Genomic DNA, 57,671 nt, shown 5'->3' on the forward strand with positions numbered 1-57,671 from the left:
CAGTGCCTCCATGAGCTGGCCCCAGGCGGATGACACTTCCGTGGCCGGCACGGAGCGCAGTGTCCGGTAGCCGCTGGCCGTGGGAATGGCGCCGCCGAGAATTTCGGCGATGTCGGGCTCATCGAGCTGGACGATAATGCCGGCGTCCGGTGCGGCTGTGCGTGCACGCGCCACATAGTCCACTGCGCCTGCGGTAAGTGACTGCAGCAGTTCCCGGCGGGCTCCGGCGTCAGAGAGGGCACGTTCGCCGTTGTGCAGGTAGAGACCGGCGGCCAGGGACAACGGACCGCGCAGCGAAATCTTCAGCTGCCTGCCCGGGGATTCCTCGGCGCCCACAACATCGGCGAGGGCATTGAGATCCTGGCTCAGCAGGGAGACTGCCCTGCGGTGGTCCTTTCCGGGCCGGGGCACCAGGCGCCAACCGTGCGGCTGGAGGTCCACGGCGAGGTCCACGAGCAGTGCGGCGGTCCGCCCCAGGGCGTCGGCGCCCGGACCGCGGTGCGGCAGTTCCACCAGGAACGGAAGATGCGGCGCACCGAGCTCACCGCGGATGATTCGGGTGGCTTCCACCGGGTCATCGCCCGGCCACGAGCCTAAGGCAGTGGCCGTGACGGTGGTGGATTCCGGCTGCTTAGTGTCCGTCTGGTTAGAGTCCTGCTGCATTGCTGTTGCCGCCGTTGTGGTTGTCGGAGATCGCCTGGTGGTGCCGGATGACCTCGCTGATGATGAAGTTCAGGAACTTTTCCGCGAAGGCCGGATCCAGGTGGGCGTCCTCGGCGAGCCGGCGCAGCCGGGCAATCTGGGCCACTTCCCGTCCCGGGTCAGCAGGCGGCAGATCGTGCTCCGCTTTCAGGTACCCCACCCGCTGGGTGGCCTTGAAACGTTCCGCGAGGAGATACACCAGAGTTGCATCGATGTTGTCGATGCTGCTGCGGACAGCCAGCAGTTCCTGCATAACGTCGTCGGAAATTTTACCGGCGAGGGAACTGGCAGCGGGGTCGAACTCATCTGCGGATGTTTCAGTCATGGCTCCAGTCTAGAGTCCGGCCCGCGTGCGGCAGAGCACGTTACGCCGGCCCGCCCGGATCAGGACACCGCGGCGGGATCCCATTCCAGCGAACGTGCCGAATCGATCGTGGCCTGGCCCAGGACGCGGGTGCCCTGGTAGATAACCATGGACTGGCCCGGAGCAACGCCGCGCATCGGTTCGTTCAGCCGGACGACAAGCTCCTCGCGGACGCCGCCGTCGGCCTCATCGGAGGCAACATCTTCCATCCAGCCGCGGGCGGCCACGGGATCGCCGTGGGCACGGACCTGGACCATGCAGTCAAACTGGGTGCGGGCCTCAATCTCGGGGATCGGCAGGCCGGCCCAGGAGATCTTGATGCCGCGCATCTGGTCGATGTTCAGCAGCTTCTCCGGCCCCACGACCACCTTGTTTTCCTTGGGCCTGATTTCCAGCACGAAGCGGGGCTTGCCGTCGTCGGCCGGGCGGCCCAGCTTCAGGCCCTTGCGCTGGCCCACGGTGAAGGCGTTGGCTCCGGGGTGCGTGCCGATCTTCTCGCCGGAGGAATCGACAATGTCGCCCTCCGTCATGTCGATGCGCTCTTCGAGCCAGCCGCGGGTGTCACCGTCGGGGATGAAGCAGATGTCGTGGCTGTCCGGCTTGTTGGCCACGGACAGGCCCCGCCGTTCGGCTTCAGCGCGGACCTCGGCCTTGGACGGGGTTTCGGCCAGCGGGAACATGGAGTGCTTGAGCTGTTCGTGCGTGAGCACGCCCAGGACGTAGGACTGGTCCTTGGCCCAGTCCGCGGCACGGTGCAGCTCCGGGTTTCCGTCGGCGTCGGTGATCACCTTGGCGTAGTGGCCGGTGCAGACGGCGTCGAAGCCCAGGGCCAGTGCCTTTTCCAGCAGGGCGGCGAATTTGATCCGCTCATTGCAGCGCATGCAGGGGTTGGGGGTGCGGCCGGCGGCGTACTCGGCGACGAAGTCATCCACCACGTCTTCCTTGAACCGCTCGGAGAAGTCCCACACGTAGTACGGGATGCCCAGGATGTCGCAGGCCCGCCAGGCGTCGCGCGAGTCCTCGATGGTGCAGCAGCCCCGGCTGCCGGTGCGCAGGGTGCCCGGCATGCGGGACAGCGCCAGGTGGACGCCGACGACGTCGTGCCCGGCTTCCACTGCTCGTGCTGCGGCTACAGCGGAGTCCACTCCGCCGCTCATTGCTGCCAAAACCTTCATGAAGTAAAACCTGTTCCTGCTGTTTGGATGCTGCTGACGTGGGAAGCCATACCGGCCTTTTTGGCCCGCTCATAGGCTTCGGGAAGTGCGTTCAACAAGGTGTCAACGTCTGCGGCCGTGGTTGTATGCCCGAGGCTGAAACGCTGCGCACCGCGGGCCTCGGTCTCGCTCAGTCCCATGGCCAGCAAAACGTGTGAGGGCCGGGGAACTCCCGCCGTGCACGCCGAGCCGGTGGAGGACTCCACCCCGGCCAGATCCAGCAGGAACAGCAGCGAATCGCCTTCGCAGCCCGGAAACGTGAAGTGGGCATTGCCCGGCAGCCGGCGTGGCCTGCCTTGCTGGCCGGTATCCCCGCTGTGGTCCTCCCGTGCGCCCCGAAGCACTGCGTCCGGAATTTCGCGCTCCACCCCGGCGATCAGCGTGTCCCTCAGGTTCCGCAGGCGGGCGGACTCAGCGGGAAGGTTTTCCGTGGCTTCACGGGCTGCAGCGGCGAAGGCCGCAATGCCGGGGGTGTCCAGGGTTCCGGAGCGGATGTCCCGCTCCTGCCCGCCGCCGTGCATCACCGGCGTGAGTCTCACGGCCCGTCCAACGACGAGCGCCCCGACCCCCACCGGTCCGCCGATCTTGTGACCGCTGATGGCCATGGTGTCCACACCGGCCGCCCGGAAGTCCACCGGCAGTGCGCCGAACGCCTGCACGGCGTCGGTGTGCACCGGCACCCCGTATTCGTGTGCCAGCGCAGTGAGCGCGGGAATGTCCTGGACCGTGCCCACTTCATTGTTGGCCCACATGACGGTCAGCAGGGCGGTGGTGTCTGCGTGGGCGGCAAGCTCGGCCCGGATGGCTTCCTCGGAGACCACGCCGTCCTGATCCACCGGCAGCCACACCACGGTGGCACCCTCATGCTTTTCCAGCCACTGGACGGTGTCCAGGACGGCATGGTGCTCAATCGGGGAACAGAGGATCCGGGTGCGGCGCGGGTCGGCATCGCGCCGGGACCAGTACAGCCCCTTGACGGCCAAATTGTCCGCCTCGGTTCCGCCGGAGGTGAAGATGATCTCCGAGGGGTGGCAGCCTGCGGCGGCGGCGAGCGCTTCGCGCGATTCCTCCACCACCATCCGGGCGCGGCGGCCGGAGCCGTGCAGCGAGGACGGATTGCCGCTGCGGCTAAGTTCTGACGTGAGTGCGGCGAGGGCCGAGGCCGAGATAGGCGTGGTCGCCGCGTGATCTAGGTACACGGGCACCTGATCATTCTAACGGGGATCGCAACCGATGCCGATTGGAACTGGCACAATGCCTCTGTGACCACTCCGCCTCCCCCGCCGGCGCTCCCGGTTTGCCCTGTGCCTGTCCGCCGGGCTGCGCTCCTGCAGAACCTGGCGGCATGCTTGTCCGGCAGGTCCCCCGGCTGCCGGGTATTCGCGGCGGTGGACGGCGTTGACGGCTCCGGGAAAACAACCTTTGCAGACGCCCTGGCTGCCGAGCTGGCCGGTGCCGTGAACCCGCGGCCGGTGATCCGGGTGTCGCTGGATGACTTTCATCACCGCCAAGGCATTCGGTACCGGCGCGGCCGACGTTCGGCAGCCGGCTTTCGCCATGATTCCTACAACGTGGAACAGTTTCGGGCCTACGTCCTCGACCCGCTGAAGCCGGGAGGCGGCGGGAGCTACCGGCCCGCCGGGCACAGCCTCGTCACCGACGCCGTCCTGTCCCCGCCCGAGCTGCCCGCCCCCGCCAACGCCGTCGTGCTGGTGGACGGACTCTTCCTGCACCGCCGCGAACTGGCGGCGGATTGGGACTTCTCGTTGTTCCTCGACGTGCCGTTTCCCGTGACCGCGGCTCGGATGGCTCAGCGCGACGGAACGCCGGCGGATCCGAATGATCCGGCCATGCACCGCTACGTGGGCGGCCAGCGTCTCTACTTCGCTGACACGGATCCCGCGGACCGGGCCACGGTGGTCGTGGACAACACCGATCCGGACCACCCGCGGGTCATCCCCGCTGCCGCGGCGAGTTATCACTCTGTCCGCAGAGTTGCCCGGTCCGTCCGGGAAACATAGTTCACCCTTCCAGCGTTATAGCTGGTGCAGCCTTATGGCTGCCGGTTTGGCCGGTGACGCTGCCAACCTGAGAGAATGCAACCGCTGTGAAACCTGCGGCGCCATCCGCGCGCTGTGCCTGCCGGGTCTTCCGGCCCAATGAGAGGATCCGCTGTGAGCCCGTCACCCAAGACGCTGTATGAGGTTTTGGGTCTTACCCCCTCGGCCACAACGGACCAGATCAAGGCGGCCTACCGCAAAGCCGCACGCGCCACCCACCCGGATCACGGAGGCAGTGCCGAAACGTTCCATGTCATCGCCGAGGCGTACGAGGTGCTGTCCAACCCGGAGCAAAAAGCGGCGTATGACCTGAGCCTGGGCCGCGGCTCCGGCGGGCGGCCCGGAGCCGCGTCCAAACCGGCGTCCTCCGCCCGCACCGGCTACACCCGCGGCGGATCACCCTCCCCCGACGAGGCCCTGGCCAAGACCCCGCGCTTCGTCCCGGACTTCTCCCCCGGTTCCCCGCCGGTGCTGCCGCTGGCACTGGCCGGACAGCAGGTCCACGGATCCCCCCGCAGGCCCGGGTTCATGGCGCGTCTGGGCTCCGGTGCGGGCGCCCGGTACGACGGCGAGGTCCTCACCATTCGCCTGCTTGAACGCACCCTGCTGCCGGATTATCCGGCAGGACGGCTGGTCAACGGCCTGCACCTGCCGGACCGCTCTCCCCGCGGCGGCAACCTCAACGTGGGCCATGTGCTCCTGGGCGGCTACCGGATGGCCGTCCTTGAATCCCAGGTTGCTTCTCCCGGCAATTACAGCTGGGACGGCCGGCACCTGCGCTACCGCGGCAAGGAGGTGTCCATTAACCGGCTTCCGGATGCCGTGCGCACCCTCCAGGACCGCTTCCCGGAGTGCAACGTCAGCGGCTGGGTGGTGCTGCACAGCCCCAACGGCAATCCCTTTGAACCCGTGATCGACTATCCGCCCTCGCTGAGCCGCAGCGCCCCCGCCATGGTTCACGTCGCCAATGCCGGAACCCTCCAGCGCGAACTCAAGCGGTTCTTTAGCGAAGGACCACAGGCCAACGCGGTGCAGCTCCCCGTGCTTGGCGGACTCCTCGATGCAACGGTCCGCTAGCTGCCGGGCTTAGGATGGGGTTGTGTTCCGCATCCTCTTCCACACCCCTGAAATCCCCGGCAATACCGGCAATGCAATCCGCCTGGCCGCCATTACCGGAGCCGAACTCCACCTCGTTGAGCCCCTGGGCTTTGAGCTGGAGGATTCCAAGCTGCGCCGCGCAGGGCTGGACTACCATGATCTGGCCGTCCTCCACGTGCACCCCACCCTGGAGGCCGCGTGGAAAGCCCTTGCTCCGGAACGGGTCTATGCCTTCACCTCCGACGGTGACACGTCCTACACGGACATCGCCTATCAGCCCGGCGATGTGCTGATGTTTGGCCGCGAATCCGTGGGACTGCCCGAAGAGGTAAAGCAGGACCCGCATGTTACCGCGCGTGTCCGCCTGCCCATGCTGCCGTCCCTGCGCTCCCTGAACCTTGCCAACTCCGCCTCCATCGCCGTCTACGAAGCCTGGCGCCAACACGGCTTCGCAGGTGCCCAGCTCTAAGGACTCCCATGCCCGAGATCACGATTGGCTCCGCGTTCGACGACGGCGCCGCCGACTTTGAGCGCCTGGCACCTTCGCTCTGGAACCCGATGGGCAACGCCCTGGTGGCAGCTGCCGAGATTGAGGTTGGCCACAGGATCCTGGATGCGGGCTGCGGCACCGGAGCAACCACCATCCCCGCGGCACAGTACGCCGGCCCGGACGGGCGGGTGGACGGCGTCGATCTTTCGGCACAGATGCTGGCCCTGGCCCAGGCGAAAGCCAGCACCCTCTCCCTCGAGAATGTTGTCCTGCATCTGGGCGACGCCGGTGCGTGGACCGGGGACGAGCCGTACGACGTCGTGCTGTCCGCCTACTCGATCTTCTTCCTTCCGGACATGGACAAGGGAGCAGCTCACCTGGTCTCGAACCTGCGCCCGGGCGGCATGCTGGCCCTGAGCACGTGGGCGGAAGGTGCCCTGAGCCCGTTTACCGATCTTTTAGTGCAGGAGTGCCGGCGCGAGCGGCCCGAGCTGACGGGACTGATTTCCGGGGCACGGGACAACACCGAACGCCTGAACACGCCGGAGAAACTTACCGCTTGGCTCGAGGGTTTCGGACTCCAGGACATCAAGGTTCTCTCCACTCCGGCGCAGGTCCAGCTCAACCAGTCCCTGGCCTGGTCGCTGGTGATGGGCAGCGGACTGCGCTTCCTCCTGCCGGAGGACGAGGAAGCCGCTGCAAGGGTGAAGACCGCCTTCTTGGCGCAGCTGGGTGAGGAGTACAACCTGAATGCCGATACACTGATCGCCTCCGCCCGCCTCCCCTAGAATCCTTCGGGAACTGCCGCCGGGAGACCGCCCCATCCATTCCGCCTCCGGCAACGAATAGGGGGCATGGAAACTCAGGGAGCCGCAGCCACGGGTTTCCCCCTATGCTGGAAGCCTATGGACAAGCCGAACCAGGGACGGCCCTCCGCCGCGCAGGCCTCCATTCCGGAGCGCGCCGCCGAAGCCGCGCAGAACCACGGGCAACAGCCCGTCCCCCAGCCTTCGCTGGAGTCACTGCTGGCGGGGATTGCCGGCGGCAGCCGTGGTGATTTCGAGCGCTTCTACGCACTGACATCACGTCGTGTCTACGGGTTGGCCCGCCGGGTGCTCATTGATGCCGAGCTCAGCGAGGACACCACGCAGGAGGTCTACCTGCAGGTGTGGACCAGCGCTTCCCGCTTCGATCCCGCCGTCGGTTCGCCCCTGGCCTGGCTGCTGACGCTCGCCCACCGCCGCGCCGTTGACCGGGTCCGTTCCGAACAGAGTTCCGCCAACCGGGAGGCCCGCTTCGGCGCCGCCATGCAGGAACCGGACTATGACAATGTGGCGGACACCGTCGCTCAGCGGCTCGATGCCGAAGCGGTGGTGGAGTGCCTGGAGTCCTTGACCGACACCCAGCGGGAATCGGTTCGCCTCGCCTACTACGGCGGATTCACCTACCGCGAGGTCGCGGAAAAACTGAATGCCGCAGTGCCAACCATCAAGTCGCGGATCCGCGACGGACTCATACGACTGAAGAAATGTCTGGGGGTGCCCGCAAATGCCTGAAAACAGCTTTGATGCCTCCTCAGATGCCCTCTACACAGACTTGGCCGACGGCCGGCTGCTGGAATGGGCTGAGGTTTATGCCCTGAACGCCCTGCCCGACAACGACCGGCAGGCAGTGGATGCCGCCCTGGAACGGGCAGACCCGGGCGTCCGCCGGTCCTTCCTCCAGCGTGTCTGGGCCACGCGCGAAGCACTGGCCGGAGGCTACCGGGCCGAAGCCGCTCCGCCCGAAGACCTCTTGGAACGGATCATGGCCCGGCTGCCGGAGCAGGAGGATTCCGCTCCCGCCCCGGATCCCGGCGACGAGCTTGCCGCCCGCCGCAGCCGCCGCCCGCCCCTGGGCCGCGCCGGCCGCTGGATCCTTGCCGGCGCCGCAGCCGCCGCAATCGTTGTGGGAGGCGTGACCGTCAGCAATCTTGGACAACCGGATTCGGTGAGCGAGGAAGTGCTGCAAGCCTCCGACGTGCAGCAGCGCACCATTGACCTTCCCACCGGAGGTACCGCGGAAGTGGCCACCTCCAAGGGCAAGGACGCCGCCGTCGTCACCCTCAGCGGAGTCCCGGCCCCGCCGGAAGGATCGGTCTACCAGATGTGGCGCGTCCCGGCCGACGGATCCGATCCGGTGTCGGTGGGTGTCATGACAGGCGAGGAAGTCTCCGGAACCAAGGCCACGGAACTGACGGACATTGATCCCTACAGTGCGGTGGCGCTGACGGTGGAGCCCGACGGCGGTTCGCCGACGCCCACACCGCCCATCCTGCTGGTCATCCCCTTCGCGGCCTGAGACCCCTTGCCGGCCGCTTGACGTTGACGCTGCGTCAACGCCTAGCGTAAGGAGAAGCAGCCGGATCCCCCGGCTGCACATCCCGGCAGGAGCTGAAAATGATGCCCAGGGGACGGCTGTGAAGTCCCGGCACAAGGATGCCTGGCCCATCTCCGAGGTGGCACGCATGGCCGGAGTTTCGTCGCGGACGCTGCGCCATTACGAGGAACGCGGTTTGCTCTCCCCGGCTTTTACCGGCCCCAACGGATACCGGTTCTACCGGATGGAGGAATTGCTGCGGCTGCAGCGGATCCTGCTGCTGCGCCGGCTGGGTCTGGGACTGGACTCCATCGCGTCCGTCCTGGCCGGGCAGATCGATGAGGCTGAGGCATTGGCGGTCCACCACCGGTGGCTGCAGGAGGAGAGCCGGCGCCTGGCGGAGATGGCAGCGACGGTCCGGGCAACACTGGATTCCTTGGCGCAAGGAGGAACCATGGACGCGCAGGAACTGTTCCGGGGATTCGAAGAAAACCCCTATGAGGATGAAGCCCGGCAGCGCTGGGGCAATGCCCGGGTCGAGTCCAGCAAAGAAAAACTGGAATCGCTGGGAAAGGACCGGCAGCAGGAACTTCTGCAGGAGGCCCGAGCCATCAACGCGGAGCTTGCCGCCTGCCTGCGCGCCGGACTGGCACCGTCGGATCCTCAGGTCGGTGCCGTCGTCGCGCGCCATTACCGGTGGGTCTGCGCCGGCTGGACTCCCGACCGCGCAGCTTACAAGGGTCTGGGTGAGCTGTATGTGCAGGACAGCCGCTTCACCGCTTTTTACGACAGTGAAGCGCCTGGGCTGGCGGCCTACCTGGCTGAGGCCATCGGTTTCTGGGCCGAGGCAAACCTGTAGCGGATCAAGGACCCCTCCCACCGGTACAGCACAAGGACGGCTGCGGTCGGCATGAGGGAGCCGGTGCAGACGTCAGAACCCGGCGATGGTCTGCTCGGTGTTGACTCCCACCACATGAAAAACTTCGGCGCTGGCACCGTCGGGGAGCCCAAAACGGCGGGCGTTATCACGAAGCATGGACTTCACCGCAGCTTCCATCCTGCCAATGTCCGGATGCTGGCTGGCGTGTACCCGGATCGCTGCCAGTTTGGTTTCAACCAGCCCGCTGATATCCACGGCATGGTTTTCCCGTTCCCGCGGAGCACCGTAAAACCACAGCCACGGGACCTTGAATGCTTCCAGGCCCTGTTCCGCCAGCCGCGGGAAGGCAAAGGGATTCTCCGCCGCCGGATATACCGCCCGGGTGACGATCTCGCCGCAGGCCAGATGGTCGGGATGGCTGGCCTGGATGCGGTCCCAGTTGCGTTCGGGATGCATGGAAAGCACGACGTCGGGGCGGACTTCGCGGATCAGCGCGACAACCTGCTCCACCACTTCGGGGGTCACCGCCAGGAAGCCGTCGCGTTCACCCAAGAACCGGATGTCCCGCACACCGGCGAGTTCCGCGGCTGCCTGCTGTTCGCTGCTGCGCAGCTCCGTTACTTTGTTTCGGTCTCCGGGCTCGAAACCCCCGGCGTCACCGGCGGTCATGATGCAGTACGTGACCTCGGCTCCTGCCGCGGTCCAGCCCGCCACGGTTCCGGCGGCACCGAAGTCGATGTCGTCCGGATGGGCGGCGAAGGCCAGCACACGCTGCACCCGGGGAACCTCTTGCTCTTGTTCCTGTGCCTGAGTCATGGAATCAGGACCTGCGCTTCTTGATTTCCTCGGTGGCCTGCGGCAGGACTGAGAACACGTCCCCCACGATTCCGAAGTCCGCAATTTCAAACACGGGTGCATCGGCGTCCTTGTTGACCGCCACAATGACCTTTGCCGTCTGCATTCCGGCTTTCTGCTGAATGGCGCCGGAGATGCCCGCCGAGATGTAGAGCTGCGGAGAGACCGTCTTCCCGGTCTGGCCCACCTGGGCGGAGTGTTCAATCCAGCCGGCGTCGGTGGCTGCACGCGAGGCGCCCACGGCACCGCCCAGCGCGTCCGCGAGGTTTTCCACCGGCGTGAAGTCACCGTCCATTCCGCGTCCCCCCGCCACAATCACCCTGGCTTCGGAGAGTTCGGGACGGCCGCTGACCCGCTTCTCGGTGCGGCCCGTGACCCGTGCAGCGGGACCGGCGTCGGGGACGGCAACCCGGCGGCGTTCCGGAGCCGCGGGAGCCTGCGCCGGAACCGGCTCAACGCTGTTGGCTTTCACCGTGATGACGGGAATTCCGGCCTGTACCCGGCAGGTGGAGGTGTAGGACCCGGCCAGCACCGATTTCGTCACTGAAAAGTCCGGAGCAACGGCCACGGCGTCCGTAATGACGCCGGAACCCAGTTTTATGCCTGCACGGGCCGCCACCTCGCGGTCCTCGAAGGAATTCCCCAGCAGCACCCCTGCAGCGCCTGCGCTCTGGGCGGTTTCGGCCAGGAAGGCGGCCTTGGCCGCGATCAGGACGTCCGGCAGTTCCGCTGCGGGTTCGTAGACGGCTGCGACGCCGTAATCCCCCAGAGCCTGCAGCGCCTCATCGCTGAGGGCACGGGGGCTGGCCACCGCAGGCTCCCCCAGCCCGCGGGCAATGGTCAGCAATTCGCGGCTCGCCCGCGGCAGCGGCAGACCCGGTACATCGATAAAGACGAGGACAGAGGCCATGGTGGGCTCTCCTTAGTGCTTCGGGCGCAGCCGGGGCAACGCCGGTGAAAGGATTGTCAGATCAGTTTGGAAGCGGCCAGGAAGTCCACCAGTGCAACCCCGGCGCTGCCGTCGTCGGTAATGATGGTTCCGGCTGAACGCGGCGGTCGGGGCGCGGAGGCGGCCACGGAGGTCCAGGACCCGGCCAACCCTGTTTGCTCCGGTTTGATGCCCAAATCCTGCAGGGAAAGAACCGTGATGGTCTTTTTCTTGGCGGCCATGATGCCCTTGAAATTGGGGTAGCGCGGTTCGTTGGCCTGATCAGTCACCGAAACCAGTGCCGGCAGCGGTGCTTCGAGCGTCTCCGAGAAGGAATCGCCGTCCCTGCGGGCACGGACCGCGGGAGCGCCGTCAACATCGCGCACCTCAATCTCGGAGGCAAAGGTGATTTGGGCCAGCTGGAGACGCTCCGCCAGCTGCGCCGGAACCAGGGACGTCTCTCCGTCCGTAGACGCCATTCCCGTCAGCACCAGATCCGGCATTGCCGGGGCACCCGGCGCGCCGGCGGCGTGCTGCACCGCAGCGGCGAGCACCAGCGAAGTTGCCGCGGCATCGGAAGCGGCCAGAGCGGCGTCGTTCACGTGAACACCCTGGTAGGCACCCATCTGGAGGGACTTCTTCACCGCGTTAACCGCGGCATCCGGACCCATGGTCAGTGCAGTCACCATGTTCCCGGCCGACTGGCCCCCGCGCGCCTCGGCCAGCTGCAGCGCCGCTTCAAGGGCGTACTCGTCCAGCTCGGAGAGGATGCTCTCGGAACGGTCGAGCGTGTGAGCGGGACCGGAAAGGTGCCGGTCAAACTGGGCATCGGGCACGTGCTTTACCAGGACAACAATATTTAGCGGCCTGTCGGCTGATTCCTGCATGCGGAACCTTTCTGCGTGTGAGATCCTTCCGGACTCGGCTTCGCCGGGTCCGGGACCAGCCGCCGGGGCGGCAAACTTAAGCTAATCACACCGGGAGGCAGCCCCGTGCCCGCCCCCGAACACGGGTGGACCCGCCCTTCCCGAAGAAGAGCGGGTCCGTAGTGCATGGAGTTACTGGTCTGCGGAGTTGCCCAGCGTCACGTCCGTGCTGTCCGTGCGGCCGCCGCTGGTGTAATCGATGGTGACCTTGGTGTCTGCTGCCTGCATCCGGATGGCGGCGGTCAGGGACTGCGCATCGGTGACCGGGATTCCGTTTACTGCCGTAATGACGTCACCCTTTTTGAGTCCTGCCCGGGCCGCCGGGGTTCCGCTGGCCGGGTTCTCGGCCACCTCGGCGCCCACGGTAAAGGCCGAGGAGCTGGAGGCCACCGCCGGAGTGACCGAGACACCCAGGAAGCCGTGGGTCGCAGAGCCGCTGTCGATGATCTCATTGGCCACCCGTTCCGCGTAGCTCATCGGCACTGCGAAACCGACGCCGATACTTCCGCTGTCCTCGCTGGCGGACGCAATGGCCACGTTGACGCCGATAACCTCGCCCTCCGTGTTGACCAGTGCGCCGCCGGAGTTTCCGTGGTTGATCGCCGCGTCCGTCTGGATGACGTCCAGATAGATGGAGCCTTGAGCCGCACTTTGGCTTTGGCTGGACCCGTCCGGCGGAGCAAAACGGAACCCGTTGCCGTCATTGTCCTGGCCGGTTCCGCCGTCCGCCGGGGATTCCGGGGCCGCGGAAGACTGAACGCTGATGGTCCGGTTCAGCGTTGACACGATGCCGTCCGTTACCGTGCCCGCCAGTCCCAGCGGAGCACCGATGGCAATGACGGTGTCCCCCACGTTCAGATCGTTTGAGTCGCCCAGGCTGGCCGGGGTCAGGTCGGACGCATCCACTTTGATGACAGCCAAATCGGAGACGGGGTCGGTTCCCACTACTGTGGCGGAGAACACACGGCCGTCATGGGTCTGAACTTCGACGGACGGGGATGCAGCAGTCCCGCCCAGAGTGACTACGTGCGTGTTGGTCAGGATGTGTCCCTCATCGTCCAGGATGATCCCGGAACCAGTGCCGGAACTGCCGCTGGCGGAGACATCGATGGTGACAACGCTCGGCGAGGCTTTCACGGCGGCCGCAGTCACCGCGTTGACGCTGTCATCGTTGTTGACCACAACAGTCTGTGCCTGGCCTGTGCTTTGCGGAGAGGAATCGTTGTCCATCAGTGCGTCAGCACCCACTGCAACGCCGCCGCCCAGCAGACCGGCCAGCACCATGCCGGTGATCAGGGTGCCGGCTCCGAACCGACGCGGCGAACGCTCCTGCGCCGGCTGGTGACCGGAACCGTAGGGATCCTGCCCGTAGCCGCCGGTCGAATAACCGCCGGTTGACCCTCCGCCGCCGTTACCGGTGGCGCCAAAGCTGCCGCCGTAACTGCTGCTGCCGGAGGCCGACGGCGCATGGGCAGGCGGCTGCTGGGGCGCCTGTGGCTGAGCATGCCTGGCCGCAGCATCGGGGAACTGCTGGGTCTGACCCTCGTTTGCCTCACCCGCCGCTGCACCCTCGGACGAAGCAGGCGGGGCAGGCGGACGGGGAGGAATCGGACGCTGCGGACCCTCGGTGCCCCCGTATTGCTCAGACATGTGCTGTCCTTTCCAAATCAATGTGCCCGTGGAAGTGTGAGGCTTCCTCAACTATGACAGTACTTTCTGTGACGATTGATGGAGGTTCCTGAACAGTTCCTGAAAGCTTGCCGAAAGACATCCAGCCTTCTCCATGGTGGACTCGGTATGTTGGCGAACAATAGAATCAAACCAGGAACCGGCCTTCCCCCGCGGAGGGACCGAATCCGGCGGAACGAAGCGCAGTTGCCACGCACCACACGATCCTGAGGACAAATTTATGCGGTTGAAGACCATGCGGCTAGCTGCCGTGCTCGGTTTGAGTGTCTCGGCGCTTCTGGTTCCGGCTGCAGCCGCTTCCGCGGTCCCTCCGGTAACCATTCCGCCCGGGCAGTTCCTGGTCGACGACGCCGGCGTCCTGGGCTCAGATGCCGGCGAGGTCAGCACCGCCATCATGGAGGTGCGGGAGGACAGCCGGTACACCCTCTATGTGGTCTACGTGGACGAGTTCACGAACCCCTCCGATCCCGCTGCCTGGGGACAACAGGTGGTCGAGAACGAAAACATGGGACAGCGCGAAGTGCTGCTCAGTGTTGCCACAGAGAGCAGGGAGCTTCAGGTTTCCGCTCCCGCAAATACTGAACTGACCGAAGAGCAGGGCAACGCCATCTATGACGCGGCCACGGATGAGCTGTTCGGCAAGCAGACCATTACTTCAGCGGATTGGGCCTCTGCAGCGGTCAGCGCTGCCGATGCACTTGAGTCCGGCCGCACAGGTTCTTCCAGCGGCGCGTCTTCATCTTCCGGCGCCAGCCTTGCTCCGGTCGTCCTCATTGGCGGGATTATTCTGCTGGGCGGCGGCGCGGCCTTCCTGTTTGTCCGCAGCCGCCGCAAGGGCGCGATCGCAGCCGGACCGGATGCTTCGGGCCCCCGGGAGCCCGTGGACCCGCTGGATGAAATGAGCGTGGAAGACCTGCGCAAGCGTGCCGGCAGCCTTCTGGTGGCCGCGGACGACGCCATCAAGTCCAGCGAACAGGAACTCGCCTTCGCGATGGCCTCCTACGGAGACGACGCCGTCAAGACATTCACTGACGATCTGGCAGCGGCGAAGAACCACATGAGTGAGTCCTTCAAGATGCAGCAGCAGCTGGATGACCATATTCCGGATACGGAAGCCCAGCAGCGGACCTGGCTTAAGGACATCATCCGCCGCTGTGAAGCGGTCAACGAGTCGCTCCAGGCGCACAAGGAAGACTTCGACGCGCTGCGTGAACTCGAAAAGAACGCACCTGCGGCTCTGGGTGCGGCCCGGACCAGCGCACAGTCTGCGGGCGGGCGTCTGGCCGCTGCAGAGGCTTCCCTCACCGGGCTCCGCCAGCGTTATGCCGATTCCGCCCTGGCCCAGATCGCGGACAACATTGAACAGGCACGCCAGCGGCTTGAGTTTGTCGACAATGCCGAAGAAACAGCCCAGGCCAAGCTCGACGAAGGAGACACCGCTTCCGCCGTCGTCGCCGTCCGTGCCGCCGAGGAAAGCGTGCACCAGGCCAACGTCCTGCTGGATGCCATCGAGAAGACCGGACACGAACTCGACGCAGCGCGCAATGAACTGCAGCGTGCGGTCGCGGATGCCCGACAGGACCTTGCCCAGGCCCGGGCCTTTGCAGCCAACGGCGCCAACCCCGGACTGGCTGGACCGATGGCAGGTGTGGAAGCGGCGTTGGCCGCAATAGAGCGCGAATCTTCGGACCGGAACAATCCCGTGGATCTGCTCCGTCGGCTGGAGACGGCCAACTCCCAGCTCGACAATGCGCTGGAAGGCATCCGGGACCGGCAGGAACAGGAACGCCGCGCACGGGATGCGCTGCAGCACGCCGTGATGTCAGCCCAAGCACAGATTTCTGGCACCTCCGACTACATCCGCGCCAGGCGCGGCGGTGTCGGCAGTGAGGCCCGCACCCGGCTGGCCGAGGCTGAGCGGAACCTGCAGCAGGCCATAGCCCTGCAGTCCTCGGACCCGGTCAGCGCCCTCGCTTACGCCCAGCAGGCCAACGCGCTGGCCGCGCAGGCAGCTGAGATGGCCCAGCAGGATGTCGACGGATTCGGAGGCGGCTTCGGCGGCGGCGGCGGAATGTACGGCGGCCGCGGCGGCGGCTCAGGCCTGGGCGGTGCGATCCTGGGCGGTATCCTGATCGATTCCATCCTGCGCGGCGGAGGCGGAGGCTTCGGCGGCGGAGGTGGCTGGGGCGGCGGCGGTTTCGGCGGTTTCGGCGGCGGTGGAGGCGGTGGAGGCTTCGACGGCGCAGGCGGGAGCTTCTAGGTTCGGGCTGTAAGCACAGCCGGTCACAGCAGGACGCAACATCAGTGAAGGTGCACCATCAGTTTTTTCAGCAGATTCAGTTCCACAAACCGAAAGGCAGACACCGTGGTAAAGCAGTCAATCTTTGGACGCATCACCCAGCTGGCCAAAGCCAACATCAACGCCATCCTGGATCAGGCCGAAGATCCGCAGAAGATGCTGGACCAGATGGTTCGGGACTACAGCAACAACATCGCTGAGGCTGAGAGCGCCGTTGCCCAGACCATCGGCAACCTGCGCATGCTTCAGGATGATTACAACGAAGACATCCAGAATGCCCGCAACTGGGGCAACAAGGCCCTTGCGGCCTCCCGGAAGGCTGACGAGTTCCGCGCCGCGGGCAACACTGCCGACGCGCAGAAGTTCGACAACCTGGCCAAGGTGGCAATTCAGCGCCAGATGGCGTCGGAGAACGAGGCCAAGGGTGCAGAACCCACGATCGCTTCGCAGGAAGAGATTGTGGAGCGGCTCAAGACCGGCCTGGACCAGATGAAGGGCAAGCTTAACCAGCTGCAGAGCAAGCGGGACGAGCTGATCGCGCGTGCCCGCAACGCGCACGCCCAGACCCAGATGCACGAAGCCATGAAGAGCATCGACGTCATGGACTCGACCTCGGAGGTTGGCCGCTTCGAAGAGAAGATCCGCCGCGAAGAAGCCCGCGTCCGCGGCGCAAACGAGCTCGCTGCGTCCAGCCTGGATGCACAGTTTGAGAGCCTTGAAGACCTGGGCGAGCAGACCGAGGTTGAGGCCCGTCTGGCCGCACTGAAGAGCTCCGGCTCCGGACAGTCCGCCATCGGCCAGAACTAAGCACTAAGCGGCGCTGCTCGCCGGCGCTGCCGGCCTACGGGCGGCACTCCCCTGCGGGAGTGCCGCCCGTCTCCTTTGCCGGCGCTTAGCCACCCCCGGCGGAGAAGAGCGCGCCGTCCGTGCCCGATTTCCCATGCCGCGGGTCTGATGGCACCAGTGCCGGGGAACAGGGGAATGCCCGGAAAGCAGAGAATCCCGGCTGGCATCTCTGCCAACCGGGATTCTCTGATGATTCTGTGTTATTTGGTTGCGGGGGCAAGATTTGAACTTGCGACCTCTGGGTTATGAGCCCAGCGAGCTACCGAACTGCTCCACCCCGCGGCGTGATAGTTAACTCTACCCGCCGCGGGGCCCGGCTGCAAATCGGCAGCCGGGCCGCAGCCTCAGCGCGTTAGTTACCCTCGGTGGGCGCGGGAGTCGCACCCTCCGTGGCACCGGTTTCCCCGCCGTCGGTTTCCCCGGCGGCAGCGTCCATGGCCTCCTGTGCGGAGATGGCGCGCTGGATTGCTGTGTTGAGCTTGTCCTGCGCCGCACCGTAGGCAGCGAAGTCGTTGTTTGCCAGTGCCGCCTGGCCTTCCTGGATGGCGGCTCCGGCATCAGCCAGAGCAGCGGCCAGGTCAGCAGCTGCCGTCGTGTCGCCCGGCACCTCGCCGGTCCCGGCGTCGGGGGTCTGGCCAACATTCTCGGAGTCACCGGTAATGGCACCGGAGTCACCGCCGAAGACCTGGTTCAGTGCTTCATCCAGTGTGGGAGCGAAGCCGACCGTCTCGCCGAAGTTCACGAGCACGCGCTGCAGCGTCGGGTAGGACGCGTCACCGGAAGACTGCACGTAAACGGGCTGCACGTAGAGCATGCCGCCGCCCACAGGCAGGGAGAGCAGGTTGCCGTTGATGACCTCGGAAGCACCCTGGCGCAGCAGGTTCAACGCGTTGGAAACCGTCGGGTCCGAGTTGAACCGGTTCTGGGCCTGGCCGGGACCGGGGACCACGGTGTCGGTGGGCAGCGACAGCAGCCGCAGCTTTCCGTAGTCCTCGCTCTTGACTCCCGCCTCGCCCGTGCCGGCATCAGCTTCGGCAGACAGGAAGCCGTACAGCACGTTGCGGGCTTCGCCGTTGGGCGACACAAACGGAATAAACGGAGTGGTCAGGGAGAACGCTGTGTCATCCTGGCCCGGCATCTGCAGGGACAGGTAATACGGAGGCTGCTTCACCTCGGCGTTGGCCACCGTGGGATCGTTCGGCACGGACCAGGCGTCGTCGTTCTTGAAGAACGAGTCCGCATTGGTGACGTGGTACTTGCCCATCAGCTCACGCTGGACCTTGAACTGGTCCTCCGGGTAGCGCACGTGCGACATCAGCTCGGCGGACATCTCGCTGTACGGCTTCAGCGTGGACGGGAAGACTGCCTGCCAGGACTGCAGCAGCGGATCCTTGTCGTCCCAGGCGTACAGGGTGACGGAACCGTCGTAGGCATCGACGGTGGCCTTGACCGCGTTGCGGATGTAGTTCACCTTGTCCGCCGGAAGGGCTGCGGCACCCGTGGTGAGGGAGTCAGTGGTGGCTGCCTGCAGTTCCTGCTGGGTGGAGTACGGGAAGTACTTGCTGGTGGTGTAGCCATCCACAATCCACTGGACCCGGCCGTCGACGACCGCCGGGTAGGCGTTGCCGTCCACCGTCAGGTAAGGAGCAACCTTTTCGACGCGTTCGCGGGGATCGCGGTCGTAGAGGATCTGCGACTCGGGGTTGATGGCGTCCGAGAGCAGCATTTCGGTGGACTGGAACTTGATGGCGTAGACCAGCTGGTTGAACAAATTGCCCACGCTGGGTCCGCCGTCGCCGTCGAACGTTGTCTGGGACTCGGTGTCCGAGTCGCCCGTCTGCGGGCGGTCGATTTCCTGCGGTGCCGAACCCTCGGGTGCACCGACCACCGAATAGTCGGGTGAGGATTCGCCGAAGTAGATCCGGGGTTCGTAGTCCCCCAGCACGCCGCTGGAGGGGATGCCTGATTCCATGAAGCTGGGCTTGCCGTCGGCCTGGACCGTTGATCCGCGGGCCGCGACGACGCCGTAACCGTGCGTATAGAGAATGTGTTCGTTGACCCAGCCGTCGGGAACGCCGTCGATGTTCAGTTCACGGACTGCAATCACCGTGTCCTGGGTTTCGCCGTCGATGTCGTAGCGGTCCACGTTCAGTGTTTCCGGGAACTGGTAGTACTGACGGAACTGCTGCAGCTGCGAGAACGCCGGGGACACGACGTTCGGATCCAGCAGGCGGATGTTGGAGGTGGTGCCTGAATCAGCGGCCAGCGCGCCGGCATTTGCCTCAACCGTGGCCTTGTAGTCGATGACTTCGGTTTCATCCAGGCCGTAGGCCTCACGCGTGAGATCAATGTTGCGCTGGATGTAGGGCGCTTCCTTGCTGAGCTCGGAGGGCTTTACCTGGTACTGCTGCACAATCCACGGGTAGACGCCGCCGGCAACAATGGCCGTGATGATGAGCATGGCCGTACCGATGATCGGCAGGCGCCACCGGCCGATGACCGCAGACACGATGAAGAGCAGCGCCACGATGACCGAGGCAACGGTGAGGATGGTCTTGGTGGGGATGACGGCTTCGACGTCGGTGTACAGGGCACCGGTCCAGGTCCCCGAGGTGCTCAGCAGGGTGTCGTAGCGGTCCAGCCAGAAGTTGGCGGCCTGCAGGAGCAGGAAGCTGGCCGCAATGACGGCAATGTGGATTCGCGCCTGGCGGGAGGTGAAGATGCCCTTTTCCTCCAGGCGGATGCCGCCGTAAAGGTAGTGGGTCAGCAGCCCGGCGATGCCCGAGATGACGACGACGCTGATGAGGAAGCCAACAATGAAACCGATGAACGGCAGCTGTGTGAGGTAGAAGCTGAAGTCCAGGCCGAACTCGGGATCCTGCTGGCCAAAGTTGCGGCTGTTGAAGAACAGCAGCGCCTGCTGCCACATGGACATGGCGGCGGTGCCGGCGAACCCGCCGACGACGACGGGGATGCCGATCATCAGAAGCTTGCGGACGGGCTCAAGCTGGGCCTGGTAGCGGTTCAGGTTGTCCTGCAGTGCGCTGTCCGGGGCATAGACAGGCCGTGAGGCGTACGCGGCCCTGATGCTCAGGAAGACACACGCGGCCATCACGATGAAGGCACTGAGGAACATCGCGATTCGCGTCAGGTTTTCCTTGACGAAGACTTCGAGGTAGCCCAACTGGTTGTACCAGAGGACGTCCGCGTAGACCTGGGAGAAGTAGACGAATCCAATTACGAGGATCGCCACAACAATCAGTGTGGCAATCAGCGGGCTCGGTCCGCGCCGCTTGCCGGGGCGGGCGCCCGCGCTGGGGCTGGGTCGGGAAAATGGGCCATTAGGTCCGGAAGTCACTGTTACCTCATCGTTCGGTGCGTCGGTCCACGGCGCCTGCAACGGGTATTACAGGACATTTTTTCGTCCCCTTTGCAAGTTGCCGTGCTTTCTCATTCTGCCTTGTCTTTATTGCGGCGGGCCACCTGCCGGGCCTATCGGCAAGAACCTTTTCAAGATCGTGATGGGCCGCCCGGAAAATCCGGCGCCGTTTGGCAGCTATATTGCCGCCTTTTCCTGTCCGTCCCTAGTCCATCGAGCACTGTGCCAGACCGGCCGGGTCTGCCCCGGCGGCCAGATCCTCGACGGCGCTGCGGGCCTCATCCAGCGTTGCCACCCGGACCACGGCCAGCCCGTCCGGGATGTTCCCCACCACTTCACCACAGTTGTCGGCCGGTGCGAGGAAGAACTGCGCGCCGGCGTCGGACGCGCCCTCCATCTTCTGGGCAATTCCGCCAATGGCCCCGACCTTTCCAGCCGAGTCAATGGTTCCGGTTCCGGCAAAGTGCTTCCCTCCCGTCAGCTCTTCGGGGGTCAGCCGGTCAATGATGCCCAGGGCAAACATCATGCCGGCGGACGGGCCGCCCACGTTGTCCAGGGCGATGCTGACGTCGAAGGGGAACTCGAAACTCGTGGCGAGATAAATGCCGAGCTGATAGGAACCGGCATCACCGGGAGCGGGGGTAAGCGCCGCTGTCTGTTCCTCCCCGTCGCGCCGGTAGGTGACGTCCACCGGATCGCCGCCGCTTTCCTGCAGTTTGGTGCGGAGGGTGTCGATCCCGTCAATATCGGTGCCGTCCACCCTGATGAGGGTGTCTCCGGTCTGCAGCACGCCGGCGGCCGGCGAGTCCTCCACGAGATCCGCCACGGCGAGCTCCTCGGTGAAGGCGATGTCCAGTTCGCGCAGTGCCGCAGCAACGGCTGCCTCCTGGGAAGAGGTCATGGCTGCTGCATTCTGCTCATCAACCTCCTCGCCGGTGGTTCCGCGGGGGTAGACAAACTCCTCGGGAACCACGGAGTCTTCCGGGCTCAACCAGGCTCCAACGGCTTCCAGAAAGCTCATGGCGCTGCCCGGACCACCGGCAACATAGACCGTGGTGAGGTCCAGCTCGCCCTCTGTGGGGTAAGTGGTGGCACCGTCGATCTCGATGAGGGGCGAGTCTTCCCCGTTCCCCGTCTTCACGGTTCCGACGGTGTTGAAAGTGGGGCCGGGCGATTCCACCACATAGGGTGCCGGAAGGAACACGGCAACGGCGCCCAGAGCCAGAGTGAGCGCCCCCGAGATCACCAGCGCGCGTGACCGCGGGTCCCTGTGGCGGGCGTCGGGACGGGACGGCGGCGGCACGGGGCCGTTCCAGTCCGCCGGGTCATGCCCGCCGGCAGCGGGGTCGTGCGGAGTATCTGAGGGGCGCAAGTGGCCAACCCTTTTCTGCTGAGGCGGGAACCCGAGGCAACCCACAGAGGCTGAAACGGCGAAGACTGCCACCCAGCCTACGCCCGCGTGCTCTGCCCTGCAGGCATCCACGCCCAGGCGCTTTGCCAACAGCGAACGAATCGGGTGAACGCGGGACAGGCATGCGGGCATGCCGGTAACGTAAGGAAACCATGGTCGCTGTTCGGCGGTCCATGGTCCGGGGCAGTTGCCGGCCGCTGGCCGGCTGACAATTCTGCACCTTGCAATGCACTTCAATCTTCCACAGGACCGGTGGTATCCATGAGCTCCAACCCTTCCGACTCCGGGGATACGCCCCAGGATCCGCTTTCCGAGATGCTTGCCAAGCTCTTCGGCGGCGCGGGTGCCGGCGGCATGGATCCGTCCGAGCTGGCAAAGGCAGCCGGGCTTCCCTCTGACCCCAATGCCATGGCCATGATCTTCCAGCAGGTCCAGGCAATGTTCAGCGCTCCTTCCGACGGCCCGGTCAACTGGCAGCTTGCCAAGGACAACGCCCGCCGTGTTGCTGCGGCAGACAGCGATCCCTCCGTGTCGGCTGCGCAGCGCCGCGAAGTCGACGAAGCCCTGCACCTCGCCCAGCTTTGGCTGGATCCGGTGACGGATTTTGCTTCCACGTCCACGCTGGGACAGGCCTGGAGCCGGGCCGAGTGGGTGGAAGCCACCATGGACTCCTGGAAGCGCCTGACGGAGCCGGTGGCGGTCAGCATTTCGCAGGCCCTCTCCAACGCCATCACCACTCAAATGCCCGAGGAAATGAAGGTCATGATGGGTGGGGCCTCCTCGATGCTCGCCAATATGGGCGGGGCCATGTTCGGAATCCAGCTTGGCCAGGCCATTGGCGCGCTTTCCAAGGAGGTTGTCAGCTCCACCGATATCGGTCTTCCGCTGGCTGCCGGAACCATGGCGCTGCTGCCGGCCAACGTGACCAAATTCGGTGAAGGCCTGGACGTTCCCGAGACCGAAATCCGGCTGTACCTGGCGGTCCGCGAAGCGGCCCACGCCCGGCTTTTCACCCACGCTCCATGGCTGGGCGCCCACCTCTTCGGTGCCATCGAAAGCTATGCACGCGGCATCCACATCGACATGTCCAAGATTGAGGAAGTGGCCCGGGACCTGGACCCGTCCAACCCGGAGTCCATCCAGGAAGCCCTCTCCGGCGGAGTCTTCCAACCCGAGCAGACGCCCGCGCAGGCAGCGGCACTGGAACGCCTGGAAACGGCCCTGGCACTGGTGGAAGGCTGGGTTGACGAGGTCACCGCAGCTGCCACGGTCAACCTGCCCTCCGCCGGTGCCCTGCGTGAGATGATCCGGCGGCGCCGTGCCAGCGGCGGTCCGGCAGAGCACACCTTCTCCTCGCTCGTTGGCCTTGAACTGCGGCCGCGCCGTCTTCGTGACGCCGCCGCCCTGTGGTCCCAGCTGCGTGAAGAGCGCGGTATCGAAGGCCGCGACGCCGTCTGGGAACACCCGGATCTCATTCCCACGTCCAAGGACCTGGATGACCCGCAGGGCTTCAGCAAGCGCCGTGAGCTGCTCGAGGCCTCGGATTCCGACGTGGACGCCGCTCTGCAGCGCCTGCTCGACGGCGGTTTTGACACGCCCGCTGAAGATCCCGCCGGCTCGGATGAAACACCGGATGACGGCGCGGACGAGGGACCCGGAAACGGTGAAGAAGGAAACGGTTCGGACGAGGGCGAAGCGCCCAAGCCCTGACCGGCCCTGACAGGCACGAATTGAAGAGCCGGGCGGCGGGCGAAAGCTAGTCGCCCGGCTCTTCGGCGCCCTGGTCCTCCTGCATGGCGCCGTCAAGCCCCCGCGCGGAGGCAAAGGCCGCCCCCTGAAGGTACGCCTTGGCAGTTTCGGTTTGCGGATAAGCCTCCAGCAGCTGCCAAAACGCGGCTGAATGGGAAGCCTCAATCAGGTGCGCCAATTCGTGCAGCAGCACATAATCCACCACCCACCCGGGCATTCCCTGCAGCTTGTCGGAAAGCCGAATGGTTCCCCGGGCCGGGGTGGCGGAGCCCCACCGGGAACTCTGGTTGCTGACCCACCGCACCGACACCGGCCGGGCAGCCCCGCCCAGATACCGCTGTGACAATTGGGCCGCACGCTCGGCAAGCTCATTGGCACGGGCCTGCGGATCGGGCAGCTGTGCCGGAGCCGTGCGCTGCTCAAGGCGCATCACCATGCGCTGGACCCACTCCGCTTCCTGCGCCGTAGTGAAGTGGCCGGGGATCGAAATGACCGCTTTTCCGTCCCGGAAGGCGGCGTTCACCGTACGCCTGCGCTTGGCTGAGCGCCGCACTTCAATGGGGATGCCGGTGCTGGTTACCGACGGCACGGCTGTCCCGCCGGAGCGGAGCCGGCGTTGTGCTGAGCGGGGTAAATCTCCTGAAGGCATGTCTTAACCCTAGGCGAGGCACCGGTGTGCACGCGCACCTGTGGATAACCGCTCCCTCTTTCCAACCGCATGCCAAGATGGCTCAGCAGGCCCATCCCGCCCGCTGCCGAGCGGATGTCCCCTTTGGAGGTTTCCATGCGGATCAACCCCGGAATTCATGTCCTGGTGCTCTCGCTGACAGCCCGCCAATTCGGGCTGGGGCCGGATGCTCTGGTGGTCCGCGGGCTGCAGGCGGGTGATGTGGAGTTTTTGGCGGTTCTCCGCGCCGGAGTCCCGGACGGTGCGGAGACTGCAGCCGCCCGGCAGTGCTCCGTCCCGGCACAGCGTGCCCGCGCCCTGATCTCCGCCCTCTCCCCCGTACTTGTGTCGTATGCCGATACGGCGGAGCCGCCCGGGCAGGCTGTTCCGGCGCTGCGCCTCGAACGGCTGGCCGGGGATCTGGACCATTTGTCGGCGTCGTATCGGATGAATGCAGGCGCGTGTGCCCGTTCCCGTGCCCGTGCAGTGGTGGAGGTCAGCGGGCTAAGCCGCACCGGCGCCCTTCTTGCCCGCACTCTGGCCGGCGCCGGCGTCGGCACCCTGGTCCTGAGCGACCCCGGAGTGGTGCTGCCCTCCGATGTGGGCGCCGCCTATCCCCTCACTGATTTGGGAATGGGACGTGCGCAGGCAGTGAAACGGCACATTTACCGGTTGGATCCCACCGTGCAGGTTCTTCCCACCACCAGCCCGGAGCAAAGTCTGCGGGCGGGGAACCTGGACCTGGCGGTCGTGGTCGGCGGCCCACCCATTGCCGGACGCCAGACGGGCCTGCCAACGCGGGAACACCCCCTCCTGAGCGTGACTGTCCATGAGGCGGGCATAGACGTCGGGCCGCTGGTGGTTCCGGGGCTGACACCGTGCCTGGAATGTCTCGAGCTGCAGCTCATCGACGGCGACAGCACGTGGCACGACGCATCGGAGGCCTTGGGGCGGCAGCAGGTGGAGGCCAGGCCCGCCGGCGAGGAAACAGCCGGAGCCGTCTCTGCCGCCGGTACCGCTGCTGCCCAGGTGCTGTCCTTTCTGGACGGCGTGGTGCAACCGGTGACTTGGTCCGCTGTGCTTTCGCTGCGGGCGGCCGACGGATATGCCGGCCTGAAAAGACTTGCGTTCCACCCGAAGTGCGGCTGCCGGCTGCAACGGAAAAACACTCCGGCGCAGGCGTCCTAGCGCTTATTCGACGTCGTTGCTGACCACACCGGGCGGGCACCGGCTCCGGTCACCTTTTCGGGCAGCTGGGCGATCATGACGGCGAGCATCTCCACATGCCCCCGTCTCCTCAGCCGCAATCCCGTAAAATAGATGTCGGTGCTTGCCGGACAGGTGCGAATTCCAGGACTGGAAGCCGTGCTGCATTACTACGGTAATTTCACCGTGCTGTCCGCCGAGCACTTCCTGAAGCTTTCGTGCGTAGACGGCATCCGGCTTATCCGGCGTTGCCTTGAACTGAAGTTCCTGCTTATGAAAAACACTATTCGCCTTTGTCAGGCCCGACAGTTGCGCCTCTGATGCCGACACCGGGCCGGGCCAGTGACTGACATCTGAACCGGCATGCAACTAATAAGCACACTTGGTAACGGCAGTAGGGGTGGAGAGGACCACCAAATGAAACAGATGCAGGGGATGCATACAGAGGTCAGGCATGCATTCGAGAGCCATGCCGGATCACCCGAGACCCTGGACAGCTTCTTGCTGGACCGGCTGGAAGACGTCATTCTCTCGAGCTGCACCGTCCCGGAATTCCTGCATCGGCTGGCCGTCCTCACGTCAGAGACTTTTTCGACGGACACCGACCCGATACTCACCGCCATAGCCCTGCTCCGGGACCGCAAGCCCGTCTGCATGGGGTTCAGCAGCGAGCCGCCCCCGTCCGTCGAAAAGCTGGAGTATGCCTTTCGCCGGGGACCGGCGAAAGCAGCCGTGAGCCAAGAGTCCACCGTGCACATATCCGACCTTTGGAACGACCCCGCCAGCGGTGCCTACGCCGACGTCGGGCAGCAGCTTGGCGTGCGCTCCCTGATCTTCGTTCCCCTGAATCTCGACACCGAAGGACGTGCCGGGCTCACGCTGTACTCGGCCCGGCCAAACAGGTTCGATGCCGACGCCGTTTCCCGCGCCGAGGCGTACGGCCGCCGGATCCTCAAGCCGCTCCGCATCGCCGCACGCCTGGCGTCAAGGGAGGAGCAGTCCTCGGACCTGAGGGCGGCCATGGAGTCCCGCACCACCATCGATCTGGCCATGGGAATCGTGATGGGACAGAACCGCTGCGGCCAGGACGAAGCCTTCACCATCCTGCGGTCCGCCTGCAGCCGCCGCAACATAAAGCTCCGGGACCTGGCAGCGCTTTTGGTGGCCTCAGTGGGCGAAAGAGCGCCACGGACGCACTTCGATTTCTGATGCAGCCGCCCGTTCCTCCCGATTTGCTCCCGCCAAGGTCGGCCTTCTACGCTTAAAGCAGAGGCTCAGCAGTGCGCCCAGGAACTCTTCTTTTGGAGACCCGTGGAACATAAACTGCATGTCCTCGTCCAGCTTGATGCCGATCCCGCCGAGGCGGTCCTGCAAGTATCGGGCTGCCTGACGGCCGAAAGCTGCCAGGCCCTGCCTCCCATCGTTCACAAAGCCGCTGCCCTTCTCCACGGAAACCGGATCACGGTTGACCTGACACGGGCACGGCACATCGAACGGGAAGCTGTTGCCCTTCTGCGCAGCGGCACCGGCTTCGGCAAGTCCGAAGTCGTGGTCAAATGCCCGGATCTTCTGCCCCAATGCCCAGCACCGAAAACGGCCCCGCGGGCACACCGGGTGCATCACGAGCTATTCCCCGCCCAACGTCCCTCTGCGCTGTCGTGGATGGACCTGCCGACGGATCCGCTGGACACCGAGGCCCTGGCAGCCCTTCCCCAGCGCACTCTGCAGGCCCTGACGGACCGGGTTTTTCACCAGTTGGATTCCGATCATCCATCTGCCTTCGCGCTCGAGTGGTACAGCGCGCTGTGCGGGGAATGGGCCCGCCGCACGGGACCCGGCGCAGGCCAAAGCACCACGAAGATCTACGACCACGAGTATCCGTAAGTCCCTGTGGCCCGGCACCCGGGACAGGGATAAGGTCAAGGGTTACTCCTTGGGGGAAGGAGTCTTTGGTGTTCTGTCACGCAGCGGCGAATATCCTGCCCAGCGTCTCAGAGCACGTCATCAAGAGCGTTGGAAAACGACAGCGCGGCTAGGGGCAGAAGATGGTCTTCGAAGCAGTTGAGCCGGAGCAGCGGCAGTTGCTCAAGAAAGCGCTCGACGACGCCCGGCTGTGCGTGCCCGATGTGTGGATACAGTACGTCAGCCTCGGCGGCATTGTGGGCGAGTACGAAGTCGATGCCTACATCAACGGCTCTTTGTCGCTTCCTCCGCTGCAGCGGGACATCCTCGCCCATGCCGCGAACGAGCTCATCGACGAACTCCCGCCGCGTCCGCGCGCGCCGTACGTTGCCGACGTCGCCGACGTCGCCCGCACGCAGGCTGGCGGGCATCCGCTGGAAGACGGCAGGCACCCACAATCCGCAGAGGAGCAGGGCTACGGACACGGCCGCGGCTCGAACCCGGGCGAGGGCTAGCGTCCCGATATTCTTTCCGCGCACCAGGAACGCGAAGAGGCCGAAGCGGCAGGCGTTTCCACGCCGACGCCGGAGACTGCAAACCCCTGTGACGTGACGCCGACGTGCCGGCTAGTTGTCCGCCAGCACCCGCAGCACGGCCTCCCCGTAGCGTTCCAGCTTTGACGGTCCGACACCGGGCAGGGTCGCCAGCCGGTTCAGCGACGGCGGGCGGTCCTCGGCAATGGCCACCAGCGTGGCGTCCGTAAAGACCACAAAGGCAGGAATCCCGGCCTCGGACGCTGCTTCACGGCGCCATTCCCGCAGGGCATCAAAGGTGCTCTCTTCATAGGTCACCGGGCATTCGCCGCAGCGGCCCACCTTCCGCTCGGCTCCGGTGGTGAGCAGGGTTCCGCAAACGCGGCACTTGGCCGGGCCGCTGGATTTGCGCCGTGCCGGAGCCTTGGGTGCAGCAGTGCGCTGCAGGTCGCGGGTGGTCTGCGGCCGCAGGCCGTCCAGGAACCGGGACGGCTTGCGGTTGGCGCGGCCGCCGGGGGTGCGGGCAGTGGACCAGGAAAGATGCAGGTGTTCCCGGGCACGGGTGATGCCCACATAGAGCAACCGCCGTTCTTCATCCACTGCCTCGGGGGTGTCCGCGAAGGAGATTGGCATCAGCCCTTCGCTGAGCCCCACCAGGAACACCGCATCCCATTCCAGGCCCTTGGCGGAGTGCAGCGAGGCCAGCGTAACGCCCTGGACCGTGGGGGCATGCTGCGCGGCGGCACGCTCGTCGAGCTCTGCAACAAAGTCCATCAGCGTGAAGATGGCATCGGGATCCTGTGTGCGGTTGGCGTGCAGTTCATCGGCCAGTGCCACCAGGGCTGCCAGCGACTCCCATTTTTCCCGCACGGCGCCGCCGCCGGCCGGAGCCTCAGGACTGTAGCCCAGGGACACCAGGATGTCCCGGACCAGCTGGGGCACCGGCTCGTTGCCCACTGAACGCGAGGCTGCCCGCAGTTGGAGCATGGCATCACGCACTTCGCGCCGTGCGAAGAACCGCTCCCCGCCGCGCAGCTGGTAGCCGATGCCGGCGGTGGCCAGCGCCTGCTCGTAGGCCTGGGACTGACCGTTGGTGCGGAAAAGGATGGCGATTTCCGCGGGCTTCACGCCGTCCTTGATCAGCGCCTTGATACGTTCGGCCACCGAGGCGGCCTCGGCGTCGTCGTCGGCGCATTCCGTAAAGGTGGGCTCGGGACCTGCCGGACGCTGGGCGATCAGTTCCAGCGGCTTGGGCCACGGCGGGGCGAACCGCGAGCGCTCCCCCTCCGCCGTGCGGGCGGCAAGGATCCGGTTGGCCAGTCCCACCACTTGGGGCGTGGAGCGGTAGTCCCGCACCAGTTTGACGATGGGAGCGTTGGGGAACCGAGACGGGAAACCCAGCAGGTGCTTGGACGTGGCGCCGGTGAACGAGTAGATGGTCTGGCTGGAGTCGCCCACCCCGCACAGCTCGTCACGCCCGCCCAGCCACAGGTCCAGGAGCCGCTGCTGGAGCGGGGACACATCCTGGTACTCGTCCACCACGAAGTGGCGGTACTGGTCCCGCACGGTGGCGGCCACGCGTTCGTCCTCCTGCAGGATGCCCACGGTGATCAGCAGGACGTCCTCGAAGTCGATGACGTTGCGGTCCACCTTGACGTCTTCATAGGCCTGGAAGATGCGGGAAATGGTGATGAGGTCAAAACCTGCCGGAGCTTCACGTCCCTTGGCAGCGGACACATAGCTTTCCGGCGTCAGCATGGACACCTTGGCCCATTCGATCTCGGCGGCGACGTCCCGGATGGCGGCGCGGTCGGTGGAGAGCCTCAGGCGCCGGGCGGCTTCGGCAATGAACTGGGCCTTGTGGCTGAGCAGGTCCGGGAGCTGGCCGCCGACGGTCTGCGGCCAGAAGTACTGCAGCTGCTTCAGGGCAGCGGCGTGGAAGGTCTTGGCCTGCACTCCGCCGGCCCCCAGGTCCCGCAGGCGGGTACGCATCTCAGCCGCTGCGCGGGCGGTGAACGTCACGGCCAGGACACGCTGGGGCTTGTACACGCCGGTGTGCACCCCGTAAGCCATGCGGTGGGTAATGGCGCGGGTCTTACCGGTACCGGCACCCGCGAGGACACACAGCGGGCCGGTCAGGGAGGTGGCCACTTCACGCTGTTCATCATCCAGTCCGGCGAGGATTCGGGCTTCAACGGAGTCTGCGCTCATGCCTGCGCCTCGACCTCCGGTTCTGTGATCGGTCCTCCGTACCAGCGTTCAATCAGATTCCGTGCAATGGAGATCCCGCTGGCAATCGTAATTTCACCGCTGGCTACCGCCTCTCCCAGTTCTTCCCTGGTGAACCAGCGCACGTCTGAAATCTCAACGCCGTCGGGTGTCGTGGCGGTGTCCTCGGTGCGGGCGGTGAAACCCAGCATCAGGGAGCAGGGGAAGGGCCAGGGCTGTGAACCCAAATACTGCGGAGAGTGGACGGTCAGCCCGGACTCTTCGGCCACCTCACGGATGACGGCCGCTTCCAGGGACTCTCCCGGCTCCACGAACCCGGCCAATGTGGAGTAGCGGTTGCCCTTCCATGCGGCAGCCGAGCCGAGCAGGATGCGGTCCTGCGGGTCGGTGATGGCCACGATGATCGCCGGATCCGTGCGGGGGAAGTGCTGGCTGTTGTCCTGCGGGCAGCGGCGGACCCAGCCGCCCTGCTCGGGAACGGTGGCGGCACCGCAGCGCGGGCAGTGACTATGGGCGGCATGCCAGTTGGAGACGGCAGCTGCCTCCACAAAAAGGGCGGCGTCCAGCTCACCCAGGAGGACGGCGACTTCGCGCAGCGATGCCCAGCGGGCGCCGTCGATCTCCAGCAGCGGATCTTCCTGAGCCAAAGTCACCAGCACGACGTCGGTGCCTGCCGGCTCCTGCGCGTCCGCCAGGGTGCGGCCAAGGTAGATGGGCACGTCCCCGAATCCGGTCTCCGCGACCGGGGCGAGCACCACCTCGGTGCTGTTGATCAGGGCCTTGCCTCCGGCCATGTACATGACGCGGGTGGCGGGATTTGTGCGGATCTGTTCAAAGAGGTCCGCGGCGACACGGCGGTCCGAACCGCGGTCCACTGCTGTGCGGGCCAGCGGCAATAATCCTAATGGGGGTACAACTGCTACCGGTGCTGAGCTGCTCATGTTCCTACCGTACTGACTTGCACCCCCCAACCTGTAGTTCGCCCCCGGACTACCCGCCCGGCTGAGTTATTGCTCACGCATCCGGCGACTCGCCGTGAGCCTATGGTTATTCGCACCACATCTGCCTCTACGGTTGAAGATGTGAAACGCACCCCCATGGAATTGGCAGCAATGGCCAGCGCCGCCGTCCCCGGGCTGGCCCCCACCGGCGTCGCAGGCTCCCCCGACGACGCCGCGGACTTCGACTCCGCCGTCCTTGTCGACGAAGCCGGAAAGCAGTGGCGGGTACGTTCGCCCAAGCACATCGATGCCAGCATGCGGCTGGAAACAGAGCTCCTGGTACTGCGGGCCTTCGTGCCGGCGGTACGGGCAGAACTCCCGTTTGCCCTGCCCTATGTGGCCGGCACCGTACGGCAGGGTGACCTCTGCACTTTTGTCTACTCGCACCTGCCCGGTTCCACCCGGGACATTGATTCACTCGTAGCCGAAGGCGGGCCGCTGCCCCGCGAGGTGGGGCGTGCCATGGCCGCCATCCACAGCCTGCCGCATGACCTGGTGAATGACGCCGACCTGCCCAGCTATTCGGCAAACGAGTTTCGGCAGCGCAAACTCAACGAACTGGACCAGGCCGCCACCACGGGCAAAATCCCCCCGGTGCTGCTGCGCCGCTGGGAACACGCCCTTGAGGACGTCACCCTGTGGCGCTTCAACCCTTCAGTGGTTCACGGTGACCTGCACGAAGACAACCTGCTGGTTTCCAACGGCCGCATCAGTGCCGTCACGGGCTGGACGGACCTTCGCATCGGCGACCCGGCAGACGACTTTGCCTGGCTGATCGCCGCCAACGACCCCACCTTTACCGACGCCGTGCATGCTGCTTACAACGCCGCACGTCCGGAAGCGCCTGATCCTCATCTGATCCGCCGGGCGGCCCTCTCCGCGGAGTTCGCACTCGCTCAGTGGCTGGTACGCGGTGTGGCAGCCGAAAACCCGGGAATGGTTGCCGAGGCCGAGGAAATGCTCGCCACCCTTGAAGCGGACATTCTGGAGCAGGAAGCCGCGGAAAAGGCCGAGCAGGACGACGCCGAAGCCCTTGCGGCGGAAAGTGCCGCAGCCTACAAGGCCGCCGCTGCAGAAAAAGCCGCGGCAGCCGATGCCGCGGCAGCCAGCCAGGCCGCCGCACCTGCCGTTGTGCTTCCCGCTTCCCATCCGGCTCCGGCCAAGGGTCCCACGGTCAGCGGTACGGTGAGCGCAGGCTCTTCACGCGTCACGGTCATGCCCATCGAGACTGTGCCTGCTAAATCCGAAACAGACGATACACAGGATTCAGGCAAACCCCCGGCGGCGGCCACTGGTGCCATTTCCGCGGTTGCCGTTCCGCAGGGCGTCACTTCAAGCGGTACTCCTTCAGCGGGTGCTTCCGTATCAGAAACCGCCTCGTCGAAGGTCACCGTCCTCGACGCAGGCAGCGGGACCGAGGCAGAGTCCGGAAAAACACGGAACGAGGATTCATCCTCCGCCGCACGTTCCGAAGCGGCAAAGCCGGCCGCAGCTGATGATTCACACGGAAAACAGCAGAATTCCGGTCCCGCGAAAAAGAAGTTTGGACCGATAAAGAAGAAGTAGGTACAGGCGGCCGCATCTGCCTTCCCCGGCGCGCGGCAAACCCGGTCCGGCATCCGTTGGCCCCTTTGATGCCCCACGGCACCCCTTGACACCCCACGCCAGGAGGGCTCTCTGCGACCCTCCTGGTTTTCTGCTGCCCGGATTCTGTCACTCAGCCCTTGCCACTGGGCTATCCTGGTTCTATGGTTAGTTACACCACCAACTAACCAAGCAACCAGATCAGGCGCTTTCTGATCCCACTCCGTGAAACCGAGGCAGGCATGACCCTCAGGCCGCATCCGTGAACGTTTTCGATGAAAGCCGTCCCATCTTTGTGCAGATAGCCGAGCGCATCGAGGCCGACATATTGGACGGTGTCCTTGCGGAGGAAGCCCAGGTTCCCTCCACCAACGAATTCGCTGCCTTTTACCGCATCAATCCGGCAACCGCCGCCAAAGGCGTCAACCTGCTGGTCGACGAGGGCCTCCTGTACAAACGGCGGGGCATCGGAATGTTTGTTGCCTCCGGATCCCGCGCCGTCGTCCTGGCCAAGCGACGTGAACAGTTCTACCGCCAGTACATCCAACCCGTCGCCGACGAAGCGCGAAAGCTGGGCATCGGCATTGACGAGTTATCCGAACTCATCCACCGCAGTGCCGCCGAACACGAAGGGACCCCGGCACCATGAACGTCGTAGAAACCCGCAACCTCACTCGCCGTTACGGAGACGAGACGGCATTGGACAACGTGACCCTTTCACTGCCGGCCAACCGCATTTACGGCCTGCTGGGCCGCAACGGCGCCGGAAAAACCACGTTGATGTCCATCCTCACCGCACAGGCGTTCGCCAGCTCCGGGGACGTCCGGATCTTTGGTGCACACCCGTTCGAGAATGAATCTGTCCTGTCCCGAATGTGCTTTGTCCGTGAGTCGCAGAAATACCCTGAGGACTTCACCATCCGCAACGCCCTCGACGCAGCGGCCCTCTTCTTCCCCGACTGGGACAAAGACCTGGCGGAGGTGTTGTTGGCTGACTTCCAGCTGCCCGCTCCGAAGAAGCACCGGATCAAAAAGCTCTCACGCGGACAGCTCTCGGCCGTAGGAGTCATCATCGGCTTGGCCTCCCGCGCCGAACTGACTTTCTTTGACGAGCCTTATCTGGGTTTGGATGCCGTGGCACGCCAACTCTTCTACGACAGGTTGCTGACTGACTTCGCCGATCATCCCCGGACCATCATCCTTTCGTCCCACCTGATCGACGAAGTGGCAAACCTGCTCGAACATGTGATCGTGATCGACCACGGCCGCATCGTTATGGATGACGAAGTGGATGCCGTCACAGGTTCGGCCTTCGCCGTCGCCGGTTCCGCCGCCGCGGTGGAACGGTTTGTAGGTGAACGGCCCATTCTGCACAGGGACTCGCTCGGGGCACTTTCCTCGGTGACGGTGGACAGCACGCTGACCGCGGACGACCGTGAGCTTGCACGGACGCTGGGGCTGGAACTTGCACCGGTCTCACTGCAGCAGCTGATTGTCCGCCGCACCCTCAAAGCGAATGAAAGCTCCGGTTCTTCGGACGAAACCTACAACAAGGATCTGGAGGTGCTGCGATGAACCGGCCGCTGGCAGTAGCTCGCATGCAGCTGCTCAACAAATGGATTTATTTCGGCATCCCGGCGATCATCCTCGTTTCCTCCACGCTGATCGCAGTGGCGATTCTGGCGGTTATACCGGACACCGGCGGCACCAGGATGGCCCTCTCCGGCCAGTCCGTCATGTGGTATTTTCTCGGCATCGGTGTGCAGGCTCTGACCCTCACCTTCCCGTTCTCGCAGGCCATGAGCGTCAGCAGGCGTTCCTTCTACATTGGAACCCTGGGCCTGTTCGCCGTCATGGCCCTCGGGCTCGGTGTGCTCTACTGGCTCCTCGGCCTGGTGGAAAAAGCGACGAACGGTTGGGGAGTGAACGGTGCCATCTTCGCGATTCCCTGGATAGTGCAGTCCGCCTGGTACACGCAGATCCTGCTCTACTTCGCACTGTCGACGCTGCTGTTTATGTTCGGCTTCTGGTTTGCCACGGTCTACAAGCGGTGGCGCACCACGGGCCTGCTGGTCGCCCTTATAGGGTTCGCCGTGATTCTTCTGGGGGCCGTGGCATCGGCCACCTGGACGGACTCCTGGGCAGCGGTGGGAGCCTGGTTTGTCCAGCTGACGCCTCTCGCGCTGACGGGTTGGCTCCTCTTGGGCGGCGTCGTGCTGGCGGCGGGTTCATACGGAACCCTTCGCCGGGCCACGCCGTAGGCAGGCTTTTGCCGCCGGCAAAACAAGGCGACTAAATAACAGAAGTGCCGCCGCCCCTTCACCGGGGCGGCGGCACCTCCGTTGTCCGGGATCAGTTCCGGTCCGAAGAATTCGCCGATCGGATGATGTCCTCCAATTCCTTCTCCCCCAGCAGGTTGAAGGGACGAATGAGCTTGTCGGCTGCCACGTAATAGAACGCGGCGTTGACCTTCTCCAGCGGCACCTGCTTCAGTCGGGCCCACGCCAGCCGGTACACCGCCAACTGGACCGAGCGGATGTCCAGCTTGTCCTTGGACGGCGGCGCTCCGGTTTTCCAGTCGATAAGGTCCCAGGTTCCGTCGGCATCCTGGAAGACGGCGTCGATGCGTCCGCGCACCACCACCGTGTCCACCCGGGTTTCCACCGGCACTTCGATGAAGGCCGGAGTACGCCGTGCCCAGGGCGAAGCCTCGAACGTGGCGATCATGTCTTCGAGCTGATAAGCCTCGTCCACGTAGGCGTCGGCTGCGCCGGGGTGCTCGTCGATGTCCAGCATGCCGCTGGTCCCGAAGAACTCCTCAACCCAGGCATGGAACGCCGTTCCCTTGCGCGCCGCCATGCCCGGCTCCCGCGGTACGGGACGCCGCAGCTGCCGGGTGACTTCCTGGGGATCGTCTTTCAGATCCACCAGCAGGGAGGCGGAAATGTGGGCGGGCAGTTCAACTTCCACCACCTCGTTGGGCGGGCGGTGCCGGGCCAGGACGAGCTCCACCTCTTTTGCCCATCGAGTGGGTTCAAACACGCTGCCGGACGACTCCCGGGGTTCCTCCTCCGGAAGGGCATCCGCGCCTGTGAGGATGTCGATCTCCGACTGCCCCACCCGTCCCGACTGCCGGGCCGCTGCGCCGAGGACTGCCGCTGCAGCAGCCTGCATATCTGCGCGCCGCTCCCCCAGCGGATCGACGGGCCAGCTCCGGCGCTGGACGTCGGCATTGGCCGGGTTGGAGGTCCCTTCGTTCCCCTCGTCCACCCATGACAGGAGATGGAATCCGGGAGCTCCGGCCTTTCCGAGGTCGTACAGGTCCTGGAGATAGCGGGAGACCGCCGTCGGTTTGGACCGCCCGCCTCCCCACGCACTGGAGGTACAGATCAACACATATTTGGCCCGGGTAAAGGCAACGTAGGCCAGACGGCGTTCTTCACGCTCCGCGTGTCCGCGCGCGTCTTCGCTGAAGGCTTTCTCGCTGTCCACCCAGCCCTTCTGATCCTCCTGCTCCCAGTCCCACTGCGGAAGATCGGGGGCGTCCCCCCGCAGGGGCCAGGGAATGGCGCCTTCCCCGCTGCTCCAGCGCGAATCACGGTCATTGGGGAACTGGCCCTCGTTCAATCCCGGAACCACCACAACGTCCCATTCCAGTCCCTTGGAAGCATGGACGGTCAGCAGCTGCACGGCGTCGCGGCTGGCTTCGAGCTGCGTGACAGGCAGTCCGTTTTCTTCCTCGTTGGCAGCCTCCAGCCACGCCAGGAAGGCCATGAGGTCCACCCTGTCGCTCGACGCACTGAAGGTGGCTGCTGCGTCCACAAAGGCATCCAGGTTCCGCCGCGACTCGTGAATGGTGACGCCGGGCTTGGCTGCCACTTCGATGTCCAGCAGGATCCGGCGCTCAACCTCGCCGATCAGAGTGGTGAGGTCTTCGCCGACATAGCTGCGCAGGTCCCGCAGTTCGTCGCGCAGCAGGGTCAGCCGGCGCAGCCCTTCCGCGGAAATGGACCGGCCGGCGTTGGATACCCAATCCGGGCGCGGAAGCGCATCAACGGCTTCCACCAGGGAACCGGCTTCCGCCATGTCCGCTTCCACCACGGTTTCGGTGCCGTCCGGCGCCTCATCGGGACGGTGGACGTCCGCTGCATCGGCCACGGACATAGCGCGCTCCCGGACCCGGACGAGGTGCCGCGACCAGTCGGCCAGTGCCATCAGGTCTGCGGGACCAATCCGCCAGCGGGCTCCGGCCAGGATCCGCAGCATTGAATCCGAGCGTCCGGGGTCCCCCAGGACACGCAGGACGGCCAGAAGATCCACCACTTCAGGCGTGGACAGCAGACCGCCAAGGCCCACAATCTGCACGGGGATCCCGCGGGCTTCGAGTGCCTCCCGGATCGGGCCGAACTGTTTGCGCCCGCGGCACAGGACGGCCATGGTGGGCTGGAGCTCCTTGCCTGCGTCGTCCTTTTCGAACCGCCGCCGGCGGTGGAGCAGGATCTGTTCGGCCACGGCGTCGGCTTCGCCCGGGATGTCTTCAGCATCTCCGGTCCCGGGCACGGAGACGTCCGTCAGGTAACGCCCGAGATGGACCTCGCCCAACGGTGCCCGCGGCTTGGCCTGCAGTTCGGGAACGTGCGGCAGCCTCTGGAGTTTCAGCCACGGTGCGGTGGTGTTCAGGGGTGCCGAGACGGCGTTGGCGGTGGCGAGGATGGAGGTTGAGTTGCGCCACGCCACCGACAGATTAGCTACCGGCGCCAGTGCCCGGGAACCGTCGGGCAGGAACAGCGGGAACTGGTCCCGGAACGTACCCAGCTGACCGGCCGAGGCGCCGCGGAAACCGTAGATGGACTGATGCGGATCTCCCACGGCTGTCACGGCACGGCCGTCGCCGAACAGTTGTGAAAACAGCACCATTTGGGCGTGGGAGGTGTCCTGGAATTCATCAAGGAGGACCACCTTGTACTTTGCCCGCTCCATTTCAACGGCCTCGGGGATGGTGGCGGCGATCCTGGCCGCCAGTTCCACCAGGTCACCGAAGTCCAGCTGCCGGCGCTCGGATTTGGCCCTGCGGTAGTTCTCCACCAGTTCCGTAACGGAGATGCGGGTGCGCAGCCGGTCCATCAGCTTCTGCACCGCTGCGGTTGCAGCCTTGGTTTTGCCAGCCTGGTAGGGCAGCCCGGAAACGACGGCGAGATGGGCCGCCAGGTGCTCCCGAACGTCACCGGGGGTCTGCAGGTGTTCGGCGCATTCGCCGGCCATCTGCAGCACGCCGTTGACCAGGGTGGACTTGGCGGCCGTGAAATGTTCGAACTCTCCGGTGTAGGCCTCCACCACTTCGGTGGCCAGCTGCCAGGACTGGGCTCCGCCGAGCATCACGGAATCCCGTTCCACGCCCAGGCGCAGACCGTAGTCGTTGACGATGCCGTTCGCGTAGGAATGGTAAGTGGACACGGTGGGATCCAGCCGGGCGTCGGCGCTTTCGTCGGGGTCGGTTCCCGGCGGAATCAGGCCCGGATCGGCAGTGCCCACCGAAAGGACCCGGTGCAGCAGGTCCAGCCGCTGCCGGATGCGGGTTTCCAGCTCTCCCGCCGCCTTGCGCGTAAACGTCACGCCCAGGATTTGTTCCGGGCGCACCAGCTGATTCGCCACCAGCCACACCACCCGGTCGGCCATGGTTTTGGTCTTGCCCGAGCCGGCACCGGCAATGACGAGCAGGGGTTCCAGGGGCGCTTCGATGATGCCGATCTGGTCATCGGTGGGGTACTGCACCGGGTTCTTCGGATCGGTGTGCAGCTTTTCAGCCAGCTCGCGGGCCGAATACCGGGGGGTGCCGGGGACCTCGGGAGGCAGGGTTTCACTCAGGGAGGCACTCATTCGGTGACCTGCTTTCCTTCGGGGCAGAGCGGGCAGATTTCCGGAAGACGGCAGCCGTGGCCGCCGAATCCGCTGCGTGTGGGGTCATGCACGGTGTCAAAGGTGGAATCGGACATGTATGCCGCCGCCGTCCGGATCATGTCCTGCGCCCGGGTGTCTTCGGGGTCCAGCGGTTCCTGCTCCTGCACGGACACTCCCTTGTTGGTGGTGCCCAGCTGAACCAGTGCCGCCCCGCCGGGCAGGGACGACGGCGCAGCAGGCTGCGCCGCGGGGGCGTCCCCTTCCTCAGGCTTTTCCCGGGCGACGGCACCTTCCCGGACGGCTTCCTGATAGGCCGCAAGCTGCGGGTGTCCTTCGAGTTCGTCCTTCTTGGGGGCAGACTTTCCCGTTTTCAGGTCAACGATGAACAGCCTGCCCTCGGCGTCGATCTCCAGCCTGTCGATCTGCCCGCGCAGCAGGGCGGTCCGTTCCTGTCCGCGGATTTCCACCGGGATTTCCGCGGCGAAGTCCCGTTCCACATCCACCAGGGAGCGGCCTTGCTGCCGCATCTTGATGACGTACTCGGCGAGTTTGCGCACCATGGTTTCGGCGCGCTTGAAGTCCACTTTGCCTTCCCAGTTGTCCTTCATGCCCAGGGCCGGCCAGCGCCGCTGGAGTTCCGCCACGTATTCGCTGCCTGAGGCGTCCGGCAGGTCCTGGGCAATCTGGTGCACCAGGGTACCCAAGGACCGTGCAAAGTCGGTGGCCTGCTCCCCGCCCGCAGCGGAAACAAACCAGCTCAGCGGGGATTTCAGCACAGCGTCAACCTTGGACGGCGAAACCGGAATTGGAGTTTCCTCGGGAATCACCGGGGCGTCCGTGGACAGGGGCGCCAGCCCCCACCACTCGGACGGCGCAGCGCCGGGCACGCGCACGGGGTGGTTAAGCATGGTGCCCAGATGATGGACTGCCTCACGGGCGAGTTCCGGTTTTTCCTCCCGCTGCTGTGCATGGGCACGCAGCTCCGCCACCAGGGAGCGCAGGGTGAGCGGACGCAGGACCTCAGTGCGTTCCCGTTTCATGGCTTCGGGCGGCAACGGTTCCACCAGGTCCAGGAACGGGGAGGGCTGTTCATCGTCCGAGGACACCGCTGTGCAGATCAGCAGATCGCGGGCACGCGAGACGGCGGTGGAAAAGCTGCGCAGCTCATCGTGCCGGGTGGCGTGCATCAGGGTTTGCGGGCTGCGGTGCTTTGCAAAGCCGTCACCGTGCTCAACGGCCGCCACCAGGTCTCCGCTGCCCAGCAATTCTCCGCGGAGCCGGAGATTGGGCCAGACTCCGTCCTGCACGCCGGCAACAATGACCAGGGGCCATTCCCGTCCCGCAGCGCTGGCCGGTGTGAGCAGTTCCACGGCATCGCGGCGCTGGGCACGGGCTGCCAGGGTATCCATCGGCAGTTCAGAGCTGGTCAGGTAGTCGAGAAACTGGGCCGGCGTGGAGCCCGGCAGCTGGTCAACGTAGCGTTCAGCGGTCTGGAACAGCGCCATGATGGCATCCAGGTCCCGGTCGGCCCGTGCCCCGGAGGCCCCTCCGGAGAGCGCCGCTTCAGCCCACTTTTTGGACCAGCCCGAGGCTGACCACAGGGCCCAGAGCACTGTTTCGGCTGTGGCACCGGGCTGATCCGCCGCGGTGCGCCCGGCGCGCAGCATGGCGGCCAGCCGCTGGGCTGCCCGTGCTTCCCACGACAATCCTGCGAGCGCCAGGCCGCTGGGCGACAGCGGGTCCAGCAGCGCCTCCACCAGCAGGACATCGCTGGTGCGCCCGCCTCCGCTGCGGACTTCTTCCCGCCGCAGTGCCTGGCGCAGCCGGCGCAGTTCAATCGAACTGGCGCCGCCGATCCGCGAGGTCAGCAGGGCAACGGCCGATTCGGGTGTCAGCAGGTCCGGATTCAGGACGACGGCGAAAGCGTCCAGCAGCGGCCGCACCGCGGCTTCATCCCGCACCGCCTTTTCCGCAACGGGCACTTTGACGTCGATGCCCTGTCCGCTGAGGTAACGCTGGATCCGGGCCAGCTGGCCGCCGGTGCGGACGATCACGGCCATGTCTTCGAGCCTGCGCCCGTCCAGCAGCTGTGCCTGGAGGATGCGCTGGGCTATGTAGCGCAGTTCATGCATGGGCGAATCGACGACGTGTGCCTCAGCCCGGCCGGAAACCACCGCGTCAGCCGGTACCTCATCCGAAACTGCACCCTCTGCCGGTTCCTCCGGCCCGGTAACGGGAAGATCAGCGGCGGGAAGGACAGCAGCCCGGTAACGGGGCAGCTGCCCGACCACCGAAATGCGCGATGCCGTCCGGAGCCAGGCTGTGGCAATGGAACCGGTAAGCCGGTGCTGTCCGGACAGCACAAACGTCTGCAGCCCCTCGCCCAAGGTGTTGGAGAGCTGACCCAGCAGGTCGGGGCGGGCTCCGCGGAAGCCCTGCACAACGGTGTCGGGGCACGCGGTGACCACGGCGTCCCCGCCTCCGGCGAGCAGTCCCAGCAGGGCATGGATGGCCGGGTTTGCTTCCTGCAGGTCATCCACGAGGATGAGCTGGAAGCGGGCCCGTTCGGCAGCCAGGAACTCGGGATCACTCTCCAGGATCTGCAGCGCGCTGGTGATGATGCCCGCCGGGTCAAAGGCCTCCGGCATCCGGATATCCAGGACGTCACGGTACTCCGCATACAGGGCAGCCGCGGCCACCCAGTCCGGCCGGTTGTGCCGGCGGCCCAGATCCGCCACCCGCTCCGAGGAGATGCCGTACTCGATGATGCGGTCAAACAGCTGCCGGATCTCCTGCCGAAAACCCCTCGTGGGCAGGGCCAGGTCCAGGGACTCAGGCCACGGCAGGGCGGGGATCCCCTGCTGGCCGTGCCCCTCCAGCAGTTCCTTGATGATGACGTCCTGTTCGGCGCCCGACAGCAGCTTGGGTGCCCGCGTGATGTAGGGCAACCGGCCTTCGGCTTTGGCCCGCCGAATCAGATCAAAGGCGTAGGAAGCCCAGGTGCGGGCCGGAGACGTGCTCAGGGTGCCCTGCAGCCTCGCGGACAGCGCATCGCGCAGCGCCGCGGCGGCCAGGCGCGTGGGGGCCAGCAGGAGCAGTCCCGCGGGATCGAGTCCGCGGCTGATCCGGGCAACGGCCGCTTCCACCAGAATCGTGGACTTGCCGGTGCCGGGAGCGCCCAGCACCAGGACGGGTCCGCTGCCGGCGGGCAGGTCCACGACCGCCTGCTGGTCCGGCGTCAATTCCGGGGCCTGTGCGGTTGCCGCGGAGGGCCCCACCAAATGCAGTTTTACGCTCATGTCTCTACTTCATCACGTCCCGCCGACACTTCCGGCCCAATGCCGCCCAGCCCGGCGCGCAGGACCTCGAAGACGGCCCAATCCGTTTCCGAGGGGAACCACCGTGCTGCGCCGATCCGCACCCGGTAGCCGCCGCCGTCGTCGTCCGGGGTCCCCGTCACGGGGGTACCTTCGGCCGCGTAATGCTCCCAGGCGCGCCGGCCGTGGCACCGGGGAGGTTCCCCGCCGGCGCGGATCACGCGCCACCAGGGCAGGCCGGCTCCGTGACGGGACAGGACGGCACCCACCTGGCGCGGACCGCCGTGGCTGAGGATTTCGGCCACATCCCCATACGAGAGGACATGTGCGGGCGGTATCAGCTCAACCACTGAGCGCACGGCTTCGACGTAGTCATTGCGCATATGACCAGCGTAAGCCGAGCGCCCGGCGTACCGGAATCTTGGATTGTCGGTGCCCAACGGTACGTTTATTTCATGAACAGCTGGCATGAACTCCCCCACGCGGCCTTTGATCTTGAGACCACCGGCCGCGACCCGCAGACCGCACGCATCGTCACCGCTTCCATCATTTTGGTCAACGGTCAGGGGGAAGTCCTGAAGCACCATGAGTGGCTCGCCGCCGTGGAGGAGGACATTCCCGCCGAGGCTGCTGCCATCCACGGCATCAGCACTGAACAGGCTCGCGCACAGGGCCGGCCCGCGGCCGAGGTTTGCGCTGAAATTGCCGGAGTGCTGGGGAGCCTCTTCGCTGCGGGCATCCCGGTCCTGGCGTTTAACGCCTCCTATGACTTCACCGTCCTGAACCGGGAGTGCGAGCGGTTCGGGCTGACACCGCCGGCCCCTGCCCCCGTCATCGATCCGTACATCCTGGACAAGCAGGTGGACCGTTACCGCCGCGGAAAGCGTACGTTGACGGCGCTGACGGAACACTACGGCGTCGGCTTCGAGAACGCGCACACTTCAGCCGCTGATGTCATGGCCACGATCGGGGTTGCCCGGGCCATGGCCGGCAAGTTCCCCGTGCTGCACCGCGAAGCAACACTGCTGCATGAGGCACAGGTCAACTGGGCCCGTGAACAGGCAGCCAGTTTCCAGGAGTACCTGCGGCGCAGGGATCCATCCGCCGTGGTGGACGGCACGTGGCCCGCGCGCAGCTGACACCCCGCCTTCCCGGACATCCCCGTGTCCGGGAGCAACCCCGCGTCACGTTACGAAACATATTGGAAGCCTGCTTCACACTGTCCGCCCCGAATCGAGTCAGTAGCCCCCTGCGTGAGATACTGACAGCTGTGTTAGGCGCTGATGGCGCCCCAGGCGCGACCCGGAGACCCCGTGGCAGGGCATCTCGCAGGGATCAGGCGTCTTGTGCCACGTGATTGGCAGACACCACCCGGTTGGCCGGCACCCAGACGTGCCCGGTACTTTCCGCGCCCGGCAACCGCCCGCTGACCAGCACCCATACACAGACCACGAGGATCAATGATCACAGTTACCGACCTGCGCAAGGTCTACCGCCAGGGCGACCGAGACGTCACTGCGCTCGACGGCGTCAGCCTGAGCGTGCCGAAGGGATCCATCCACGGGATCATCGGGCATTCCGGTGCCGGCAAGTCCACCCTGGTGAGATGCCTCACCCTGCTGGACCGTCCGACGTCGGGCTCGGTCACCATCGACGGGCGGGAGCTGACCGCGGTCAAGGACTCCGAAATCCGCAGCGCCCGGCGCCGCATCGGCATGGTTTTCCAGCACGCCAACCTGATGGATTCCCGCACGGCAGCAGCGAACATCGCGCATCCTTTGGAGCTGGCCGGTGCCAAGAAGCAGGTCATCCAGGACAAGGTGTCCGATCTCCTGCGCCTGGTGGGACTGGAAAGCTTCGCGGGTGCTTATCCCGCACAACTGTCCGGCGGCCAGAAACAGCGCGTTGGCATTGCCCGCGCCCTGGCCTCTGATCCGGACATCCTGCTGTGCGACGAGCCCACCTCGGCCCTGGACCCCGGCACCACCGATGACATCCTGGACCTGATCTCGGACCTCTCGCACCGGCTGGGACTGACGGTTCTGATCATCACCCATGAAATGAACGTCGTGAAACGCATCTGCGATTCCGTCTCCCTGCTCGAAGCAGGGCGGGTTGCCGAGCACGGACCGCTGAACGAGGTCGCTTCCAACCTCGGCGGCCGGCTGGCCAAGGCGCTGATTCCGCTGCCCGCCACTCCTCTTTTGCCCGGGGACCCCACCGGACCGGTCCTGGAACTGCTGCTCACGGGCGGGAACGCCACGGAACCGGTGCTCTCGGCATTGACCCGCCGCTTCGACACTGATGTGAACGTCCTCGCCGGAAGCGTTGAAACCCTGGCAGGCAGGCGCTTCGGACGACTGCGCATCCAGCTCGACGTCCACACGGACATGACCGCCGTAACCGACTATCTCGCCGACCAGGGCGTTGCCGTGGAGGTGGCCGCATGAACTTCCTGACCGAACTTTTGGACAATCCCGGAATCACCAAGGCTTTGCCGGAATCCATTCTGGAAACCCTGCAGATGGTGGGTATCTCCGGCCTTGTCACGCTGCTCATCGGCCTTCCGCTGGGTATTTTCCTGCACACCAGTGCACCCGGAGGCCTGCGCCCGCTGCCCGTCACCAACCGGATTGTCAGCGGCGTCATCGTGAATATCACCCGTTCCATTCCGTTCGCCATCCTGATGGTGACGCTGATCCCGCTGGCCCGCATCATCACCGGCACCTCCATCGGACCGATCGCCGCCTGCGTGGCCCTGAGCATCGGCACCATCCCCTTCTTCGCCCGGCTGGTGGAAACCGCGCTGCGTGATGTGTCAGGCGGCAAAATCGATGCCGCCCTGGTCATGGGGTCCACGAAGATGCAGATCGTCTCCAAGGTCCTGCTTCCGGAAGCGATGCCGGGACTGGTTGCCGCGCTGACCACCACGATGGTCACCCTGGTGGGCTACTCCGCCATGGCCGGCATCGTGGGCGGCGGCGGGCTGGGCCGGCTGGCCTACAACTACGGTGTCCAGCGCTTCGACAGCGGCGTCATGATCGTCACCATCATCGTGATCGTGGCCATTGTCCAGGTCATCCAGATTGCCGGCGACATGGTGGCCCGCCGCGTGGATCACCGCTCGGCCGACGGCGGTGCCAGGCGCCGCCGCCGGACCGCTGCCGCCCCCGGTGCCGCTGCCCTCGATGTCAGCGTTGTTGCGCCGCCCGCCGGCCCGGACCATGCTCCCGGCCGCAGTGTCCCGGACACAGCGGACATCCGCCGCTGACCATTGAAGTTTTTCCCGCCGTCCGCTGCCTTGCCGGCCGCGGTCCGGACCGGAATCTGCAGCCAGTAGCCGCTAGCTGCCCACTGTCCGGGTTGGATGTCTTCCGGCCCGGGTTCCCTGAAAGGAACGCACCCGATGCGTAAATCACTGACTCTCGTTGCCACCGGTGTGGCCGCTGCCCTGGCGCTGTCCGCCTGCGGAGGCTCCGACGCCTCCAGCGAATCCGTTGACAGTCTGGATCCGGCAAACCCGGTAACCCTGACGGTGGGTGCCAGCCCGCTGCCGCACGCGCAGATCCTGCAGTACGTCGCCGACAATCTGGCGGCCGATGCCGGCCTCGAGCTGGAAATCAAGGAATTCGACGACTACGTCACTCCGAACATCGCCCTGGATGACGGCTCGCTGGATGCGAACTACTACCAGCACCTGCCGTACTTCGAGTCCCAGGTCGAGTCCCAGGGTTACGACTTTGAGCACGGCGCCGGCGTCCATGTGGAGCCGTACGCCGTCTTCTCCGAAAAGCATGAGGACATCTCCGCCGTCGGCGACGGTGCCCGCGTGGCCATCACCAACGACCCTTCGAACCAGGCCCGCGCGCTGACGCTGCTGGAAGAAGCCGGCCTGCTGGAGAACGTTGAAGACGACGCTTCGGTGCTGGCCCTGACGGACGAGCAGAACCCCAAGGGACTGGACTTCGTTGAGAACCAGCCGGAACTGCTGGTCAATGACCTCAGCGATCCCACCGTGGACCTGGCCATTCTGAACGGCAACTACATCCTGGCCGCCGGCCTGAGCACCGACGACGCCCTGCTGGTGGAATCCGTCGAAGAGAACCCGTACGCCAACTTCCTGGCCTGGAAGACCGGCAACAAGGACGCCCGCATCGACAAGCTCGAAGAGCTGCTCCACTCCCCCGAGGTCTCTTCCTTCATCGAGGAAACCTGGCCCAACGGTGACGTCACTGCTGCTTTCTAGGCACTGACTGCCGCCCGCTGAACAACGAAAAACCCCGCCCCTCCCGAAAGGAAGAGGCGGGGTTTTTCGTGGCTCGGGCCGTTACGGCTGTGCGTCAGCCGCAGCCTTGGCGGCCGCCGGAAGCGCAGCGTAGATGCGTTCCATGGCGGCGTCGTCGTGCGCGCCGGACAGGAACCAGGCCTCGAAGACCGACGGCGGCAGGTACACGCCGCTCTCCAGCATCGAGTGGAAGAACGGCTTATACCGGAAGGACTCCTGCGCCTGGGCCTGCTCGTAGTTATGCACGCCCGTGTCCGAGGTGCCGAAGGCAACGCTGAACAGGTTTCCGGCGCGCTGGATGCTGTGGTCCACGCCGGCGTCGGTCAGTGCAGCGGAAACCGCGGCGGAGAGCTCGGCGCTGCGGGCATCCACAGTGGCATAGACCTCTGCGGTGGCAGCCTTCAGCGTGGCGACACCGGCGGCCATGGCGATTGGGTTACCCGACAGGGTACCTGCCTGGTAGACCGGGCCCAGCGGAGCCAGGTAGTCCATCACGTCGGAGCGGCCGCCCAGTGCGGCCACGGGCATCCCGCCGCCAATGACCTTGCCGAAGGTGAACAGGTCCGGCGTCCAGCCTTCCTTCGCGCCGGTCAGGCCCCAGTATCCGGCCAGTCCGGTACGGAACCCGGTGAGGACCTCGTCCAGGATGAGCAGGGCGCCGTTTTCTGCGGTGATGCGGGACAGGGCTGCGTTGAATCCCGGCTCCGGGGTCACCACGCCCATGTTCGCGGGTGCTGCCTCGGTGATGACGGCGGCAATGTTCGCGCCGTGCTCAGCGAAGGCCTTTTCGACCGCATCCACGTCGTTGTACGGCAGCACCAGCGTTTCAGCGGCGGTGGCTTCGGTGACGCCGGCGGACCCGGGCAGGGCCAGGGTGGCCAGGCCGGAGCCGGCAGAGGCCAGCAGCCCGTCCAGGTGGCCGTGGTAGCAGCCGGCGAACTTGATGACCAGGTTGCGGCCGGTGTAGCCGCGGGCCAGCCGGATGGCGGTCATGGTGGCTTCGGTGCCGGTGGAGACCATGCGCAGGCGCTTCACGCCCGGCACCCGGTCCATTACCAGCTGCGCCAGTTCGGCTTCGGCGGGGGTGGACGCACCGAAGGACAGTCCGTTGTCGACGGCGGCGTGCACGGCGGCCAGCACGTCCGGGTGGGAGTGGCCCACCAGGGCGGGCCCCCACGAGCAGACCAGGTCCACATACTCGCGGCCCTCGGAGTCCGTGATGTACGGGCCCTTGGCGGAGACCATGAACTTGGGCGTGCCGCCCACGGAGCCGAAGGCCCGGACCGGGGAGTTCACGCCGCCGGGCATCAGGGCCCGGGCACGGTCAAAGAGTTCTTCGTTGGACGACGGTGAGACAGGTGAGGACATTACTTGCTTTCCTTCAGCCAGGCCGCCAGCTCGGTGGCCCAGTAGGTGAGAATCATGTTTGCGCCGGCCCGCTTGATGCCCAGCACGGACTCTTCGATGGCCCGGCGGCGGTCAATCCAGCCGTTGGCGGCGGCAGCTTCAATCATCGCGTACTCGCCGGAGATCTGGTAAGCGCCCACCGGGACCGGAGACATGGCGGCCACGTCGGCCAGCACGTCGAGGTAGCTCATGGCCGGCTTGACCATGACCATGTCCGCACCTTCTTCAAGGTCCAGCTCAACCTCCAGCAGGGCTTCGCGGCGGTTGGCCGCCTCCATCTGGTAGGTCCTGCGGTCGCCCTTGAGCTGGGAATCAACGGCTTCGCGGAAGGGGCCGTAGAACGCCGAGGCATACTTCGCGGCGTAGGCGAACAGGGACACGTCCTGATAGCCGGCGGTGTCCAGTGCATGGCGGATCACGGCGATCTGCCCGTCCATCATGCCGGACGGGCCCAGTACGTGGGCGCCGGCGCGGGCCTGCTCCACAGCCATCCGGCCGTAGATTTCCAGGGTGCTGTCATTGTCCACGACGCCGTTTTCGTCCAGGACGCCGCAGTGACCGTGGTCGGTGAATTCGTCCAGGCAGACGTCGCTCATGATGACGAGGTCATCGCCCACTTCCTCGCGGACGGCGGCTATGCCGCGGTTGAGGATACCGTTCGGATCGGTCCCGGCGCTGCCGACGGCGTCGCGCTCGGCGGGGATGCCGAAGAGCATGATGCCGCCCACCCCCAGTTCAACCGCTTCCGCGGCGGCCTTCTTCAGGGAATCCATGGTGTGCTGGACGACGCCGGGCATGGAGGTGAGCGGATTGGGCTCGGTGATGCCCTCGCGGACAAAGGCGGGGAGGATCAGTTCGGCCGGATCCAGCCGGTATTCGGCGGTCAGCCGCCTCATGGCAGGTGTGGTGCGCAGCCGGCGGGGACGGTGCTGGGGGAAGCTCATGGATAAATCTGCCTTCCGGTAATGACGGGGAACTAGTTTGTAGGACCCGTAGATGTAGCAATAACGAGGGCCTGCGCTATTCCCTCGGGCGTGGGTTGGTTTGCCACAGCATCGGGCGGGCAGCCCAGCTCAACCATTTGGGCAGCCGTGCTGTCTCCAATGGCAACCAGCAGTGTGCCCCGCGGAACGGGTGCGCACAACCGCAGGAAGCGGCGAACGATGCTGGGCGAGGTCAGCACGACGGCGCGCGGACCGGCCGGTGCGGCGCCGAGGAAGTCCTGGGCGGTGATCAGCGGAGCCGTTCCGTCAGCGCCGGTGTCGGCTGCGGGCGTAAAGCGGACGCCCGGGGCGGGATAGTCCACGGTGCAGTAGGCCGTGACGGCGCGGACGTCCCAGCCCAGCGATGTGAGGTTGTCGCGGAGCGCCGGATCGGCCAGGTCCGCCTGCGGCAGCAGGATGCGCAGTGCCCCGCCCTCGGGATCCGAATCCTGAGGGTGCGGCCAGGTTTCAGCCAGCCCGCGGGCGGAATGATCCCCCTCGGGCATCAGGTCCACGGCCAGACCGGTGTCCTCCAGCGCCCTGCGGGTTCCGGTACCGACGGCGGCGATCCGGGTTCCGGCAGGCACGGCGGATGCCGCCGCCACCCCCAGGGCGGCGCAGCGGCGCACCATGGCGCGCACGGTGGTCACGCTGGTGAAGATCACCCAGGCAAACCGTCCGGAGCGCAGGGACACGAGCGCCGAGTCCAGCTCACTGGTGTCAGCGGGAAACTGGAAATCAATCAGCGGCAGGAGCGCCACGGCAGCACCGCGGGATTCCAGTTCGGCGGTCATTGCCGCGGCCCGGTCCGGGCTGCGCAGCAGGACCACGTTCAGCCCCGCCAGTTCCCGGAGTTTAGCCCCGCTCATCTCAGCTGTTTCCGGAAGGCAGCATTAGCTGACCGCCAGGTCCGTCAGGGACGCGGCACCGGCGGCAAGCAGATCTTCTGCCAGGCGGACGCCCAGGGCACGGGCGCCGTCTTCGTCCAGCTCCGCCGTAGCCGCGGAACGCCGCATCACCTTGGCACCGTCGTCGCTGCAGACCACGGCCTCCAGATGCAGGCGAACCTCAGTCACAGTGGCCAAGGCACCAATGGGTGCGGTGCAGCCGGCTTCCAGCCGGTTCAGCAGCGCCCGTTCCGCAGTGACCGTCAGGCGGGCGGCGTTGTTGTCATAGGCAGCCAGTGCCCGGCTCAGCGGTCCTTCGGCGGCGTCAGCGGTCCGGCACTCCACTGCCAGGGCCCCCTGGCCGGGAGCGGGCAGCATGACGGAGGGGTCCAGGAATTCCGAGACCATCTCCAGCCGGCCCAGACGCGCCAAACCTGCGGCCGCCAGCACGACGGCGTCAAGGTCGCCGGGAGCGCCTTCCACCAGGCCGGCCACACGGCCCAGGCGGGTGTCCACGTTGCCGCGGATATCCACTACCTCCAAGTCCGGACGGGCGGCACGCAACTGTGCGGCCCGGCGCGGAGAGCCGGTGCCCACGCGGGCGCCTTCGGGCAGCTGGGCCAGGGTCAGGCCGTCGCGGGCGCAAAGCGCGTCACGGACGTCCACCCGGCCCGGGATGGCCCCGATGGTCAGGCCGTCCGCTGCTCCGGTGGGCAGGTCCTTGAGGGAGTGGACGGCTACGTCGCAGTCTCCGCGCAGCAGCGAGTCCCGCAGTGCGGCAACGAAGACACCGGTACCGCCAATTTGGGACAGGGCGGCCCGGTTGATGTCCCCTTCGGTCCGCACCCGGACCAGTTCGACGTCGAAACCGCCCAGTTCGGAGAGCGCGTTGGCCACTGTGGTGGTCTGGGTGACGGCCAGGGCACTGCCCCGGGTGCCGATCAGGACGGGCGAATGCGCCACTACTGCACACCCACCGTGGAATCGGCGCCTGCAATGGTCGGCTTCTCGCCGCGCAGGTTCGCACAGCAGCCGGGGCGGCAGACGTCGTACCAGGGGCCCAGCGGTGTCACGGCGGGACGGTCGGCAATGTTGTTCTCGACGGTGCGCTCGCAGAGCAGATCCACCAGTCCTGCAACGAAGGTGTCGTGGATGCCCGGGGTAGGCGTGCGGTGGGCTGCCAGGCCCAGTTCTTTGCAGGTGTCCATGGCTTCGGTGTCCAGGTCCCAGAGGACTTCCATGTGGTCGCTGACAAAGCCCAGCGGCACAATGACGACGCCCTGGACGCCCTTGGCGGGCAATTCCGCAATGGCGTCGTTGATGTCCGGTTCCAGCCACGGCGTGTGCGGGGATCCGGAACGGGACTGGTAGACAAGCTGCCAGTCGAGCCCGGCGGCTTCCGGGATGCGGTCGATGATGGCGCGGGCGTTGGCGAGGTGCTGCGCCACGTAGGCGCTGCCTTCCTCGAACTCGCGGTCGCGCGGGCCGGACGCTTCGGCGTCGGCAGTGGGGATGGAGTGCGTGGAGAACAGGATTTCAATCTTCCCGTCCGTCTTGCCCTCGGCGGCCAGCTGTTCGCGGACCTGGGCGAGGGAATCGCGGACGCCCTCGACAAACGGCTCCACAAACCCGGGGTGGTCGAAGTACTGGCGGACCTTGTCCACCTGCAGCTTTTTATCCAACCCGGTCGCCAGCAGGTTCATGCCCAGGTCCTCGCGGTACTGGCGGCAGCTGGAGTAGGAGGAGTACACGCTGGTGGTGACCATCAGCAGGCGGCGGTAGCCGGTGTCATACGCTTCCTGCAGCACGTCCTTGATGTAGGGGGCCCAGTTGCGGTTTCCCCACAGCACCGGGGTGTCGATGCCGCGGCGCTTCAGCTCAGCCTCGAGGGCTGCCTTCAGCGCACGGTTCTGCTCATTGATGGGGCTGATGCCGCCGTTGGCGCGGTAGTGGGTGGCCACTTCCTCCAACCGCTCGTCCGGGATCCCCCGGCCGCGGGTGACGTTCCGCAGGAACGGAATGACGTCTTCCTGTCCTTCGGGGCCGCCAAAGGAGGCCAGCAGGATCGCGTCGTAGTGCTTGGGGGCCATGCGTCCGTTCTCGTCAACGCCGTCAAGCGGGTTGAATGCTGCGGACTCGCTGGAGGGCTCAGATGTCATTTCAGTACCTCGGCAACTTCCGCGGCGTCGATGCGCCGGCCGGTGTAGAAGGGGATTTCTTCGCGGACGTGGTTACGGGCTTCGGTGGAGCGCAGGTGACGCATCATGTCCACCAGGTCAACCAGGTTGGGAGCTTCCAGCCCCAGGATCCATTCCCAGTCACCGAGGGCAAAGGAGGCAACAGTGTTGGCCAGGACCTGCGGGAATTCGCGTCCCAGCATGCCGTGGTCGCGCAGCATCTTGCCGCGTTCCTCGGCCGGCAGCAGGTACCACTCGTACGAGCGGACAAACGGGTAGACACAGATCCAGGCTTCGGGATCAATGCCCCGGGCGTAGGACGGCCAGTGATTCTTGGAGAACTCCGCATCGCGGTGCACACCCATGGCAGACCAGGCAATTTCGGTTCCGGCGAAGAGGCCGGAGCGGCGGATGTCGCGGACGGCTGACTGCAGGTCTTCGGCGCGGCCGCCGTGCAGCCACACCATGACGTCGGCGTCGGCCCGCATGGCAGAGACGTCATACAGCCCGCGAAGGGTGACATGGCGCTCTGACAGTTTCTCGGTCAATGCCTCGAAGGCTTTGACGTTTTCCTCGGAATCGGCAGCTGCACCTGATGCCCCACCCGTCGCGGACCGCTTGAAAACGGTCCAGAGGGTAAAGAACTGTTCTTCGGTGGCGGCTGTTTCTGCGGTGCTCTGACCCATGGGCTCACTCATGATTAACAGTCTGCCCTTCCGGGCAGGCTTAGGCGAAATACTCCACTTCTACTTCTTGTAGAAAGTGGTCAAGATCACTGCCGGTCCAGTTGGTCCACCAGTCCGGCAATCCGGGTGCGCGTATCTGCGGCGACGGCGGCCAGACCGGTGCCGGCCAGCCAGGCCCCCACCACTTCCAGCCCGGCAACCTTCTCCACGGCGGCGCGGACCGCCGCGACCCGGTCGCGGTGCCCGACGGCGGCGGAAGGCAGGGCGCCGACCCACCGCACCACGTCCCAGCCCACCACGTCGTCAACCCCCAGCGGAACCTGGAGGAGCACCGAGGCGTCGGCCAGGGCCTGGGCAAAAAGATCCTCGTCGTCGCGCTCCACCGGACTTGGCCGTGCTGCGGCAGCGGCATCGGCTGCGCTCAGGGCCCGCCCGTAGGAGAGCCGCAGCACGTGCGTTCCCGGTCCGGTGGAGTCGGCAAGCCACTGCCATTTTGCAGTGGCGTGAGTCAGGGCCTTGGCGTCCACGGCATCAACGTCCGCTGCAACGAGCACTCCGGTGCCGCGCGGGTGGGCATCCAGGTCCGGCTGGTCCACTACGAGGGTGACGAGGGCGACGCCGGGGCCGGGGCCCGGGCGGGCGGCTGCCAGTTCCGGAACGGTGCCTGCCAGCAGGTCCGCAGCGCAGGGGCCGTCCGTTGCCATAACCAAACTGTCTGCGGCGATTGTTTCCGCCTCGGGCGCCTGGTCTCCGGCGACCGAGACCGTCCAGCCGCTGCCGCTGTGCCCCACGGCCGTGACGGCCGCTCCGGTGCGGACATTTACACCCAGCGCAAGCAGGTCCTTCTCCAGGGCACGGGTGAGCATCCCCATACCTCCGGCCAGCCCGGCGACGGCGGATCCGGCGGGTGCTGAGGCCCGCATGGAAGCCACCGCCCCGGCCAGGGACCCGTGCTTGGCGAGGGCGGTGCGGAGTCCCGGAGCCACTGAGTCCACGTCCAGCACATCCGGATCCGAGGAGTACACGCCGCCCACCACCGGAGCAACGAGGCGGCGCAGCACCGCGTCGCCCATGCGGGCGCGGACCACTTCGCCCAGGCTCACAGTTTCCCGGCGGGCCAGGCTACCCACGGGCAGCACCTTGTCCAGTGCCGCCCTCGCGGAACCCGTGCGTCCGATGGCCTGGACAATTTCGGGTGCGCGCGGATCCGCGGGAATACCGAGCAGACCGCTCTGCGGCATCCGCTGGGCGGCCGCAGCGGTGTCCTCGCCGGCCAACTGCAGCCAGGCGCCGTCCCGGTTGGGCTGGACGACGGCGTCGCCCAGCCCCAGTTCCTCAATCAGCTCGGGCACGGCACGGGACCGCGTAGCGAAGGATTCGGCGCCGCTGTCCAGGGTCAATCCCGCAACGGAATGCGCGCCAACACAGCCGCCAAGCTCGGTTCCCGCCTCCAGCAGGGTTACGGATATGCCGCTGCGGGCCAGGTCCCGGGCGGCGATCAGGCCGGAGATGCCGCCGCCCACCACCACTGCAGTTCTCGGGGCAGGTCCGGGCGCTTCCGGAACAGCGTCGGGAACGGCTTTCCGTGCGGTCGGGAAATGGGACAGGGCAGCGGGCAAATGAGGAAGAACCGGACGGTGCGGCATGGTTACGGCTCCACCGAATGGATGAGCTGTACCACCCGCGTCAGGACGTCCGGGTCCGTTTCGGGGGGCACGCCGTGTCCCAGGTTCACCACATGGCCCGGCGCAGCGGCTCCGGCGGCCAGGACCTCGCGCACATGCGCTTCCAGCACCGGCCACGGGGCATTCAGCAGGGCGGGGTCAATGTTTCCCTGCAGGGGCGTCGCTCCGCCGAGCCGGCGGTTGGCCTCGTCCAGCGGCAACCGGTAGTCCACTCCCACCACATCGACGCCAACATCGCGCATGGCGCCCAGCAGCTCGGAGGTGCCGGTGCCGAAATGCACCAGCGGCGCACCAAGATCCCGGACATGGTCCAGGGCGCGGGTCGATGCCGGCGCCACATGGCGGGTGTAGTCGGCGAGTCCGAGTGAACCGGCCCATGAGTCAAAGAGCTGCCCGGCGCTTGCACCTGCTTCGAGCTGGGCGCGCAGGAACATTCCCGAGGCATCCGCGGCCCACTCCGTGAGTGCACGCCAGGCGTCCGGGTCAGCATGCATCATGGTCCGCGGACCCAGGTGGTCACGGGAAGGCTTGCCCTCCACCATGTAGGCGGCCAGCGTAAAGGGGGCGCCGGCGAAACCGATCAGCGGAGTCTTGCCGAGTTCCGCCACTGTGAGGCGGACTGCTTCGCGGATCGGCTCCAGTGCCTCTTCGGTCAGGACCGGCAGTGCGGCAACATCCGCCGCGGTGCGCACCGGCGTGCCCAGGACGGGTCCGACGCCGGGAACGATGTCGACGTCGACACCGGCAAGCTTGAGCGGGATGACGATGTCAGAGAAGAAGATGCCGGCGTCAACGTCATGCCGGCGGACGGGCTGCAGCGTGATTTCGGAGGCCAGCGCGGGGTCCAGGCAGGAATCCAGCATCGCAATTCCCTCCCGCAGCTTGCGGTATTCCGGAAGCGACCTTCCGGCCTGGCGCATGAACCAGACCGGCCGGCGGGAGGGAGTTCCACCCCGGTAGGCGGTAATCAGGGGGGAGTCGGCCGTGCGGCCATCCATGAGCGGATGAGAGGCGCTAAGAGTCATACCCTGATTCTCTCCAAAATCCTCCCCGATGGATAACCGGGCCGCCCTGATGCACCGCATCGGCCGGACAGGTGAGGGGAAACACATGCCGAAACGGTTCAGGTAAGGCCGCCCTATTGGGGTTCGCACAGAGACGGTGGCTACTATTGAGGCACTGTGGTTCTACTTTCCTTAATTGCGACGCACTCCGATGTTGACTTGGAAACCGTTGCCCGCCTCAGCGCCGGCGCCTCCCAGGTCTCCTCCTCCCTGCTCGAAACCGGATCGGCGGTGACCGGATCCGTGGTCCTGGCCACGTGCAACCGGTTCGAGGTTTACTGCGAAGCCAAGTCGGAGGCGGACATTGAAGCAGCCCGTTCCGCCGTCGTCGCAGAAATCAGCCGGCACTCCGGCCTGTCCAAGGACCTGGTCTCCCGGTCCCTGGACACCAATACCGGCGAATCCGTGGCCAAGCACCTGTTCGCCGTCGGCGCGGGCCTGGATTCGGCCGTCGTGGGCGAGCGTGAAATTGCGGGGCAGGTTCGCCGGGCCCTGATCGAAGCGCAGGAAAAGGGCACGGCCAGCGGAGGACTAACCCGCCTTTTCCAGACAGCTTCCCGGACAGCCAAAGATGTTGGAGCACTGACAGCCCTCGGTAAACGAGGGCTTTCCATTGTCTCCGTGGCGCTGGAACTGGCCACGGATCTCTCAATGGACACGGACTGGTCCGCCAAGGACGTTGTTGTCTTCGGCACCGGCGCCTATGCCGGAGCCACCATGGCGCTGCTCAAGGAACGCGGCTGCACCCGCATCAGCGTGTATTCCTCGTCCGGACGGGCCGAGTCATTCACTGCATCGCGCGGCGGAACACCGCTGACCCGCGAGTCGCTGCCGGATGCCCTGGCTGCGGCGGACGTGGTCATTGGCTGCAGCGGGAGCGAAAGCCAGGTCAGCGCCGGGGACATCAGGCGTGTTCGCAAGTCCAGCAACAAGCCGCTGATCATCATTGACCTGGCCCTGACCCATGACTTTGATCCGGACGTCCGCGAGGTGGACGGCGTGGAGCTGATCACCTTGGAATCGGTGCGTCTGGCGGCTCCGGCAGAGCAGGTCGAGTCATTGAAGCAGGCCAGCAGCATCGTGGCCGACGCCGCCAAGGCGTTCTCTGAACTCCAGCTGAGCCGTCAAATGGACTCCGCCATTGTGGCCCTGCGCCGGCACACCCTCAACGTCCTTGACTCCGAGCTCGAAAAGGTTCGTGCCCAGCACGGCTGCACCGGAGCTGCGGAGGAAGTGGAGTTCGCCATGCGCCGCATGGTCAAGCAGCTCCTGCATGTTCCCACTGTGCGGGCGCGCGAGCTTGCCGCCAGCGGCCAGCAGGATGATTACATCAAGGGTCTCGAAGCCCTGTTCGGCATCACCCTGGATCAGCCGGTGGAACGCCGGCGCCCGTCCGCCCCGCACGGCCCCGCCCATCATGGCAGTACCGAAGCGGACAATTCCGAAGACGGCGCTGACACTGCAGCCTCCGCCTAAGCAGTAAATCTCAGTACAGGACCTTGGCCGGTTCGATCTCCCGCACCCATGCCAGGATGCCGCCGTCCACGTTGAACACCCGGTCATAACCCTGGGCCCTGAGGAAAGCGGCCACTTCCGCTGACCGTCCCCCGGACTTGCAGTGCACGTAGAGATCCCGGTCCCGTGCGGGCAGGTTATCCCCCGCCAGGATTCCGGCGCGGGGCATCAGCTGAGCGCCGTCAATACTGACAATGGCGTGTTCGCCGGGTTCCCGAACATCGATCAGATCAAAATCGCGCTCCCCTGCCGCGCGGGCGGCCAGCAGCCGCTGCAGTTCGCGGACGTCGACGGCCGGTTCCCGGTCCCCGTCCACGCCGGCACGGACCGGCAATCCGCAAAAGGCCTCATAATCCTCCTCCAGTTCGGTGACCTGTTCAGCAGCCGGATCCTTGCGCACCCGAATCTCCCGCCAGGACATGTCCAGCGCATTGAGCACCAGGACCCGTCCCAGAAGCGTCACACCGGTACCGGTAATCAATTTCACGGCCTCGTTGACCATGACGGATCCGATCTGCGCGCACAGCACTCCCAGAACTCCGCCTTCTGCGCAGGAGGGAACCGAGCCGGCCGGCGGTGCCTGCGGATAAAGGTCGCGGTACGTCGGTCCGTGCCGCCCCCAGAACACGCTGACCTGGCCGTCGAACCGGAGGATTGATCCCCAGACATACGGCTTGCCCAGGATTTCCGCAGCATCATTGACGAGGTAACGGGTGGCAAAGTTGTCGGTGCCGTCCAGGATCAGGTCATATCCGGCAAAGATCTCCAGCACATTGGCCGCATCCAGGCGGACCGGGTGCAGCTGGACCGTAACCAGGGGGTTCAGCTCGTGGATGCTCCGCCGCGCAGACTCGGCTTTGGAGCTGCCGATATCCGACACACCGTGAATGACCTGGCGCTGCAGGTTGGACTCATCCACAGTGTCGTCGTCAACGATTCCCAGCGTTCCCACGCCGGCGGCGGCAAGGTACAGCAGGGCCGGGGAGCCCAAGCCGCCTGCCCCGATGACCAGGACACGGGCGTTCTTCAGCCGCTGCTGGGCAACCATCCCGAATTCGGGAATAATCAGGTGCCGGGAATAGCGCCGGGTTTCCTCGTGGGTCAGCGCTGCCGCAGGCTCAACCAGCGGCGGCAGTGCGGCGTTTGGCTCAATCATGGATCCCAATCTAGTACCCAAACGTGCTGCGGAACCTGCCGGATGTATTACCCGCGGGTAAACTGAAGGCCGTTGACCGGGCACCTTGGCCCGGTGCCGTTGAGAGGTCCGTACACGTGAGCAACCAGCAAACCGGCAAGCCGACCCGGCTCCCCCGGGAGGAACGGCGGCGCCAACTGCTGAACGCCGCGCAGGAAGTTTTTGTCAGCAACGGTTTCCACGGAGCGGCCATGGATGACAT

At 65.9% G+C, this 57,671-nt stretch carries 48 protein-coding genes, 1 tRNA gene and 2 pseudogenes (2 of these 51 running past the window's edge); 24 read left to right on the top strand and 27 right to left on the bottom strand.

Annotation, left to right across the window (positions count from 1 at the left end; genetic code table 11):
* The 4 genes in view from CXR00_RS01025 to CXR00_RS01040 are tightly spaced (at most 59 nt apart) and all read right to left on the bottom strand, a layout consistent with a single transcriptional unit that may run on beyond the window.
* A protein-coding gene (locus tag CXR00_RS01025) for a hypothetical protein (protein ID WP_104052559.1) crosses the window boundary here: on the bottom strand, nt 1-663 show its 5' portion. Its footprint begins 447 nt before the window's first position; only the first 663 of its 1,110 coding nucleotides appear in the window; its start codon is at nt 661-663; its stop codon lies off the left edge, out of view.
* A complete protein-coding gene (locus CXR00_RS01030) occupies nt 647-1,027 on the bottom strand; it encodes a chorismate mutase (RefSeq protein ID WP_104052560.1) in 381 nt (126 codons plus the stop codon). The genes CXR00_RS01025 and CXR00_RS01030 overlap by 17 nt, the downstream gene beginning before the upstream one ends.
* Nucleotides 1,028-1,086: 59 nt before the next feature.
* The gene (mnmA, locus tag CXR00_RS01035; protein ID WP_104052561.1) at nt 1,087-2,241 is read right to left on the bottom strand and encodes a tRNA 2-thiouridine(34) synthase MnmA; all 1,155 of its coding nucleotides are present in this window, start codon (nt 2,239-2,241) and stop codon (nt 1,087-1,089) included.
* On the bottom strand, nt 2,238-3,485 hold the full coding sequence (locus tag CXR00_RS01040) for a cysteine desulfurase family protein (RefSeq protein ID WP_104052562.1): 1,248 nt from the start codon (nt 3,483-3,485) through the stop codon (nt 2,238-2,240). The genes mnmA and CXR00_RS01040 overlap by 4 nt, the downstream gene beginning before the upstream one ends.
* Before the next feature lie 144 nt (nt 3,486-3,629).
* On the opposite strand from CXR00_RS01040, the gene CXR00_RS01045 reads away from it, so the two are divergent.
* The 7 genes from CXR00_RS01045 (at nt 3,630) to CXR00_RS01075 (ending at nt 9,145) form a co-directional block, all read left to right on the top strand.
* Nucleotides 3,630-4,301: a uridine kinase gene (locus CXR00_RS01045; RefSeq protein ID WP_146068452.1), complete on the top strand. Its 672-nt coding sequence runs from the start codon at nt 3,630-3,632 to the stop codon at nt 4,299-4,301.
* 153 nt (nt 4,302-4,454) lie between these two features.
* Nucleotides 4,455-5,417 (top strand): J domain-containing protein, encoded by a 963-nt coding sequence (locus CXR00_RS01050; protein WP_181032444.1) that lies wholly within the window; start codon nt 4,455-4,457, stop codon nt 5,415-5,417.
* A gap of 22 nt (nt 5,418-5,439) precedes the next feature.
* On the top strand, nt 5,440-5,907 hold the full coding sequence (locus CXR00_RS01055) for a tRNA (cytidine(34)-2'-O)-methyltransferase (RefSeq protein WP_104052564.1): 468 nt from the start codon (nt 5,440-5,442) through the stop codon (nt 5,905-5,907).
* A gap of 8 nt (nt 5,908-5,915) precedes the next feature.
* A complete protein-coding gene (locus CXR00_RS01060; RefSeq protein ID WP_104052565.1) occupies nt 5,916-6,716 on the top strand; it encodes a trans-aconitate 2-methyltransferase in 801 nt (266 codons plus the stop codon).
* 117 nt (nt 6,717-6,833) lie between these two features.
* Nucleotides 6,834-7,484, top strand: coding sequence for an ECF RNA polymerase sigma factor SigK (gene sigK / locus CXR00_RS01065; RefSeq protein ID WP_104052566.1), 651 nt, complete (start codon nt 6,834-6,836; stop codon nt 7,482-7,484).
* Nucleotides 7,477-8,268, top strand: coding sequence for an anti-sigma factor (locus tag CXR00_RS01070; protein ID WP_104052567.1), 792 nt, complete (start codon nt 7,477-7,479; stop codon nt 8,266-8,268). Before sigK ends, CXR00_RS01070 begins: the two co-directional genes overlap by 8 nt.
* A gap of 118 nt (nt 8,269-8,386) precedes the next feature.
* The gene (locus tag CXR00_RS01075) at nt 8,387-9,145 is read left to right on the top strand and encodes a TipAS antibiotic-recognition domain-containing protein (protein ID WP_258060238.1); all 759 of its coding nucleotides are present in this window, start codon (nt 8,387-8,389) and stop codon (nt 9,143-9,145) included.
* A gap of 72 nt (nt 9,146-9,217) precedes the next feature.
* On the opposite strand, the gene CXR00_RS01080 is transcribed toward CXR00_RS01075, so the two are convergent.
* The 4 genes from CXR00_RS01080 to CXR00_RS01095 form a co-directional block, all read right to left on the bottom strand.
* Nucleotides 9,218-9,982: a PIG-L deacetylase family protein gene (locus CXR00_RS01080; RefSeq protein ID WP_104052568.1), complete on the bottom strand. Its 765-nt coding sequence runs from the start codon at nt 9,980-9,982 to the stop codon at nt 9,218-9,220.
* A gap of 4 nt (nt 9,983-9,986) precedes the next feature.
* Nucleotides 9,987-10,931 (bottom strand): electron transfer flavoprotein subunit alpha/FixB family protein, encoded by a 945-nt coding sequence (locus tag CXR00_RS01085; RefSeq protein WP_104052569.1) that lies wholly within the window; start codon nt 10,929-10,931, stop codon nt 9,987-9,989.
* A gap of 56 nt (nt 10,932-10,987) precedes the next feature.
* Nucleotides 10,988-11,836 carry an electron transfer flavoprotein subunit beta/FixA family protein gene (locus tag CXR00_RS01090; RefSeq protein WP_104052570.1) on the bottom strand — a complete coding sequence of 283 codons (849 nt, stop codon included), beginning with the start codon at nt 11,834-11,836 and terminating at the stop codon, nt 10,988-10,990.
* Nucleotides 11,837-12,007: 171 nt separating this feature from the next.
* Nucleotides 12,008-13,525 (bottom strand): S1C family serine protease, encoded by a 1,518-nt coding sequence (locus tag CXR00_RS01095; protein ID WP_104052571.1) that lies wholly within the window; start codon nt 13,523-13,525, stop codon nt 12,008-12,010.
* A 259-nt stretch (nt 13,526-13,784) separates the two neighbouring features.
* Between CXR00_RS01095 and CXR00_RS01100 the strand changes: the two genes are divergently transcribed.
* Together CXR00_RS01100 and CXR00_RS01105 are read left to right on the top strand one after the other, a co-directional pair.
* Nucleotides 13,785-15,824, top strand: coding sequence for a TPM domain-containing protein (locus CXR00_RS01100; RefSeq protein WP_104052572.1), 2,040 nt, complete (start codon nt 13,785-13,787; stop codon nt 15,822-15,824).
* 105 nt (nt 15,825-15,929) lie between these two features.
* Entirely contained in the window at nt 15,930-16,670 is a 741-nt protein-coding gene (locus tag CXR00_RS01105; protein WP_104052573.1) for a PspA/IM30 family protein, read from the top strand.
* 244 nt (nt 16,671-16,914) lie between these two features.
* On the opposite strand, the gene CXR00_RS01110 is transcribed toward CXR00_RS01105, so the two are convergent.
* The 3 genes from CXR00_RS01110 to CXR00_RS01120 all read right to left on the bottom strand — a co-directional run bounded on the left by CXR00_RS01110 (nt 16,915) and on the right by CXR00_RS01120 (nt 21,460).
* Nucleotides 16,915-16,991 (bottom strand) — tRNA-Met (locus CXR00_RS01110).
* Nucleotides 16,992-17,061: 70 nt separating this feature from the next.
* Nucleotides 17,062-19,983, bottom strand: a complete 2,922-nt coding sequence (locus CXR00_RS01115; RefSeq protein WP_258060291.1) for a UPF0182 family protein — start codon at nt 19,981-19,983, stop codon at nt 17,062-17,064.
* A gap of 310 nt (nt 19,984-20,293) precedes the next feature.
* Nucleotides 20,294-21,460, bottom strand: coding sequence for a PDZ domain-containing protein (locus tag CXR00_RS01120; RefSeq protein ID WP_258060239.1), 1,167 nt, complete (start codon nt 21,458-21,460; stop codon nt 20,294-20,296).
* 300 nt (nt 21,461-21,760) lie between these two features.
* Here CXR00_RS01120 and CXR00_RS01125 point away from each other — a divergent pair, with 300 nt between their 5' ends.
* Complete coding sequence (locus CXR00_RS01125; protein ID WP_181032445.1) at nt 21,761-23,209, top strand: zinc-dependent metalloprotease; 1,449 nt, start codon at nt 21,761-21,763, stop codon at nt 23,207-23,209.
* Nucleotides 23,210-23,255: 46 nt separating this feature from the next.
* On the opposite strand, the gene CXR00_RS01130 is transcribed toward CXR00_RS01125, so the two are convergent.
* Complete coding sequence (locus CXR00_RS01130; protein ID WP_104052577.1) at nt 23,256-23,897, bottom strand: M48 family metallopeptidase; 642 nt, start codon at nt 23,895-23,897, stop codon at nt 23,256-23,258.
* A 135-nt stretch (nt 23,898-24,032) separates the two neighbouring features.
* Here CXR00_RS01130 and CXR00_RS01135 point away from each other — a divergent pair, with 135 nt between their 5' ends.
* Nucleotides 24,033-25,103, top strand: a complete 1,071-nt coding sequence (locus CXR00_RS01135; protein WP_104052578.1) for a ThiF family adenylyltransferase — start codon at nt 24,033-24,035, stop codon at nt 25,101-25,103.
* 53 nt (nt 25,104-25,156) lie between these two features.
* On the opposite strand, the pseudogene CXR00_RS01140 reads toward CXR00_RS01135, so the two are convergent.
* Nucleotides 25,157-25,421, bottom strand: a pseudogene (locus CXR00_RS01140) (manganese catalase family protein); the annotation flags it as partial.
* Nucleotides 25,422-25,538: 117 nt separating this feature from the next.
* Between CXR00_RS01140 and CXR00_RS01145 the strand changes: the two are divergent.
* The 3 genes from CXR00_RS01145 (at nt 25,539) to CXR00_RS01155 (ending at nt 27,538) form a co-directional block, all read left to right on the top strand.
* Nucleotides 25,539-26,330: a GAF and ANTAR domain-containing protein gene (locus CXR00_RS01145; RefSeq protein WP_181032446.1), complete on the top strand. Its 792-nt coding sequence runs from the start codon at nt 25,539-25,541 to the stop codon at nt 26,328-26,330.
* Between the two features lie 102 nt (nt 26,331-26,432).
* Nucleotides 26,433-27,005 (top strand): hypothetical protein, encoded by a 573-nt coding sequence (locus CXR00_RS01150; protein ID WP_104052580.1) that lies wholly within the window; start codon nt 26,433-26,435, stop codon nt 27,003-27,005.
* Between the two features lie 161 nt (nt 27,006-27,166).
* Nucleotides 27,167-27,538 (top strand): hypothetical protein, encoded by a 372-nt coding sequence (locus CXR00_RS01155; RefSeq protein ID WP_104052581.1) that lies wholly within the window; start codon nt 27,167-27,169, stop codon nt 27,536-27,538.
* 111 nt (nt 27,539-27,649) lie between these two features.
* On the opposite strand, the gene CXR00_RS01160 is transcribed toward CXR00_RS01155, so the two are convergent.
* Nucleotides 27,650-29,767 (bottom strand): ATP-dependent DNA helicase UvrD2, encoded by a 2,118-nt coding sequence (locus CXR00_RS01160; RefSeq protein WP_104052582.1) that lies wholly within the window; start codon nt 29,765-29,767, stop codon nt 27,650-27,652.
* The gene (gene nudC / locus CXR00_RS01165; RefSeq protein ID WP_104052583.1) at nt 29,764-30,726 is read right to left on the bottom strand and encodes an NAD(+) diphosphatase; all 963 of its coding nucleotides are present in this window, start codon (nt 30,724-30,726) and stop codon (nt 29,764-29,766) included. The genes CXR00_RS01160 and nudC overlap by 4 nt, the downstream gene beginning before the upstream one ends.
* Before the next feature lie 141 nt (nt 30,727-30,867).
* Here nudC and CXR00_RS18705 point away from each other — a divergent pair, with 141 nt between their 5' ends.
* The 4 genes from CXR00_RS18705 to CXR00_RS01185 all read left to right on the top strand — a co-directional run bounded on the left by CXR00_RS18705 (nt 30,868) and on the right by CXR00_RS01185 (nt 34,631).
* Nucleotides 30,868-32,352 (top strand): macrolide 2'-phosphotransferase, encoded by a 1,485-nt coding sequence (locus tag CXR00_RS18705; protein WP_104052584.1) that lies wholly within the window; start codon nt 30,868-30,870, stop codon nt 32,350-32,352.
* Between the two features lie 280 nt (nt 32,353-32,632).
* Nucleotides 32,633-33,019, top strand: coding sequence for a GntR family transcriptional regulator (locus tag CXR00_RS01175; protein ID WP_104052585.1), 387 nt, complete (start codon nt 32,633-32,635; stop codon nt 33,017-33,019).
* The gene (locus CXR00_RS01180) at nt 33,016-33,945 is read left to right on the top strand and encodes an ABC transporter ATP-binding protein (RefSeq protein WP_104052586.1); all 930 of its coding nucleotides are present in this window, start codon (nt 33,016-33,018) and stop codon (nt 33,943-33,945) included. Before CXR00_RS01175 ends, CXR00_RS01180 begins: the two co-directional genes overlap by 4 nt.
* Nucleotides 33,942-34,631 carry a hypothetical protein gene (locus CXR00_RS01185; RefSeq protein WP_104052587.1) on the top strand — a complete coding sequence of 230 codons (690 nt, stop codon included), beginning with the start codon at nt 33,942-33,944 and terminating at the stop codon, nt 34,629-34,631. The genes CXR00_RS01180 and CXR00_RS01185 overlap by 4 nt, the downstream gene beginning before the upstream one ends.
* Nucleotides 34,632-34,722: 91 nt before the next feature.
* On the opposite strand, the gene CXR00_RS01190 is transcribed toward CXR00_RS01185, so the two are convergent.
* From CXR00_RS01190 to CXR00_RS01200, 3 genes are read right to left on the bottom strand one after another with little or no spacing between them, the layout of a single operon-like run.
* A complete protein-coding gene (locus CXR00_RS01190; RefSeq protein ID WP_104052588.1) occupies nt 34,723-38,247 on the bottom strand; it encodes an ATP-dependent DNA helicase in 3,525 nt (1,174 codons plus the stop codon).
* Complete coding sequence (locus tag CXR00_RS01195; RefSeq protein ID WP_104052589.1) at nt 38,244-41,567, bottom strand: ATP-dependent DNA helicase; 3,324 nt, start codon at nt 41,565-41,567, stop codon at nt 38,244-38,246. The genes CXR00_RS01190 and CXR00_RS01195 overlap by 4 nt, the downstream gene beginning before the upstream one ends.
* The gene (locus tag CXR00_RS01200) at nt 41,564-41,968 is read right to left on the bottom strand and encodes an MGMT family protein (RefSeq protein ID WP_104052590.1); all 405 of its coding nucleotides are present in this window, start codon (nt 41,966-41,968) and stop codon (nt 41,564-41,566) included. The genes CXR00_RS01195 and CXR00_RS01200 overlap by 4 nt, the downstream gene beginning before the upstream one ends.
* Nucleotides 41,969-42,040: 72 nt before the next feature.
* On the opposite strand from CXR00_RS01200, the gene CXR00_RS01205 reads away from it, so the two are divergent.
* The 4 genes and pseudogenes from CXR00_RS01205 (at nt 42,041) to CXR00_RS01220 (ending at nt 45,831) form a co-directional block, all read left to right on the top strand.
* Nucleotides 42,041-42,724, top strand: coding sequence for a 3'-5' exonuclease (locus CXR00_RS01205; protein WP_104053668.1), 684 nt, complete (start codon nt 42,041-42,043; stop codon nt 42,722-42,724).
* A 321-nt stretch (nt 42,725-43,045) separates the two neighbouring features.
* Nucleotides 43,046-44,035, top strand: coding sequence for a methionine ABC transporter ATP-binding protein (locus CXR00_RS01210; protein WP_104052591.1), 990 nt, complete (start codon nt 43,046-43,048; stop codon nt 44,033-44,035).
* Nucleotides 44,032-44,709: pseudogene (locus tag CXR00_RS01215) on the top strand (methionine ABC transporter permease); the annotation flags it as partial. The gene CXR00_RS01210 and the pseudogene CXR00_RS01215, both read left to right, overlap by 4 nt.
* Nucleotides 44,710-44,991: 282 nt before the next feature.
* Nucleotides 44,992-45,831: a MetQ/NlpA family ABC transporter substrate-binding protein gene (locus tag CXR00_RS01220; protein WP_104052593.1), complete on the top strand. Its 840-nt coding sequence runs from the start codon at nt 44,992-44,994 to the stop codon at nt 45,829-45,831.
* Nucleotides 45,832-45,912: 81 nt separating this feature from the next.
* Here the strand turns inward: CXR00_RS01220 and hemL are convergent, their stop codons facing one another.
* From hemL to hemE, 8 genes are all read right to left on the bottom strand, one after another.
* The gene (hemL, locus tag CXR00_RS01225; protein WP_104052594.1) at nt 45,913-47,238 is read right to left on the bottom strand and encodes a glutamate-1-semialdehyde 2,1-aminomutase; all 1,326 of its coding nucleotides are present in this window, start codon (nt 47,236-47,238) and stop codon (nt 45,913-45,915) included.
* Entirely contained in the window at nt 47,238-48,221 is a 984-nt protein-coding gene (gene hemB, locus CXR00_RS01230; protein WP_104052595.1) for a porphobilinogen synthase, read from the bottom strand. Before hemB ends, hemL begins: the two co-directional genes overlap by 1 nt.
* A gap of 32 nt (nt 48,222-48,253) precedes the next feature.
* A complete protein-coding gene (locus CXR00_RS01235) occupies nt 48,254-49,129 on the bottom strand; it encodes a uroporphyrinogen-III synthase (protein WP_104052596.1) in 876 nt (291 codons plus the stop codon).
* Nucleotides 49,130-49,153: 24 nt separating this feature from the next.
* A complete protein-coding gene (hemC, locus tag CXR00_RS01240) occupies nt 49,154-50,110 on the bottom strand; it encodes a hydroxymethylbilane synthase (RefSeq protein WP_104052597.1) in 957 nt (318 codons plus the stop codon).
* Nucleotides 50,110-51,237, bottom strand: coding sequence for a ferrochelatase (locus tag CXR00_RS01245; protein WP_237685765.1), 1,128 nt, complete (start codon nt 51,235-51,237; stop codon nt 50,110-50,112). The genes hemC and CXR00_RS01245 overlap by 1 nt, the downstream gene beginning before the upstream one ends.
* 65 nt (nt 51,238-51,302) lie before the next feature.
* On the bottom strand, nt 51,303-52,022 hold the full coding sequence (gene hemQ, locus CXR00_RS01250) for a hydrogen peroxide-dependent heme synthase (RefSeq protein ID WP_104052599.1): 720 nt from the start codon (nt 52,020-52,022) through the stop codon (nt 51,303-51,305).
* Between the two features lie 74 nt (nt 52,023-52,096).
* Complete coding sequence (gene hemG, locus CXR00_RS01255) at nt 52,097-53,656, bottom strand: protoporphyrinogen oxidase (protein ID WP_104052600.1); 1,560 nt, start codon at nt 53,654-53,656, stop codon at nt 52,097-52,099.
* Nucleotides 53,657-53,658: 2 nt separating this feature from the next.
* The gene (hemE, locus tag CXR00_RS01260; RefSeq protein ID WP_104052601.1) at nt 53,659-54,720 is read right to left on the bottom strand and encodes a uroporphyrinogen decarboxylase; all 1,062 of its coding nucleotides are present in this window, start codon (nt 54,718-54,720) and stop codon (nt 53,659-53,661) included.
* A gap of 156 nt (nt 54,721-54,876) precedes the next feature.
* On the opposite strand from hemE, the gene CXR00_RS01265 reads away from it, so the two are divergent.
* Nucleotides 54,877-56,235: a glutamyl-tRNA reductase gene (locus tag CXR00_RS01265; RefSeq protein WP_104052602.1), complete on the top strand. Its 1,359-nt coding sequence runs from the start codon at nt 54,877-54,879 to the stop codon at nt 56,233-56,235.
* A 10-nt stretch (nt 56,236-56,245) separates the two neighbouring features.
* On the opposite strand, the gene moeB is transcribed toward CXR00_RS01265, so the two are convergent.
* A complete protein-coding gene (moeB, locus tag CXR00_RS01270) occupies nt 56,246-57,430 on the bottom strand; it encodes a molybdopterin-synthase adenylyltransferase MoeB (RefSeq protein WP_104052603.1) in 1,185 nt (394 codons plus the stop codon).
* Nucleotides 57,431-57,546: 116 nt separating this feature from the next.
* Between moeB and CXR00_RS01275 the strand changes: the two genes are divergently transcribed.
* Nucleotides 57,547-57,671 carry the beginning of a TetR/AcrR family transcriptional regulator gene (locus CXR00_RS01275; protein ID WP_104052604.1) on the top strand. Its footprint extends 490 nt past the window's final position, so only the first 125 of its 615 coding nucleotides appear in the window; the start codon lies at nt 57,547-57,549; its stop codon lies off the right edge, out of view.

It is taken from the genome of Arthrobacter sp. 9E16 (assembly GCF_002929435.1).
GTDB classification, from domain to species: domain Bacteria; phylum Actinomycetota; class Actinomycetes; order Actinomycetales; family Micrococcaceae; genus Arthrobacter_B; species Arthrobacter_B sunyaminii.

Coding starts and splice junctions, on each gene's coding strand:
- hemQ (WP_104052599.1), bottom strand. CDS start 52,022: ATGAGTGAGCCCATGGGTCAGAGCACCGCAGAAACAGCCGCCACCGAA.
- CXR00_RS01135 (WP_104052578.1), top strand. CDS start 24,033: ATGCGGATCAACCCCGGAATTCATGTCCTGGTGCTCTCGCTGACAGCC.
- moeB (WP_104052603.1), bottom strand. CDS start 57,430: ATGATTGAGCCAAACGCCGCACTGCCGCCGCTGGTTGAGCCTGCGGCA.
- CXR00_RS01155 (WP_104052581.1), top strand. CDS start 27,167: ATGGTCTTCGAAGCAGTTGAGCCGGAGCAGCGGCAGTTGCTCAAGAAA.
- CXR00_RS01125 (WP_181032445.1), top strand. CDS start 21,761: ATGAGCTCCAACCCTTCCGACTCCGGGGATACGCCCCAGGATCCGCTT.
- nudC (WP_104052583.1), bottom strand. CDS start 30,726: ATGAGCAGCTCAGCACCGGTAGCAGTTGTACCCCCATTAGGATTATTG.
- CXR00_RS01195 (WP_104052589.1), bottom strand. CDS start 41,567: ATGAGCGTAAAACTGCATTTGGTGGGGCCCTCCGCGGCAACCGCACAG.
- CXR00_RS01220 (WP_104052593.1), top strand. CDS start 44,992: ATGCGTAAATCACTGACTCTCGTTGCCACCGGTGTGGCCGCTGCCCTG.
- CXR00_RS01085 (WP_104052569.1), bottom strand. CDS start 10,931: ATGGCCTCTGTCCTCGTCTTTATCGATGTACCGGGTCTGCCGCTGCCG.
- mnmA (WP_104052561.1), bottom strand. CDS start 2,241: ATGAAGGTTTTGGCAGCAATGAGCGGCGGAGTGGACTCCGCTGTAGCC.
- CXR00_RS01245 (WP_237685765.1), bottom strand. CDS start 51,237: ATGGCCCCCAAGCACTACGACGCGATCCTGCTGGCCTCCTTTGGCGGC.
- hemL (WP_104052594.1), bottom strand. CDS start 47,238: ATGTCCTCACCTGTCTCACCGTCGTCCAACGAAGAACTCTTTGACCGT.
- CXR00_RS01190 (WP_104052588.1), bottom strand. CDS start 38,247: ATGAGTGCCTCCCTGAGTGAAACCCTGCCTCCCGAGGTCCCCGGCACC.
- CXR00_RS01145 (WP_181032446.1), top strand. CDS start 25,539: ATGAAACAGATGCAGGGGATGCATACAGAGGTCAGGCATGCATTCGAG.
- hemG (WP_104052600.1), bottom strand. CDS start 53,656: ATGCCGCACCGTCCGGTTCTTCCTCATTTGCCCGCTGCCCTGTCCCAT.
- CXR00_RS01185 (WP_104052587.1), top strand. CDS start 33,942: ATGAACCGGCCGCTGGCAGTAGCTCGCATGCAGCTGCTCAACAAATGG.
- CXR00_RS01090 (WP_104052570.1), bottom strand. CDS start 11,836: ATGCAGGAATCAGCCGACAGGCCGCTAAATATTGTTGTCCTGGTAAAG.
- CXR00_RS01060 (WP_104052565.1), top strand. CDS start 5,916: ATGCCCGAGATCACGATTGGCTCCGCGTTCGACGACGGCGCCGCCGAC.
- CXR00_RS01200 (WP_104052590.1), bottom strand. CDS start 41,968: ATGCGCAATGACTACGTCGAAGCCGTGCGCTCAGTGGTTGAGCTGATA.
- CXR00_RS01210 (WP_104052591.1), top strand. CDS start 43,046: ATGATCACAGTTACCGACCTGCGCAAGGTCTACCGCCAGGGCGACCGA.
- CXR00_RS01205 (WP_104053668.1), top strand. CDS start 42,041: ATGAACAGCTGGCATGAACTCCCCCACGCGGCCTTTGATCTTGAGACC.
- CXR00_RS01080 (WP_104052568.1), bottom strand. CDS start 9,982: ATGACTCAGGCACAGGAACAAGAGCAAGAGGTTCCCCGGGTGCAGCGT.
- CXR00_RS01235 (WP_104052596.1), bottom strand. CDS start 49,129: ATGAGCGGGGCTAAACTCCGGGAACTGGCGGGGCTGAACGTGGTCCTG.
- CXR00_RS01160 (WP_104052582.1), bottom strand. CDS start 29,767: ATGAGCGCAGACTCCGTTGAAGCCCGAATCCTCGCCGGACTGGATGAT.
- hemE (WP_104052601.1), bottom strand. CDS start 54,720: ATGACTCTTAGCGCCTCTCATCCGCTCATGGATGGCCGCACGGCCGAC.
- hemB (WP_104052595.1), bottom strand. CDS start 48,221: ATGAGCTTCCCCCAGCACCGTCCCCGCCGGCTGCGCACCACACCTGCC.
- CXR00_RS01100 (WP_104052572.1), top strand. CDS start 13,785: ATGCGGTTGAAGACCATGCGGCTAGCTGCCGTGCTCGGTTTGAGTGTC.
- CXR00_RS01180 (WP_104052586.1), top strand. CDS start 33,016: ATGAACGTCGTAGAAACCCGCAACCTCACTCGCCGTTACGGAGACGAG.
- CXR00_RS01070 (WP_104052567.1), top strand. CDS start 7,477: ATGCCTGAAAACAGCTTTGATGCCTCCTCAGATGCCCTCTACACAGAC.
- CXR00_RS01095 (WP_104052571.1), bottom strand. CDS start 13,525: ATGTCTGAGCAATACGGGGGCACCGAGGGTCCGCAGCGTCCGATTCCT.
- CXR00_RS01030 (WP_104052560.1), bottom strand. CDS start 1,027: ATGACTGAAACATCCGCAGATGAGTTCGACCCCGCTGCCAGTTCCCTC.
- sigK (WP_104052566.1), top strand. CDS start 6,834: ATGGACAAGCCGAACCAGGGACGGCCCTCCGCCGCGCAGGCCTCCATT.
- CXR00_RS01130 (WP_104052577.1), bottom strand. CDS start 23,897: ATGCCTTCAGGAGATTTACCCCGCTCAGCACAACGCCGGCTCCGCTCC.